Source organism: Bacillus cereus group sp. MYBK222-1, assembly GCF_051916425.1.
In the GTDB taxonomy this organism is placed as follows: Bacteria; Bacillota; Bacilli; order Bacillales; family Bacillaceae_G; genus Bacillus_A; species Bacillus_A paranthracis.
The window spans coordinates 1-55,258 of record NZ_JBQAGP010000002.1 but is presented as its reverse complement, the minus strand read 5'-3'; the positions used below and the strand labels follow the sequence as shown (position 1 = coordinate 55,258).

Below are 55,258 nucleotides of genomic sequence, written 5' to 3'. Positions count from 1 at the left end.
ATTCTAAAGAGGATAGTGGTTCTTATCATCGTTATAAAGCCGATGAATCCTATTTAGTTGGGGAAGGAAAAAAGCCAATTGATGCTTATCTAGATATTGAGGGCATTATTGAGATTGCGAAAAGTAATCATGTAGATGCAATTCACCCTGGATATGGTTTCTTGTCAGAAAATATTCAATTCGCAAAACGTTGTGAAGAAGAAGGGATTATCTTTATCGGTCCAAAAAGTAAGCATTTAGATATGTTTGGAGATAAAGTGAAAGCAAGAACACAAGCGCAGCTAGCACAAATTCCAGTTATTCCTGGTAGTGATGGGCCAGTAGATTCATTAGAAGAAGTCGAAAAATTTGCTGAAAAGTATGATTACCCGATTATTATTAAAGCTTCCCTTGGCGGTGGCGGTCGTGGTATGCGTATTGTACGTACTAGTGAAGAATTAAGAGAATCGTATAATCGAGCAAAGTCAGAAGCAAAAGCAGCCTTTGGTAATGATGAAGTATACGTAGAAAAATTCGTTGAAAAACCTAAACATATAGAAGTTCAAATTTTAGCAGATGAAGAGGGCAATGTTGTTCATTTATACGAGCGAGACTGTTCTGTACAACGTCGTCATCAAAAAGTAGTAGAAATTGCACCTAGTGTGTCGCTTTCAGATGATTTGCGTCAGCGTATTTGTGATGCTGCTGTAAAGTTAACGAAAAATGTAAATTATTTAAACGCAGGAACAGTTGAATTTCTTGTAAAAGATGATAATTTCTATTTCATTGAAGTGAATCCGCGTGTTCAAGTAGAACATACAATTACAGAAATGATTACAGGAGTCGATATTGTTCAATCACAAATTTTAATAGCTGATGGACATGCATTACATAGTAAAATGGTAGGTGTTCCAAAGCAAGAGGAAGTTGTTGTACATGGATTTGCAATACAATCTCGTGTAACGACTGAGGATCCACTAAATAATTTCATGCCGGATACAGGAAAAATTATGGCATATCGATCAGGTGGTGGATTTGGGGTTCGTCTTGATACAGGTAATAGTTTCCAAGGTGCTGTTATTACACCGTACTATGATTCTTTACTCGTAAAAGTTACAACATGGGCGCTTACTTTTGAACAAGCTGCTGCAAAAATGGAACGTAACTTAAAAGAATTCCGTATCCGTGGTATTAAAACGAATATTCCATTCCTAGAGAATGTAGTAAAACATAAAAACTTCTTATCAGGGGAATATGACACTTCATTTATTGATGCGTCACCTGAACTATTCTTGTTCCCGAAACGTAAAGACCGCGGAACGAAAATGTTAAATTACATCGGGACAGTAACAGTAAATGGCTTCCCGGGGGTAGGGAAAAAAGAGAAACCAATTTTCCCAGATGCTCGTATACCGAATGTATTACACTCAGAGCCAATCCAAAATGGAACGAAACAAATTTTGGATGAGCGTGGGGCAGACGGATTAGTAAAATGGGTACAAGATCAAAAACGTGTACTTTTAACGGATACAACGTTCCGTGATGCGCATCAGTCATTACTTGCAACGCGTATTCGCACAAAAGATTTACACCAAATTGCAGAGCCGACAGCGAGAATGTTACCGAACTTATTCTCAGCAGAAATGTGGGGCGGTGCAACGTTTGATGTTGCATATCGTTTCTTAAAAGAAGATCCGTGGGAACGATTACTAGATCTTCGTGAAAAAATGCCAAATGTTTTATTCCAAATGTTACTTCGTTCTTCAAACGCGGTTGGTTACAAAAACTATCCGGATAATTTAATTCAAAAGTTTGTGGAGTGTTCTGCCCAAGCTGGAATTGATGTGTTCCGTATTTTTGATAGCTTAAACTGGGTAGAAGGTATGAGAGTTGCGATTGATGCTGTACGAGATACTGGTAAAATTGCAGAAGCAACGATGTGTTACACAGGGGATATTCATGATCCACTGCGTAGTAAATATGATTTAAATTACTATAAAAATTTAGCAAAAGAATTAGAAGCATCAGGAGCTCACATTTTAGGTATTAAAGATATGGCGGGCTTACTAAAACCAAATGCAGCATATGATTTAGTTTCAGCATTAAAAGAGACGGTATCGATTCCGATTCACCTGCACACACACGATACGAGTGGAAATGGTATATTAACGTATACGAAGGCAATTGAAGCAGGTGTTGACATTGTCGATGTAGCAGTAAGTTCTATGGCTGGTCAAACGTCACAACCAAGTGCGAACACGCTATACTATGCGTTAGGTGGAAACGAAAGACAGCCAGATGTTAATATAGATTCATTAGAAAAATTATCTCATTACTGGGAAGATGTACGTAAATACTACGCACCGTTTGAAAGTGGTATGAATGCTCCTCATACAGAGGTATATATGCACGAAATGCCAGGCGGACAGTATAGTAATTTACAACAACAAGCGAAAGCGGTTGGCTTAGGCGATCGTTTCGATGAAGTGAAAGTAATGTACCGCCGTGTGAATGACATGTTTGGTGATATTGTTAAAGTAACACCATCATCTAAAGTTGTTGGTGATATGGCATTATTCATGGTTCAAAATCACTTAACAGAACAAGATGTTTTAGAGCGTGGACATTCTATGGACTTCCCAGGATCTGTTGTTGAAATGTTCTCTGGAGATTTAGGACAACCATATGGTGGTTTCCCGAAAAAGTTACAAGAAATTATTTTAAAAGGGAAAGAACCATTAACAGTAAGACCAGGTGAATTATTAGAACCAGTAGATTTCGACGCGTTAAAAGAAGAGCTATTCCATAAACTTGGACGCGAAGTGACGATGTTTGATGTAGTTGCATATGCATTATATCCAAAAGTATTTATGGATTACGAAAAAGTTGCTGAGATTTATGGAAATGTATCTGTGCTCGATACACCGACATTCTTCTATGGTATGAGACTTGGTGAAGAAATCGATGTGGAAATTGAACAAGGTAAAACATTGATGGTTAAACTAGTATCAATTGGAGAGCCTCAGCCGGATGGAAATCGTGTGCTTTACTTGGAGTTTAATGGTCAACCACGTGAGATTGTTGTGAAAGACGAAAGTGTGAAAGCGACAGTTGCACAACGTGTGAAAGGAAACCGTGAAAATCCAAACCACATTAGCGCAACAATGCCAGGAACGGTTATTAAAGTAGTTGTAAAAGAAGGCGATGAAGTGAAAAAAGGCGATTCTATGGCAATTACAGAAGCGATGAAAATGGAAACGACAGTTCAAGCGCCGTTTAATGGTAAAGTGAAAAAAGTATATGTTAACGATGGAGATGCAATTCAAACGGGTGACTTACTCATTGAATTAGATCACTAAAATAAAAAAGAGTTGTGGAAACACAACTCTTTTTTATTACGAAAAAAATACCTTGCCAATTCGGGCAAGGTATTTTCATTTATTTTGTTTGTTTAGAAATTGATGCAGCTTCTTTTGCATTCACTTTACTTCTTGTACCTAACATAACTAAATAGCATAGTACAGCAAACAAGCAAGAAATGAATAGGGAATGTAATAATGCCATTGATAAACTAGCATTTGTAAATACGACTAAAATTCCTACGATAGCTTGAAGTGTAACAAGGATAAATGAGATGATCCATCCCCAGTATACGACAGGCTGCTGTTTGTAATGGCGGATAGCGAGAATCATCGCGTATAGTATCCAAGCGAAAATTAACATCGCTGCAACTCTATGTCCCATTTGAACCCATTCATGTAATTGAGTTGGCATAGGTCTATTTTTGCTGCATAAAGGAAAGTCTGGACAGGCTAAGCTAGCTCGTTCGTGACGTACTAAAGCCCCTGTGTAGACGACAATATAACTGTAAATTGTTACACCATAAATATGAAATTTCATTTTTTTGTCCATAATAAGTGAACGTGCATCGAATTTTTGGTCAATTTCAAAGATAAGACACGTTAATAAAATGACAGAAGCAAATGAAATTAAGGAAATACCGAAATGGATAGCAAGTACAGCTGGCATTTGCCCCCAAACAACCGCTGCGGCTCCCATTAATGCTTGTGCAACTAAAAATACGAAGGATAAAATTGCTAACGTTTTTGTTTCGCGCACATGTTTATAATATTTCCAGGACAAAATACAAAGGAGAGTGACAAGAATTCCTGCTGATCCTGATGTAAGGCGATGACTTAGTTCAATAATAGTTTCCATTGATAAATTAGATGGAACAAATTCACCGTTACAAAGTGGCCATGATTTACCGCATCCTTGGCCAGAGCCTGTTTTTGTAACTAAGGCGCCTCCTAATAAAACTATTAATAAATCAAGACTCGTAATGACTGCTAACCATTTAATAAAGCGTTGCAATCTCTTTCACCATCTTTCTGCTATGAAGTTATTGCGAAATATTTTCATTCCATTATGTATAGAATAAAACGCGCTAGTTCCTATGATATATAAAAAATAATAAAATAGCAAAGAAATGGAGGGGGAAGACAGGGAAGAGAAAACGGGTGTGGAAATAAGGTTTATAAGGAAATTTTTAGGTGAAAAATAGGCTATTTTGAAAAGAAATGGGAAGAATACGTGTTAAATATGACAAAAAAGTTTATTATAGAAGGTAACATCATGTTATGATATGGATAAGTAACAATTAAGTTTTTTATGTTCGACACAAAAAGTTCATGTTTTCTTCACAAAATGTTCGGGAAATATGATTTAATATATTGGAGTATGGGCGTAGATTAGTAGTAGAATGGGTTAACAATGTTTCTACTGTAATAATATTGCTATATAGAAGCGAAATATTTCAATTTGAAATAGGCGCAAAAAGAAAGACGAAAGTTTTAAGAGGGGGTTAAAGTGATGAACCATGCAACAAGTGAGCTGCATGATGAGTCTGCTGTTACAAGCGTACCGGAAACAACTCGGTTACAAGATTTAAAAGCGCTCGTTAAAATGGGGATTGTAAACTCAAATACACTTACTGTATTTACAGGATTTTGGTTGGCATTACACTTTAATGGATTAAGTGTAATGGACAATCTGGATAAGTTATTCTTTACAATCGTTGGTTCTGGATTAGTTATGGCAGGGGTATGTTGTTTAAACAACTACATTGATCGAGACATCGATCCATTAATGGAAAGAACAAAGACCCGTCCAACGGTTACTGGAAAGTATAAACCAGGATTTGCACTTACATTTGGACTAGTTATATTACTTCTTGGTTTTGTATTTTTATTATTAACAACACCAATGGCAGTCTTAATGGGATTTATTGGTGCTTTCACATATGTTGTTCTATATAGTTTATGGACAAAGAGAAAGTATACACTAAATACTGTTGTAGGTAGTATATCTGGTGCAGTTCCACCTTTAATTGGATGGGCAGCAATCGATCCATCTTTAGGCCATCCAATTGCTTGGATGTTATTTTTAATTATGTTTATTTGGCAAATCCCACATTTCCTTGCATTAGCAATGAAACGTGTTGATGAATATCGAAACGCAGGAATTCCAATGCTTCCTGTAGTTCATGGATTTGAAATTACGAAACGCCAAATTATGATTTGGACAGTATGTTTATTACCACTACCATTTTATATGAGTGGACTAGGGATAACATTTATGGTAATTGCAACACTGCTTAACATCGGATGGATCGTTTTAGGTTTTTATGGCTTCCGTAAGAAAGATGACATCAAATGGTCTGTGCAAATGTTTGTTTATTCCCTAAATTATTTAACAATCTTATTTGTATCAATGATTGTAGTTACATTCTTCTAAGACAACGACATAATTGGATTTCTTTACGTTGAGATTTACTTTACTTAACTATAAAGTACAATCTAATTCACAAGGAAAGTGGGGGTTGTTTGTATGAAGAAACAGTGGCGACTGCTTTCGTTCGTTTCACTGCTGGCTTTACTGTTAGGGGGATGCGGTAAAGCCTTTCAATCTACTTTAATTCCGCAAGGAGAAGTAGCAAAAATGCAATATGATCTGCTCTTACTAGCAAGTGCGATCATGGTAGGAGTAGTACTAGTAGTTACTATTATTTTCTTATATGTAATTGTGCGTTTCCGACAAAAGAAAGGTCAGGAAGATTATATTCCGGAGCAAGTTGAAGGGAATCACAAACTAGAAATTATATGGACAGTTATTCCGATTATTCTTTTGCTAATCTTAGCTGTTCCGACGGTTACATATACATTCAAACTTGCTGATGTAAGTGCGATGGAGAAAAAGAATATTGATAAAGATACTATCGTTGTTGATGTAACAGCGAATCTTTATTGGTGGGAATTTTCTTATAAATCAGAAAAGATAGTAACTTCTCAAGATTTAGTCATCCCCACAGGTAAGAAAGTGTATTTGAATTTGAAGGGTGCCGATATTAAACATTCGTTTTGGGTTCCATCTTTAGCTGGGAAAATGGATACAAATACAGATAATGTGAACAAAATGTGGTTAAAGGCAGATAAATCGGGCACTTATAATGGTTTTTGTACAGAATTTTGCGGCCCATCACATTCTTTAATGCAATTCAAAGTGAAAGCTTTAGATGAAAGCGAGTACAAAAAGTGGCTTGCTGATATGAAGAAAATTGATGGGAAGAAAGAAGTAGCTTCAACAAAGGCGCAAGAAGGCCAAGAAATATTTAATAAAAGCTGTATTGGTTGTCACGCAGTTGGATCTAATGATAGTAGACCACCTTCCGCTCGTATCGCACCAAACTTAGCAAACTTTGCGGATCGCGATACAGTTGCCGGCATTGCTGAAAACAATGAAGAAAACTTAAAAAAATGGCTGAAAGATCCTGAAAATATGAAACCAGGAAATAAAATGACTGGTAAATATGGCAACTTAACAGACGATCAAATTGATGCATTAAATGCATACTTACAAACGTTAAAAGTTGAAAAGTAAAGAGGGATTATTCGCGAAGGGGAGGTTGAAAACGTGAGTTCTGTAGCAAAAAAACAGGGGATGGGTGCTGTCATATGGGATTATTTAACGACAGTAGACCATAAAAAGATTGCCATTCTCTATTTAATTGCAGGTGGATTGTTTTTTATAATAGGCGGAATAGAAGCTCTATTTATTCGCCTTCAATTAGCGATTCCTAACAACGCTTTTCTTGTTGGGGATGCTTATAATCAAGTATTAACTATGCACGGTACAACAATGATTTTCCTCGCAGCTATGCCACTCGTGTTTGCATTTATGAACGCCGCTGTACCACTTCAAATTGGTGCACGTGATGTAGCGTTCCCGTTTTTGAATTCACTCGGATTTTGGTTATTTTTCTTTGGTGGAGTATTTTTAAATTTAAGTTGGTTTTTAGGTGGAGCGCCTGATGCAGGATGGACATCTTATGCATCTTTAGCTTTAGCCTCTAAAGGCCATGGTGTTGATTTTTATGTGCTTGGCTTGCAAATCTCCGGTATAGGTACATTAATTGGAGGTATTAATTTCCTTGTAACCATTATTAATATGCGTGCGCCAGGGATGACGTATATGCGTATGCCGATGTTTACGTGGACGACATTTGTAACATCTTCATTAATATTATTTGCTTTTCCGCCGTTAACTGTAGGATTAGGACTTTTAATGTTAGACCGCTTATTTGGAACAAGTTTCTTTAATCCAGCACTGGGCGGGAATACAATTATATGGGAGCACTTATTCTGGATTTTCGGTCATCCAGAAGTATACATTCTTATACTCCCAGCTTTCGGAATATTCTCAGAAATCTTCGCGACGTTTTCGAAAAAACGATTATTTGGTTATTCGTCGATGGTGTTTGCGACAGTATTAATTGGATTTTTAGGGTTTATGGTATGGGCGCATCATATGTTTACTGTTGGGCTTGGTCCAGTTGCAAATGCTATTTTCTCAGTTGCAACAATGGCGATTGCCGTTCCGACCGGTATTAAAATATTCAACTGGCTCTTTACAATGTGGGGCGGAAGTATTCGTTTTACGACACCGATGATGTGGGCAGTAGCCTTCATTCCATCATTCGTAATGGGAGGAGTTACAGGTGTTATGCTAGCATCTGCACCAGCTGATTATCAATTTCATGATAACTATTTCGTAGTAGCTCACTTTCATTATGTAATTGTCGGTGGTGTTGTATTTGGTTTACTTGCAGGAGCCCATTATTATTGGCCGCTGATGTTTAATAAAGTATTGAATGAAACGTTAGGAAAGATAACATTTTGGTTATTCTTTATCGGTTTCCATTTAACGTTCTTCATTCAGCATTTCCTTGGCTTAATTGGTATGCCACGTCGTTACTACACATATCTTGAAGGTCAAGGGTTGGAAATGGGCAATATGATTAGTTCTATTGGAGCGGTATTTATGGCTCTTGGAACGATTGTTCTTCTATTCAATGTAATTAAAACAACAGTATCAAAAGAAAAGGCTGGTCGTGATCCGTGGGATGGACGTACATTAGAATGGACAATGCCAGCACCTACACCAGAATATAACTTTAAACAATTACCATTTGTTCGCGGGTTAGATCCGTTTTGGATTGAAAAACGTGAAGGGAATAAAGAGATGACAGCGGCGGAACCAGTGGGTGATATTCATATGCCAAATCCATCATTTTCACCATTTATCATTTCTTTAGGATTGTTTATAGCGGCATTCGGTGCAATGTATATGCAGGGTGGAAAAGATAAGTTTTGGTTATTAGTAGCAATTATCGGTTTAATTATTACGTTTGGTACAATGTTCCTACGTTCAGTAATTGATGATCATGGATATCATATTCATAAAGAAGATTTAGAAGATAAGGGGGGCAAGGCGTAATGCATGTAGATGAAAAATTAACGAATGAAACATTTCCAGCAGAGCCTGAAAAAGCAACCCTTGAGGGGAAAAATAAGTTTGTCGGTTTTTGGTTATTTCTTGGAGGCGAAACAGTATTGTTCGCTTCCTTATTTGGCACATATTTAGCATTAAAGAATTCTACAAATGGCGGACCAACATCTCAAGAGATGTTCCAAATGCCACTCGTTTTCATTATGACGATGCTTTTATTAACGAGTAGCTTAACGAGCGTATATGCGATGTATCATATGAAAAACTTTAATTTTAAGAAAATGCAACTTTGGCTACTAGTAACAGTGCTGCTAGGTTTAGGGTTTTTAGGATTTGAGATATATGAGTTTTATCATTATACGCATGAATTTAAGCATACTATGAGAAGTAGCGCATTTGGTTCCGCGTTTTATGCTCTTGTTGGTACACATGGACTCCACGTATTGTTTGGATTGTGTTGGATTTTAACATTAATCTTTAGGAATGCGAAGAGAGGTCTAAATTTATACAATGCACCGAAGTTTTATGTTGCATCGATTTATTGGCACTTTATTGACGTAGTTTGGGTGTTTATTTTCACTGTAGTATATTTAATGGGAATGGTGGGATAAACAATGGCGATAAAGCAAACGAATAATCCTAAAGTTGATCTTGTTTATCGGAAAAGAAAAAGTGCGGAGGAAATGAAGCATCAAGTTATTACATTTGCATTAATGATTTTTTTAACATTAGTTGCATTTGCAGCGGTAGCATATCCGAAAACTTTTAGTCCGACTTTTTCAGTACCATTTATTTTACTATTAGCGGTGGTACAAGTAATTTTTCAATTGTATTATTTTATGCATATGAGTCATAAAGGACATGAAGCGGCAAGTTTCTTTCTTTATTCTGGTCTGTTGATCGGATTAATTACAATTTTAGCTTTTATGACAATTGTGTGGATTTGAAAAGTGAAGAATAAGGGAGCTTGTGTTGACACAGCTCCCTCTTCATATTATGTGAACGGATAACCTTAAGAAGGTAGGTGTGAAAATGAGTAACTTGTGGATATTTGGTTTTCAAGCGCTATGGAGTCCAATCTTTTTATTATTTATGCTTTCGATCCTCATTGGATATTTTTTAATTATTGGGCCGTATAGAATGCGATTTGAACATGCGACAAAGGTAAGTAAGAAGCAAGTTTTTTATTTTACGACTGGAATTGTTCTTTTGTATTTTGTAAAGGGAGGGCCTATTGATTTAATTGGTCATATTATATTTAGTGCACATATGTTTGAAATGGCAGTTATGTATATTGCCGTTCCGCCTTTGTTGTTGCTTGGTATACCAGTTTGGTTATATCGTTATATTACTTCTTTTAAGTTCGTTCAAATTATATTAAAGATATTTGCTAAGCCACTTATTGCATTGTTTGTATTTAATGGCCTGTTTTCTTTTTATCATTTACCAGTTGTTTTTGATGCAGTAAAACAAAGTCAAATTGCTCATCCTATCTGTCTCGCTATATTGTTCTTTACGGCAATCATGATGTGGTGGCCGATGCTAAATCCATTACCAGAATATCAAACGTTAAGTGATATAAAGAAACTTGGTTATATGTTTGCTAACGGTATATTATTAACGCCAGCTTGCGCGTTAATTATTTTTGCAACGGCGCCGTTGTTTGCAACGTATACGGATCCGGCTGCTTGGATGAAGGCGATGGAACTATGTGTACCGGCGGGAACTTTATCTGATTTAAATATAACTGGACCAGAATTTTTACACTGGATGCCGATCGTACAAGACCAACAAACAGGCGGCATCATTATGAAAATTGTCCAGGAAATAGTGTACGGTACAATTATTGGTTATGTGTTCTTTCGATGGGCGCGTCGAGAGCGTGAAAAGGATAAAGAGCAGTTACAACAATTGCCGCCGTATTTACAAACGAAGTAAAAAAGTGTATGGGTTTCCATACACTTTTTTAGTTTTACTAAACTTTAATAGATTGAATTTTCTAATTATTTATGTTAAGTTAGTGTAGGCATGTACTAAAGTGGATATAAGATTTACTACTAGCTTTAATGCATAATAATTCCATGTGTAGTACAAGTTTTTTAGAGAGTTACAAATTTATATTGTTATCTTTAATAAAACAAGGACTATTTTAAGGGGGAATTTAAATGGGTAGTAGTGGAAGTATGGTAAAGCCAATTAGTGGTTTTTTAGCAGCATTAATACAATATCCAGTACCGGTAGTAGAGTCACGTGCAGACATTGATAAACAAATTAAACAGATCATAAAAACAATTCATTCAACTAAAGCAGGGTATCCTGGATTGGAATTGATAGTATTTCCAGAATATAGTACGCAAGGGCTTAATACAAAAAAATGGACTACAGAAGAGTTTTTATGTACGGTCCCTGGGCCAGAAACAGACTTGTTTGCTGAGGCATGTAAAGAGTCTGAAGTATATGGTGTTTTTTCTATAATGGAAAGAAATCCTGATGGTGGAGAACCGTATAATACAGCAATAATTATTGATCCACAAGGTGAAATGATTTTGAAGTATCGTAAGCTAAATCCTTGGGTGCCAGTTGAACCTTGGAAGGCTGGAGATTTAGGTTTACCTGTTTGTGATGGGCCAGGAGGAAGTAAATTAGCTGTTTGTATTTGTCATGATGGTATGTTTCCTGAAGTAGCTCGTGAAGCAGCTTATAAAGGTGCAAATGTCTTGATTCGTATTTCTGGATATAGCACACAAGTTAGTGAACAATGGATGTTAACTAATCGTTCGAATGCATGGCAAAATTTAATGTATACATTGTCGGTGAACTTAGCCGGTTATGATGGTGTATTTTATTATTTTGGTGAAGGACAAGTATGTAATTTTGATGGGACTACTTTAGTGCAGGGACACCGAAATCCTTGGGAGATTGTTACTGCTGAAGTATATCCAGAGCTAGCAGATCAAGCTAGATTAGGATGGGGTCTCGAAAATAATATATATAATCTAGGTTCAAGGGGATATGTAGCGACTCCTGGTGGGGTGAAAGAAAACCCATATACGTTTGTAAAAGATTTAGCTGAAGGTAAATATAAGGTTCCTTGGGAAGATGAGATTAAAGTAAAGGATGGAACTATTTATGGGTATCCAGTCAAAAAGACGATTCATTCTTAAGTAAGATAAATAGAACAAGCGCATCATATTGATGCGCTTGTTCTATTTACTCAATGATTTGGAATTCTTTTAACTCTTTTTCGATATTTTGTAGGAGTTGTTCGCTTTTTTGAATTACATTCGTTGGGAAAGTTTCACCATCACCATATTCAACGCCGTGAGGATAATAATGTTTACCTAATAAGGGAGGGAGTAGCTTTATTTCAGCGTGTCTGCTGCCAATGTCACCTTCAACAGCTAAACCTTGTACACGTAAATAATAAACATCGTTTAATATTTCGAATTTATAATCGTATGTAACTCGTTCATAATCCCACTGTCCAGCAAGTACAAAATGGTTCTTTTCCATAATCTCTGTTAATAGTGTTAAATCAACGACTGCCCCATTAAATTTCGTATTTGTAAATTGCATAAAATACCTCCTTTTTTAATGTTACACCATTATTTTTATAATAGTATGAATAATAAGAAAGTGCAATTCATATTGAGAGAAAAGGGATAATCCAGACTTTTTTTGCGAAAATATGATATAGTGAAAAGAGTACGGTACACACAAAAAAAGGAAAGAAAAGGATTTGTGTATATCTCAATTTTATGTTTTTTGCAGGAGGTATATCGATTGAAGAAATTATTGCGTATCGTAATGATTACAATTTTAATTTTAGCTGTTGATTTATACGGGAAATTACTCGTTTCACAATATATATTAACCCCTTCTCAATCAAAGCAAGAAAATAAAATTGTGAAAAAGAAAAAACAAGTAAATGAAGACTCTTCTGATACGGTTTTAAATATGATTGGTGGGGACTCTGAAAATTTATTAGCAAAATGGGGCGAACCTTCTCGAATAGAACCATCTGCTTACGGATATGAATGGTGGGTATACAATCAAGATTTAGCTCAGTATGTTCAATTTGGGGTTGCTGAACGTAAAATTGTAACGGCGTATGTCGCTGGTGAGCAAGTTAAGGTGCCACCTTATTATATAAATGAAAAGTATGAAGATGTGTATAAAAAGAATCCACTTTCTCATGAGATTTCGTTAAAAAGAGGAAAGAATAGTTATCAATTTGAGTTATCTGATACCGAAGTGATGGAACAACCATTAGTACCAGTAGAAGATGGTTGGGCACAATTATATTTTGATCATTTTACGCATGAGCTTGTCGGTGTTCGTTATATGGATGACGAAACGTTATTGCGTCAAAGACCGTATCAGCTCGTTTATTCGGGTGAATTATTAGCAGAACAACCATTAACTCCAGATAAAATGAAACAAATAGAGAATGGGAATATGCAACAAATTTTTGATTTAACAAATATTATTCGAAGTCGTCATAATTTACCGTTATTAGCGTGGGACCAACAAACGGCAGAGGTGGCAATCGGTCATAGTAAAGATATGAAGGATAATAATTACTTTTCACACGATTCACCTACATTAGGTACGTTAGGAGATCGTTTACAGCGCGGGAAAGTAGGATTTCAACTTGCCGGTGAGAACATAGCGGCGCAACATAGTGATGGGGTTGCGGCATTGCAAGGTTGGTTAAATAGTGAGGGACATCGAAAAAATTTATTGAATGAACAATTTACAGGATTAGGTGTTGGCGTATACGATAAGTTTTATACACAAAACTTTATTCGGAAATAAAATGAAACTGTAAATTGTGGATGGGAATCTTCCCCTATGCAAATAGTAGGATAAAAAGGTGCATGAATCGTCTAAAAATAGGCGAACCATGCGCCTTTTTTTTCTTATTATATAGTAGATATACATGAAGAGGTGAGGATTATGCCGACAACAAAAGGACCGTTACATCCATCGGTTCAACAGTTTAAAGAGTTTGTAAACCATCACCCTAAAATGCTTCATGAAGTTCGAAGTGGTCATAAAACTTGGCAACAGTTTTATGAGGAATGGTACTTACTTGGTGAAGAAGATCCAATATGGGCAACTTTTAGACCGGATGGAGCGCCTGCTTTTTCTTCGGTAAAAGAAAAGAAAAAAGAAAATGGAAAAGAAAAGGATACTCGAACTGAAGAGGAAAAAACTGCTGATGTGATGGGGCAAATGCTTTCTTTCTTTAAAAAGTTAGACGTGGAACAAATGCAACATCATTTAGCCAATGTGACGAGTGCTATTGGGAGTGTGCAACAAGTTTTTCAACAATTTCAAGGAAAACGCACGCAGCAAGAAGAGAGTACTTCCGAAAATAATCCATTTTTCTTTCAGAAGGATTAGGAGGAAAGCGGATGAGAGCAGAAATTATGGAGTTTATAAAGGCTGATGAGGATTTATCTCGCTATATTAGGGAGCAACCTTACTGGTATAGAAAACTAACGCGAAACCCTGAAGAAAAAGAGGCATTTGAGTTAGCAGCTATGCAACATTTCAAAAAAACGATACCAGATAAAGTTGAGAAATTTCAAAATCAATTGGCAGTTGCTTCCATTATGATTGATATGTTTCAGTATATGAAGCAGCAAAATGCAACATAATTGGAAGGGAAAACTATGTCCGTCATGCAGAACTTTTGATACAATAGAAGCGGATTATTTAAAAAGGAGTTGCAGCATGAGCATGACGGAAATTTGTTTAGTACGACATGGACAAACTGATTGGAATTTTCAAGAGATTATTCAGGGACGTGAAGATATTCCGCTTAATGAAGTGGGGAAGAAGCAAGCGAGTCAAAGTGCAGCTGCTTTGCAAGCGGAGGCATGGGATATAATTATAAGTAGCCCATTAATTAGAGCGCAAGAAACAGCTAAGGAAATTGCAGAGGCAACTGGATTACAATCAATTTTATTAGATGAGCGATTTGTTGAACGTAATTTTGGTGAAGCTTCTGGGAAGCCAGTTGCGACTGTTAGGGAATTAATTGCAGAAGGTAAAGTAGAAGGTATGGAGCAAGATGAAGAAATTGTAGCTCGTTGTTTTGCTGCGGTAAAAGATGTTGCAGAAACTCATTCTGGCAAACGTATTATTATTGTAGCCCATTCTCATGCGATAAAAGCAATTTTACATGCAATTGCTCCGGAAGATATTTCGTTTAAAACACCGTTAAAAAACGCATGTATTAGTTATGTGAATGAAAATAGTGGGAAGTGGGATGTTGTTAAATACAACATCGCGGAACATATTAATGTATAAATGTGTACTGAAATTATTAAAAAATAGTTAGAATGATATCTTTCTGTTTAGTGAGACACTTCAATTAGTAGTTCTATTCTAAATGTGGTATGATAAATACTCGGAGGTGTCTCTCATGATTGTAGCGACGCTAGAAAGCGTATTAATATTAGATAAGGCAGAGCAGCTTGCAAAAGCGATCATCTGTTCAGATATAGCAGAAGATTACCGTAAATGTTATAAAGACTTGCATGAAGATATGGAAGTTCAGACGTTAATTCAGCAATTTACAGCGATGAAAGAACGATATGAGGAAGTGCAACGTTTCGGTAAATATCATCCTGACTATACTTTCGTTTCGACGAAAATGAGGGAATTGAAGCGTTCTGTAGATTTACATGATAAGATTGCAGCTTTTAAACGAGTAGAAACGGCTTTACAAAAGTTGTTAGATGAAGTTAGTGTAGCAATCGGTTCTGAGGTGTCCTCTTCCATCAAAGTTCCAACAGGAAATCCATTTTTTGATGCTGGTGGCTGTGGTGGCGGTTGTGGTACCGGCGGAGGTTGCGGTTGTAAAAAAACGGGGTAAATCACCCCGTTTTTTAGAAGGTAGAAGAAAACGTATACAGAGTTTGTCCTGTAATGTCATAAATTTCTGATTGGTTTTCATAAAATATAAAATATATGTTTTTAAAAGGAGAAGATGGAGAAGATTATGTTCGGGCAACGACAAAGTATGATTGTTTATTTACATTCATTGAAACATGCCAAGATTTTAAGAAAATATGGTAACATACATTACATATCAAAACGTTTAAAATATGCAGTAGTATATTGTGATATGGAACAAATTGAGCATATGATGCAAAAGTTGAACAAACTTCCTTTTGTGAAAAAGATAGAACAGTCGTACCGCCCGTATTTAAAAACGGAATTTGAAAATTCACGTCCTGATCGGGCAAAAGAATACGATTATAGCTAATAGAAAAAATCCCCTGCTAATTTTAACAGGGGATTTTTTATTTGAAATAACACATTATTTCATTGGAGGAATAAAATTATTCATTCGTAAAATACCAATTAAATGATTGAAAAACAGTTCTTTTTCTGGGAAAGTTGTGGATGGTTTTACCGTAAAGGTAGTCACTTTTTTTCCAAGTTGTTCTGCCGTTTCTTCAAATAAAATGACGCGTTTACTTTTTTTATTTTCAAGTACAGGAATGCCTTCACGACATATGTATAATGGTTGGAAATCACCAGTAGTAGTTGGTTTTAATATTACAACAAGTGAGCACACTTTTTTTTCATTTTTAATTGTTTCAAATTGTAACATATGTGTTATACGTTCTTGATTTGCTTTGGCAATTTCAAGTAATTCATATAAATCAGAGTAGCCCTCTCCGAGTTCTATAAAGCGTTGAATCATATCTTTTCCTCCTCTTTCTTTTACTGTACCATCTCACTTTTTAAATGAAAAGTAGACAAAGAAAAAAAACCCTGCAAAGCAGGGCCCTTCTTATACTAGCATGTACTAGTAAGAAGGCAAAGGGAGAGGAGAAACCGGAGGAAGAACTTATGGGGAAACGTAAGTCTTCTCCGCGGTTGGCAACAACATCGAAGGTGATGTTGTTATAGTTATTTATGTCCAATCTAAATGAAGATATACATGATGAAATTAAATTTTATGTTGGGCTTTTTATTTTTCTTTTTTTTATTTTATGATAGGATAAAAAAGATAAAGTGAAACGAATAGTTCGTGTTAGCGAATGGTGAGATGAATACATAAAAATGCAGAGCGGTTATTTTAAGCTAAGTTCTTCTAGTCTTCGTTGGAAGATGAATGGAATCGTAAAGTTTGGTAGCGGTTACCGAATGGAGAAGGGCTTTCTATAATTGCTCTATAGATTGAAATAAAGGTAGTGACAACAGATGAGAGTAGTTTCAGGAAAATGTAAAGGACACCCACTTAAAGCGGTGCCAGGTAATACAACACGTCCAACGACTGATAAAGTAAAAGAATCCATTTTTAATATGATAGGACCTTATTTTGATGGGGGTGTCGCTCTTGATTTATTTGGTGGTAGCGGTGGTCTTGGAATCGAAGCTATAAGTAGAGGGATTGATAAAGCGATTTTTGTTGATCGAGACAATAAAGCGATAAAGGTAATCCATCAAAATTTAGAAAGTTGTAGAATACAGGAACAAGCTGAAGTATATCGGAATGATGCAGAACGTGCGATAAAAGCACTTATAAAACGTGAAATATCATTTGATCTTATATTAATTGATCCTCCATATAAAGATCAAAAAATTGTATCTTTAATTAGTGTAATGGATCAACATGGATTGCTACATAACGATGGTTTAATTATGGCGGAGCATGGTAATGATGTAGTTTTACCTGAGGCTATAGGAAGACTTGTAAAAGTGCGAGCTGAAAATTATGGCATTACAGCGATATCGATTTATAAGTATGAAGGTGAGGGGACGGAATGACAAGTATAGCTATTTCTTCGGGAAGTTTTGATCCAATTACCCTTGGGCATCTGGATATTATTAAAAGGGGAGCAAAAGTATTTGACGAGGTATACGTAGTAGTTTTAAACAACTCGTCAAAAAAACCGTTCTTTTCAGTGGAAGAGCGTTTAGATTTAATTCGAGAAGCAACAAAGGATATTCCTAATGTCAAAGTAGATTCACATAGTGGACTATTAGTTGAGTATGCAAAAATGCGTAATGCGAACGCGATTTTACGTGGGTTACGCGCAGTTTCTGATTTTGAATATGAGATGCAAATTACTTCTATGAATCGAAAGTTAGATGAAAACATTGAAACCTTTTTTATTATGACAAACAATCAATACTCATTTTTAAGCTCGAGCATTGTGAAAGAAGTTGCGAGATATGGAGGAAGTGTAGTAGATCTTGTACCTCCTGTTGTAGAACGTGCTTTAAAAGAAAAGTTTCAAACCCCGTTAAAGTGAACGGGGTTTTTCTTTGTTGCTCCGAAAAAATAATAAGATGACATATACATATAAGCAAAATAATGTAAATATCGGTCCGTAGTGTATAAAAGATGTCCAAAATTCATGCAGAATAGAAGAATGATTCGATAAAAAGACAGGGATATCTTTTTGCATAGGTGAGAAAGAGCTTACTTTTTCATAAAATGGTTTCCAAAATATAAAAGTAAAAATAGGGGCAAGAATACTTTGGATAATTCGTGCGAAAAAATAGGGCTTAAATCTAATGTCTGTTTCAGCTAATATGCTAGCGACTTGTGCCTGAATAGAAAGGCCGCTAAATGCTAAAATAAAGCTTGTTACCATAGCTTGCTGCAGGAGGGGTGTTTCAGTTATTTGACTAATCATTTGGCTTCCAAGTGTCATTTCAAACATGCCAGATAATATTGGGATACTAAATTCAGTAGTTAGTTGGAAGAATGATAAAATATGTTGCATAATAAAAGAAAGGGCTGCTGTAATATGAAATACAGTAATCATTTTATTTAAAACAGAGAATAAAATAATAAATCCACCAATCATAAGTAGCGTTTGAATAGAAGAAACGATAGCGTCCCCAAGTAATTTTCCTATTGGTCTTTTTTCTTGCATACGTGTCTCGTGTAGAATTGAAAAAGGGTTTTGAAAAGGGTGTTTTTTAGTAACATGTTTATCATGCGTGGAACTGTTGTTATTGCCATAAAAACGCATCAGTAACCCGACAGCAAAATTACTTACATAATGTGCAGCAGCTAATACGATTCCTAATTTCGGATTATTGAAAAAACCGATAGAAACAGCGCCAAAAATAAAAAGTGGATTGGATGAGTTTGTAAAAGATACGAGGCGCTCTGCTTCAATTTGTGTTAGCTGATTGCTTTTGCGCAGTCTAGCGCTTAATTTGGCGCCAGCGGGAAAGCCTGAAGCCATTCCCATTGCCCAAACAAATCCGCCTATTCCTGGAACGCGGAAAAGTGGTCGCATAAGTGGTTCTAATATAACGCCTATAAATTTTACAACACCAATACTAATGAGAAGTTCGGCAATGATGAAAAACGGTAAAAGTGAAGGGAATACAACTTCCCACCATATATTTAACCCTCGAATGGAAGCTTGTAAAGCAGCTTGGGGGTGGAGTACAAGAGAAAAGGTTAAAAAAAGTGTTGATATGGTAAGGAAAGCCGTTTTCCATTTTTCATACATGTAAGTAAATCCCCCTTTGTCCCAAAAAACGTTCATTTCAGTATACGTGGATACGTAGTGAATTTAGACCATAAGTATGAAAAAGGAACGAAAAAAATTAAAGGGTGAGAAAAGTGAAAGAACCGAAAATTGGCTTAGCTCTTGGATCTGGGGGCGCAAAAGGTTTTGCTCATATTGGTGTTATAAAGGTTTTAAGGGAAAATGATATACCGATTCATATGATTGCAGGAAGTAGTATGGGGGCTTTAGTAGGTACATTTTATGCGGCTAGTTCAAACGTTGAAAGACTGTATAAACTGGCAAATGTTTTTAAGAGGAAATATTATTTAGATTTTACGGTTCCGAAAATGGGATTTATTTCTGGAAAACGTGTCAAAGATATGATTAAAATGTTTACATATAATAAAAATTTAGAAGAATTAGATATCCCGACGGCTGTTGTGGCTACTGATATCTTAAAGGGGGAAAAAGTAGTTTTTACAAGTGGTCCAGTTGCAGAGGCGGTGAGAGCAAGTATTTCTGTACCTGGAGTGTTTGTGCCAGAGAAAATAGATGGACGATTATTGGTAGATGGCGGAGTAATTGATCGCATCCCAGTATCGGTTGTGAAAGAGTTAGGTGCCGATATTGTCATTGCTGTTGATGTATCCCCGATTAAAGTAAATGGAGAGGTTACGTCTATTTATGATGTAATTATGCAGAGTATTGAAATTATGCAACATGAGCTTGTGATAAATCGGCAAATTGCATCTGATTTAATGATGCGACCAGCTGTAGAACAATTTAGTTCCCGGGCTTTTACAAACATTGAAGACATTATTCGAGTTGGAGAGGTAGAAGCGGAAAAGCATGTTGCAAATATTCATTTATTAATTGAGCAGTGGAAGGAGAAACATAATGTTTAAGCGTTTTCGGTTTATATATGCAATTTTAATAGGGGTTATATTGGCAATGTTACTTGTTTATGTACGTCTGCCGTATTATGTAACGAAACCAGGAATGGCTGCCAAATTAGAGCCTTACGTTCAAGTTGAAGGGGGAACAAAAGAATCAGGTGATTTTATGCTTGTTACGGTTTCAATGGGACCGGCAAATGTAGTGAATTTAATAGCGGCACAGTTTAATAAATATACACATATTTCAAAAGCGGAAGAAATATTGCAAAAAGGTGAAAGTGATGAAGAATATCAATTTCGCCAAAATTATGCGATGAAAGATTCGCAAAATGCAGCGATTTATAATGCTTATAAACGTGCAAATCGTACTGTTTCTTTTGAAAATAAAGGTGTGTTGGTTGCTGGTGTAGCGAAAGGGATGCCTTCAGAAGGAAAGCTTAAACTTGGAGATGTTATCATTGCCGTCGACGGAAAAACATTTGAAAAGACAGAACAATTTATTGAATATATGACAGGGAAAAAAGAAGGAGATACAGTAAATATTGAGTACAAGAGGGATGGGAAACAGTTAAAAGAAAATTTAAATGTAAAGACTATTCCGAATGGAAATGGACGTGTTGGTATAGGTGTTTCTATCGTTACGGAAAGAGAATTAGTGGTAGATCCGAAAGTGAAAATTGACTCTCATGAAATAGGCGGACCATCGGCAGGCCTAATGTTTACATTAGAAATATATAATCAACTGGTGGAAGATGATTTAACAAGAGGGCATGAAATAGCTGGAACAGGGACGATCAATGAAAAGGGAGAAGTTGGCCCGATTGGCGGTATTCAGCAAAAAGTGGTTGCTGCAAGTGATGCTGGTGCTGAAGTGTTCTTTGCACCAAATGAAAAAGGTGCAGAGAAATCGAATTATAAAGATGCACTTGAGGCTGCGAAAGATATTAAAACGAAAATGAAAGTTGTGCCAGTTGATACGTTGGATGATGCATTAATGTATTTGGAAAAAATGGGCAATAAATAAAAAAATCTCTCTTTTTCAGAGAGATTTTTTTATAGGAATTTTGCAGTTGTTTCATCGTAACGAATTGGGTGATGTGTTGCATCTTGTTTTAGTAGTTGTGTTCGTAATGGTTCTTGTATGATGGAGAAATATACAGAATTGGCTTTTCGATCTATGTGTAAAGTAGGATGGTCAAATGTTTTTGTATGGGTAAGGATTGGAAGCTCTATTTTTTTCTTGTTTTTTGAAAGGTACGTTTGTCCTTTTTGTGACATGCCTAATAGACGAATGTATGGTGCATGTTGCTCTATATTTGCGCAATGTATTTCTTCTTTTGTTGTATTTGTTAAAATATGTGTACAAGCTCTTTGTAATCTAGTCCACGTATAACGTTTCGTTTTTAACGCTTCCATGAATGAATGGAAGGAGGAACTGGTTTGTATTTTTGATAAAATACGATGCTCTAAACCTTCCTCAATTTCATATATATGTCGTAAGTCTTCTGGAGACATCGTCATAAGCTTGTATTTAAAAAATGAAAAGTATTGTTCCCAATTATGTAATGTCCCGTAGTTTTGTTTATAACTCGCTAAAAGAGAAGCAGTCGCTTTTGGGATGAAAGGCTCAATTTCTGTAAAGGAACTATTTTCACTAAAAAGTTGTTTGCGAATACTTGTTGCGCTTGCAATATGTTGGTCGTTAAATGTTTCATCATGATAATGAGATGCAAATCTTTTTATCGTTTGTGCTTGCATAGAACTATTTTGCATTAGAATTGCTTTTATGTATTGGAAGCCTAAAATGTTATTTGGTTGAGACATGTCTATATTTTTTTCAGAAGATAAAATGTGTAGGAAAGCTTCAGATGTAGCTTTTGCGTAACTATTACCTGCGTTCATAAATTGCTTTACAAGACGATTAAAAGTTTCTTCTTCATTTTTCTGCACAGAGATGGTGTTATAAAAATTTTCGATTTGTCCATCTTCACTGCCGAAACAAATTTCAGAAACATGTAGGGCGTTTAAAATAGAAATAGCGCCATTTGCAAAGGTTTCGGCCTTTTGCGTTGAAAAGGCATAAGGAAGCTCTACAACGAGGTCTACACCGCATGCTAAGGCCATTTTGGTACGATACCATTTGGATACGAGTGCTGGCTCACCACGTTGTAAAAAAGGGCCACTCATAACAGCGATTGTAATATCAGAGTGTGTTAACTTTTTTGTTTGTTGCACATGATAAGCATGACCGTTATGAAAAGGGTTATATTCAACAACAATACCACTGGCTTTTATGGTAATCTCTCCTTTCGATGTAGCATCTTTTTGAAAAACGTGATACTCTATATATTATTTACTATGATGACTTCATTATAGTGTAAAGAAAAAACTTACACTATAAATGCATTATATCACTTATACCGCAGGGTTTAATCATCTTGTTTTTCCTCGTTGACCACTTTTTGACCACGTTGACCACTTTTAAGTACATTTCCTAGCATTTCAGTTACTTCAATTTGACGTTCTTCATAAACATCAGTATAAATATTTAAAGTTGTAGAAACATTTGTATGACCAAGCAATTTTGAAACAACCTTTGCATTTGCGCCAGAATCGATTAAAATAGTTGTAAACGTTCTTCGGATATCGTGGAATCTAATATACGGTACGTCAATTGCTTCGCACAAAGCTTTCATTTGGTAGCGTATCGTATATGGATGCACGATTTTTTTATTTCTTGTGCAAATTAACAAGTCGAAAGAGTTCTCCTTCTTATGACTTTGATATTCTAACAACTCTCCCATTAATTCTTCTGTCATCGGGATTATACGATTAGATGCTTCAGTTTTTGTCTCACCTAATTCATACTTTCCATCAACAAGCGTTAATGTTCTTTGTACATGAATAGTCTTGTTTTTGAAATTAATATCATCCCACTGTAAAGCTAATACTTCTCCGATCCGCATGCCTGTATGCAAAGCTAAAACAAAAGCAATATAGTAGCTTCCTTGTATTTTTGCATACTCCATAAACTTCATCGCTTCTTCAACTGTCCAACTAGCTTGCGCTTTCTTTTTTACTTTCGGACGTTTTGCTTTCTTAGCAGGATTAGAGTTAATCATCTCTAATTCTACGCCTTTATCAAGAATTTGTTTTAACATAACATCAACAGATGAAATGTATTTTGTAGTTAGACCCTCTTTAAGCAACTTCTGATGAAAATTATGCACGGTTAGAGGTTTTATATCTGATAACCTCTTCTCGCCGAATTCAGGCATTACACGCGAGCGTAGAATGCGTTTGTACTGATACAATGTTGATGGTCTACATGATGATTCTTTCTCTTGCATCCAGATTTCTACGAGCTGGGAAAAGCGAATATCACTATTCTCATAATCTCCATTTGCTAAATCATTTGTTACCCTAGCCACTTCTTCTTGAGCAGCTTTCTTTGTTTTAAAACCACCTTTAGTGATTTGTTTCCGTTTACCTGTGATAGGGTCTTTGCCGACATCCATGGTAAAAGACCACTTCTCACCACGTTTACGAAAGTATGCCATGATTTTTCACCTCGTCATAGTCGTTTTCTAGATACAAGCTGTGATATGTGGTAGTGGTATAAGAAATGATAGCATGTAAGCCTAATTTCTGTAAAAGGAAATTTACAGATATAAAAGAAGTGAGCTACAATATTTGTATATTAAATAAAGGAGGGGAAAATATGGAGGAATTCACAAAGGACCCTGGTGGTCACAGAGTAGCTGATCCTGGTGTAGGTTGGCATAACGAACCAGGTGGTGGTGGTGGTTGGAAATACGACGAAGATCCAGGAACAGGATGGAAACCAATTTATGGTCCGGGGACAGGTATATAAAAGAAAGGGGAGAGTGAGATTATGAAAGGTTACATAAAAGACCCAGGAGGTTCAAAGGTAATTTCTGATCCAGGAGGAACAGGTGGGGGTCCATTATTACTTGATCCAGGTAATGGGGGCACAGGATTAAAAATAGAACCAGGTGGACATAGAATGAATGAGCCAGGTGGTGGAGGTTTAAAGAATAATACTGATCCAGGAGGATGGTAATTATGTTATTATCCTCTAAAGAATCACAGGAACCTGGTACAGGATGGAAGTTATACGATCCGGGGACAGGAATGGGTAGTATTTTCGATCCAGGTCCAGGCGGGGGATATACAAAAGATCCAGGCACAGGAATATAAAAAAAGAGAGCTAAGCGCTCTCTTTTTTTGTTGATGAAAATTTGTTAATTTTTACCGTTGCGATTGGAAATGTTTTCTACTACAATCGACTCATAACAACTCTTTTTTCTCATTTAAGAATTGCGTGTAAAACTTGAGTTGTTTACAGAACTGTTCTCGTTGGGATTCATCCAGGCCTGCGAAAACCGTTTGAATTTCATCGAGAACATCCTCTAATTGTTTTTCACTTGTCGTGAATTTCCGACCCATTAGTGTATCGACAGAGATATTAAAGAATGACGCGATACGGTCCAATGAATCCAAATCCGGCTCATTAAAATTAGTTTCCAAATTACTAATTTGGCTACGGCTTAATTGGACTTTATCGCCGAATTCAGCTTGCGTTAAAGCACGAGAGTTCCTAAATTTTTTTAAATTTTCTCCAAATGTATTCATGTCTTTATTATAAATAAGGCATTATTTTTAGACTATATATACCAAGTAATTTGTCTTAAATATTATATTTGCGTGGTTTTTTGGACTTAACTTAAAAATAAACTAGAACATGCGTTCTTTTGATGGTAAAATATTCTTAGTGAAAAATAGAATTTTAGAAAAAAACTTTCTCAACATGATTTGACTATAAAAGGAATGAAGATTCTAAATCTTGTGATAAACTGATTTTAAATATAAAAATAAGAACAAAAAAGACCCATAGCGCAGCAAAAGTAGTGTGCAGCCACTCTTATGCTGTTCCCCTAATACGGTAGGGAAAACGCTTGCCATGAGTCAGCTCAAGTATAACATATTAAATTTAAAAAAACTTAAATGGTATAGTTTTTCTATTGAGAAAATTCAGGGAAGGTGTCTCGCGTTCAAAGGAGGCTTCGTTATGAATAAAGTATCTGGTTTAGGTGGTATTGTTTTAGATGATGAATTAAATTCAGTAAAGCTTTCAAAAATCACGAATTTATCGCAATCAAATTTATGGAAAACACTAAACGGAAAAGTACCTATGACTTTCGCAAAGTTAGTTAAGATATTAAGTGGTCTTGAATCTGAAGAACAGAAGATGGAAATAGTAAAAGAGTTTTTAAAGTATACAGATAAAGAAGCGGATATAAGAACTGCAATGTATTATTTATATCAGTCAGGTTATACGGAATTACTTCATGAACTTGTTGAGAAGAATTATAAACAATCTGTAACTAATAATTACAGAGATATATTCCGAGTTTGTTTAGATAGACAAACTCAATCATTGAGATCGGGAGCGTTTCTTAAAGAAATCGAAACAGTACGTACAAAAGTGAATTTAAATAAAACAGGTGTGAATATTCTTGTGAATACCTTAAGCGTATATGGTTATTTTGATTTAGGGGCATATAATGTATTAACTGTTCTCCAAGGAATTATTCAAGAGAAAATTGATGAAATGCCAAAAGGCTTAGAAAAGACATTGAACGAAGTGGAATTAAATATAATCTGTGCATATGCAAGTTTAATGCAAGACGAAGTAAAAACAGCAAGGGAATTATTACTGCATGTACTAGATAAACAAGAGATTCCACGTTTATTGAAAGCTACAGCACTTAGTATTTTTGCTGAGAGTTATATTTTCAGTAATCCTGATAAAGCATTGTATTTTTTTGAATTATCGCTTTCAGAATTAAGAAAGATTAAGAATAACAAATCATTACTAAAAAGAAAATTAGTGGAAAATACAACGGATTTTTGTTGTATTATTCATAATATTCCTGTAAAATTAGAATATATACATGACGACGCTGAAATTGCGTTACAGTGCATTCGTCAAAACAAGAACAGTGAAGCTTGCAAAATATTAAATCAAATCAGCAATCGAACTGCAACTCAAGATTTCTATTTATCGATTGCGACGAATGATGAAGAATTGAGAAGAAAGGCATATCATCGATTCTTAAAGGACGGAAACTTATTCTACATAAAAATTTTTGATATTTTAAAGTGAGGGACAGTGAGAATGAAAAAAATAATTGCTAGTGTAGTTATTACATGTGCGCTCGCATTATCAGTGTTATCGATTAGTTCGGTACCAGCTAAAGATAATCAAGCGGCAGGAAAAGTAAAAGAAGTACAACTAATGAAAATGGATCCAGGTACTTTAGGATAATAAATAAATGAAAATGCCATTGCATCTAAGGGTGCAATGGCATTTCGTACGTTTAAGGGGTTATTCATTTTCTACATTTTGATATTTTTGAATAATTAAGGATGATGGGGGAACCGACGATGGAAAATGTACTAGAGAGCACATTATGGGAAATGTTAAAATTAGGAGTATTAACTACAGATGAGAATGAAAAAAAATTGGTAGAGAATATAAAAAATAGAGTTAAAAAAGAAAAAAATGATTGTTAGCCCAATTGCTGACAATCATTTTTTGTTATGGCCTACAGCAGCCTTCATCATATCTAGTAACATATCTTGCTTTTCTTTTGGCATTTTTTCTAACATGTCAATTAGCTCGTTAAATTCTTTTCTTAATTCAGTGAACTGAACTGCATTTAATTCTGGATCATCAGATCGACCTAATAAATAATCGACAGATACGTTTAATACATCTGAAATGATAACTAAAGTTTCATTAGATGGCGAACTATAGCCTGTTTCATAATTAGAAATTGTAGTTTTTGTTACTTTAGTCTCTGAATCCATCTTTTCTTTTATCTTTAACGCTAATGCATCTTGTGTTAATCCACGTTTTTTTCTAGAAAGTTTTATCCTTTGCCCTAAAATAGTCATAAATTCACCCCATATATATTATATCCAAAACTGTAAACTGTTTTTCTAATTTGAAAGTACAACTAAATTGTACTTTGTTTGTAAAAGTTTTGCATTAGTTTTTTGAAACTTTGTTTAAAAATCCAAAAAACTCAAATATTATTATTGACAGTACAAAAAACTTGGATATATAATGAGTGTAACAAGTTCAAGAAAGTTGGATTTTAGGAGGTGTCATCATGGGAAAGAAACGACATAATTTAATTAAAGCTCGCAAACGTAAAAATTTTACCCAGGAACAACTAGGGGCATTGATAAATAAACAGAAAACGGTAATCAGTAATTGGGAAACTGGTTACGCAACTCCAACATTAGATGATGCAATGCAAATAGCGCAAATATTAGAAGAAGATATTTATAATCTTTTTTCAGGTGTAGAAGTTCAAGAAAATCAAACTTTATTTTAAAAAGTTCAATTGTAAGATGAATTAAATAAAAAATGAAAAGGGGCTAAAAACATGTACCAAATAAAACAATTACCATTCTCACTGAAAGCAGAGGATGTACAAGAATTCTTAAATATTTCCCGATCAGCAGCATATGCACTTATGAAGAGAAAGGATTTCCCAACAATTGTGATTGGAAAAAGTAAACGGGTTAAAGCGGAAGATTTTCTTAAATGGGTAGAAGCACAAAAGGTGGGAGCAAATGCTAGTTAAAATAAATTTCGGATTTTTAACAAAATTACCGTTTGATAAATAAGGAGGTGATTTAGTGGAAGATACAACGTCGTTAGTAGTATTCGCAATGTTTATCGCAGTTAGTATATTGCTACTTTACATTACTTACGAACCAATAAAACGATGGGCTTGGAGTGATGTAAAACAAAATAAAAAGACCCATGGCAGTGGGTCCTTTAGAAAAAATAAGTTGTTATAAGTATATCACGGAAAGTTAGGAAATAGTACATGCATTTAACTGAATATCAAGTGCTATTACCTAATAAATTTTGGGATTTAGCAAAAAGCAAAGAAGAATTAAAACAAATGGTTGAAAAGTATTTCAGCGTTGGTTATCCGCATTATGAAATTCAACGAATAATCAAAAGTGGACAAGCGTATATAGCGGTTTGCGTAAGGAGGTAAGGAATATGTCTGAAGTAAAAGTGAAGTGGATTAAACTTTCAACAACAATGTTTGAGGATGAAAAAATACGTTTAATAGAGAGTATGCCTGAAGCTGATACATTGTTAATAATTTGGATTAAGTTGTTGGCTCAAGCTGGTAAGACAAATGCAAGTGGGTATATCTTTCTGAACGAGAATATCCCATATACGGAGGATATGCTAGCAACACTTTTTAATCGACCTTTAAATACAGTTCGAATGGCACTAAGTGTATTCAAGAAATTCGGAATGATTGATATTGATGATAATCATTACATCAATGTTGTTAATTGGGGAAACCATCAGAATCTAGACCGTTTAGAAAAGATTAAGGAAGACACTAGAAAACGCGTAGCGGCACATCGAGAAAGAAAAAAACAAAAAACACTTAGTTGTAACGTTACATGTAACGAAGAAGTAACGGACATAGATAAAGATTTAGATAAAGATTTAGATAAAGATTTAAAAGAAAAACATAGTCCTGAAATCATTCAGGACAACGCTCAACATATTCCATATCAAGAAATTGTTGATTATCTCAACATAAAAGCAAAAACCAATTATAAACATACATCTAAAAAAACACAGGATCTAATCAAAGCAAGGTGGAAAGAAGGGTTCGAATTATCTCATTTCCAACAAGTAATTGATACTAAAACTTCACAATGGATCGGCAACACAGAAATGTGTGGATACTTGAGACCAATCACATTATTTGGAACTAAATTTGAAAGTTATTTAAATGAAAAACCAAGTAAGGAATCTCATCAACAATACGGTAATCACATAGATATTCCGGGGTTTAAAGGGAACATGCCATTTTAACGAGGTGAACAGAAATGCAAAAAATGCAGAAATCATTTGAAAAGATAGCGGCATTAGAATTTGCAGATGAATATTGCGAAAACCATACATTTAGTAAAGGTGGACAAGTAACTGTAAAGCCAGTAAGAAAGATAATTGATAAAAATGATGGTTCAATTTATTGCCCAAGATGCAAAGTAGAACAGCAGGATTCAATCCTATTTCAGCAAGCAAACAATTACTATAAGAAGATCAATAGAGAACGACAGAAGAATCTTCTTTTTAAACATAGTGTTATCGAAAATCAGTCAATTACAGAATCAAGGCTAGAATCATATGAAACGGATTGCCCGGAAACTAAAGCAAATAAGAAAAAAGCTATAGCAATTTTGGAGCGTATTAAAAAGGGTGAAACTCTAAACGTGTATATTGCAGGAATTCAAGGTGTAGGGAAAAGCCATTTAGCTTATGCGATGCTATACGAATTAGTAAGACACTATTGGACAATCTCTGATGGCGAAGCACTTAACGATGAATACGCATTTAAGGAAATGAAAAGTTGTTTGTTTGTAGAGATAGAGAAACTAATTCGTTTAATACAAGACTCATTTCGAAATAAGGAGTCAAAATACACGATGGATTATTGTATTAGTTTGATGGTCGATGCGGATTTTCTGGTTATTGATGATTTAGGAGCTGAAAGTGGCTCTATGAATAGAAACGGAGAAGCGAGCGATTTTGTTCATAAAATACTTTACGGTGTTGCTAATGGACGGCAAGGAGCAAACAAAACAACGATTACTACATCAAATTTATCAAGTAAGCAGCTATTTCAAAAATATGATCCGAAATTAGCGAGTAGGTTGTTAAATGGAGTATCCAAAGATGAAACAATCGTGTTTAAAACAACAACAGATAAAAGAATTTTAAATTTAGATATTGGTTTCTAAGGAGGAATAAGCATGTGTGTATTATGTCGTAATACAGGAATTATTCGTAAAGAAACATATCCAGGTGTAACTCTAACGGAAGGTTGTAACTGTGAAGTAGCAAAGCAACAGCAAGAGGAAAACGATAAGCGTTGGCAAGCATGGTTAATAAAATTTGAATCAATGAAACAAGAATTAGAAAGAAGCAAACAACAAAAAGTTAGTTAACAAGGGGGAAGAAAGCCATGAAAAATACAGGTGTTGCAAGAAAAGTTGATGAGTTAGGTCGTGTGGTAATTCCGGTAGAGTTACGCAGAACTTTGGGGATTGCTGAAGGAACAGCATTAGACTTTCATGTTGATGGGGAAAACATCGTTTTAAGAAAACATGAAAAGTCATGTTTTGTAACAGGTGAAGTTTCTGAATCAAACATGGAATTGTTGGGCGGTCGAATGTTTTTGAGTAAGGCGGGAGCAAATGAGTTACTTGATGCTCTTGAAAAGAGTGTGAAGGTACATGCCTAAGCAACTAAATATTTTCGATGTAGAGCCAGCGATTTGTGAGTTCGATGTAATGAAAGCCAATGTAAAAAAAGGAAATGGACGCGTTACATATACAGATGTACGTGTCCAAGTTCCAAGAAATGCAAAGGGTACGGATGAGTTACCACGCACAACTAAACAAGATGATCGTTATGACATCTTTGAACAATATGTAATGGCAATTTGGAGGTTTCAACGAGCTGTAGATAAGTTTTTTAGTTGGGATACAGCGGAAGAGTTATGTAAGGCAGCAAGGGATAAAAAAGAAATTATCCCGGTAAGGATTTATTTAGGAAGTGGCTTTAAACCTGATGTTGTCGAGTACATGCGGTAGTAAAAGGGAGAGGGACATATGAAAAAAATAGAAATTGATGTTAGTAGCAACAAGCTTTTAATAGTAAAGGATGGAAATGTAACAGCGGTAAATCCACCAATGAGCGGATTTGGTGAACAAGTCGCGGTTTGGGTAAACGGTAAAGTTGATCGTGTGGATACTAAGTTTACTGAAAAGATAAAATAATCATTTTTAGAAAGTAGGTTCGCTTATGAGTGTAGCAAGAAATCATGAAGCGATGAAAGAAACGCGGTTAAAAATATACATTGCTTTAGAAGAAGCTAACTTCATTTGGGATGAAAGAGATGTAGTTCGTTTTCGTGAAATGTGGAGTCAAGGTATGAGTTTACCAAAGATGGCAAAAGCATTAAGGAGGCACCAAGCGGAGGTGGCGCTTCTTGTAATAGATCAGGCTGATAAGTATTTAATTGAAAATCGTCCGATAGGATTAGGAATTTGCTAAATAGGAAGGGGAAAACAAAATGAACATTATGGAAAATGGTGTATTAGAAGCAACTAAATTAATTAGCGAAGCGAGACAAGAAGGTCAAGTTATAAAAGAAGCTACAGTTTTACAAATTGCAAGTATTTTATCAATCGGTGAATTAAACGATTATCAGGAAGCAACTTTACGTACTTGGAATAACAAAACTGATTTTGGAGGACGTGTTTCAAATGCGGCGCTAGGGCTTACGGGAGAAGCGGGTGAAGTTGCTGATATTGTTAAAAAAGCAATTTATCATGGACATGGTTTTCAACCGTCGCATTGTCCAGGAGAAGAGGACGGAAACACTTATAAATTAGCTTTAGAGCTTGGAGATATTCTGTATTATTTATCAATTATGGCGCACGAACTGGGATATACGTTACAAGATATTGCTGAAATGAATATTGCAAAATTAGCTAAAAGATATCCGGATGGATTTAGTCGAGAAGCAAGTCAAGCACGTGTAGATGTGAAGTAAGACCAAATTTGAATTTTATTAAGAAATGGGGAGCGGAAAATGAAAAAGAAAATAATTGCAGGTTTAATGTCTATTATAGCAATAACGGGTTTAGCGGGTTGTAGTACAGAAGCAGATACAGTTTCACAAAATTTATCTAAATCAGCTGATTCATTTGAGGTTCAACGAAGAGTAGTGTTCTTCAATGGTATAACTGATAAATACCTCTTAAGTATTGAGGGATTATGCGCTTTAGACGCTGGTGATGGGAAAAAGATAACTGTAACTTGCAAGACTGGTGATGGTAAATATAAGAAACATTACCTTGGATTAAGTGATAATGTGAGTTACTTCATAGAACAAACAGATGCTAAATACGAAGATGCATACCATTACAAAGTACTTTTTAGACCGGAAGAAATTATTCCAGATATTAAGTTGCAGACAAGTAATAAATAAATTACCTTTATGAGTTTATATGATGAAGTTTTGAAGAGTAAAACTAAACAAAAGCGTTATTCTACAGAAAAAGAGCAGCTAGCGCTGGCTAACTATCTTGTCATAAAACAAAATAAATCCAGATAAATGGAACAAGAATTATAATACTACAAGATAAAAATAAAGGGTGTAATAAAATTTTCTTCATGAATTTTCACCTTTCAAGTATGTTGTTCTAGTTTGTAAATTAACATTTTGTATTCTATAGACTCATTAATTTTTTTACTATTTAAAAGTATGACAATAACCTTACAAATTTGTAAGACTTCAAAAATAGTTAGATTAAAATTAAATAAAATAGTTATTTTGTGATGAATAAATAAAAGAACCCGCTGGTTATAAACGAGTTCTTCGTAACAGGTGCACCAGGAACACCAGGAAGCTGGTCCAGAGCAATCTAGGTATTCACTTGGATGATATTACTATATGTAAAATGGGGAAAACGGTTAATGAAATTTAAACAAAATTCTTATTGTATGACCAAAAATAAAAGAACCCGTTTGCTATAAACGGATTCTTCTCTCAAGGTCTGCAAGAAATTCAAGGTAACTGGACCAGAGCACCATATTGAATTTCTTATGATATTAATGTATTCAAAGAAATCTAAAAGATGAATGGGAATTAAATAAAATCTTTATTTTGAAAAAGGAGCTACAAATTATGAAAGAACAAATTAAAAAGAATTTTACTTATCATCCGCCAAAAGAGGGACAAATAGAAAAGTTTGTAGATATTAGAAATGAAGCTTTACATTTCGCAAATTTGATTGATGGATCATGTCCGAATAGTCGCGAGAAATCATTAGCTTTAACAAAACTCGAAGAAGCTGTTTTTTGGGCTAATGCAAGCATTGCAAGGAATTAATTAATACAAAAACGTTGTTTTGGAGGGGAATGGAACGGATGAGACATACAAGAAATGGACAAATGGTTAAATTGGGTCATAAGAACTTTAAGTATGTAGCTAATAATAAAATTTCATTAATGCGTAAAATCGGATATAAGTGTTTTGGTAAAGGCAGTAAGTAAGACAAAAACGTTATTTAGACATAAAAAAAGAGCACATATATATTGTGCTCTTGGACAAGAAAGGTAGATTTCTATGAGTGGAGAGTTTCTCCATACAATAACATATGCTTGTCCAGTTAAAAGGTGAAAAGTATTTTTCGAAACCAACAATAAATGAATAGAGCGCCTTGGGAGAAATAAAACGAAAACTTTATTTGAAAGTAAATAAAAAAGAGCACACATATAAGTGTGCTTTTAGCCTAAAAGGTTTGAACGTATGGACTGGAGTGCCCCATACAATAATATATGCTTGTCTGATTTAAGGGTGCAAAGTTTTTTATAAAAACGCTATTTGAATAAAAATAAGTTAGATAAGATGAGAATAGTCATCTCTTATGCTGGGGAGGTTAACGGATATCCAAATTAATTAAGGGTGATAATATGCTAAAAAATAAGGTTATTAGTTTGTTTTTTGGAATTATAGTAGCAGTTTCATTTTTAAATCCGTTAGATACCAAAGCAGTTAATACTGATGATCAAGATTTTTATGATTCTTATAATACTTTATTAGCACCATATGCAAGTCAAGTTATCAGAAATAGGCTGGGTCCAGATCACCAGTATAGTTTAACGGACGCAAAAATTTTAAAAGTTGAACGATTTCCAAAAGAAAACTTTAGTTTTATCGTTACAGTTCAATATGAAACTTATACAGGGGCTCATAACCCTCCGAATGGCATAGAAACCATTACTTTTAATATAAATCCAAGTGGAGTAAAGGTTGTAAATTTTGTTCATAAAGATACTTAAAGAAAAAGTGATATTCTTCATACATTGATGAGAAGAATATTTAAATTGATAAATATTTTGTAAGGAATGAAAAAGAGCACTGTGAAAAGTGCTCTTAGAGAGGTAGGGTCAATCTTCTATTGGCCATTGTTCACAGTTAATATATGAACGTTTGCCTAAAAAGTGACAACTAACAAAAGAACAGTTAGAAAAAAACCAACTGTTCCATTGCAACTTGTAAGAAAAAGAATGTGGGAGTTTCAAAAATGAAACTATCTGTAGTTTATACAAGTAAAACAGAATTATACAGCATGAAAAGGAGCACTACATAAGTGAGTGCTCATCGATAAGGAGGTAACTTTTTAGATAAACACCCTTAGGTAAAAAATATGCTGGAGAAGTGGAAAATAAAACAAAAATTTCATTTTGTTGAAAAGGGGAATGGATATGGAAAAGTGGCCTGAAGAAAGAATTGAAGCTTATAAAAGATATGTGACAAATGAAGATAAAAACATTGAATTGTTTGAACGCCAATTGGAATACAAACAAAAAGAAATTCAATGCTTACAGAGAGCAATTAAAAGAGCTTCACAAAGAAGAGAGTCAGATGCTTTAGAATTGCGTAATCAAGGGTGGGAATTAACAGAACAAGGCTGGAATAATACGAAATAAAAGAGCAGCTAGCAAAAGCTAACTGCTCCTTTTGACAAAAGATTCCGGGCTGCCAACACTGTTAAGAAAGCAGCTTATAGATAGTATGCACAAAGTTGTGCTAATTATTCAAATGAATAAAGGACAGTTAGCGAAAACTAACTGTCCAACCCTTAAAGAAAGGGAGGAATTAATGGGTATATAAAAATTCCTCCATCTACAGTATTGACGGAATATTGAGTTTTATTCAGGGGAGGAAGAGGGAAATGAAAGAAATTAAGTTTCGTGCATGGGATAAAGTATATAAGCATTTTCACGAAGGAGACCTTATCAGAGACTACCACATCGGTGAATTTATTGATAATCCAGAATACGAAGTAACTCAATACACAGGATTAAAAGATAAAAACGGCACTGATATCTATGAGGGTGACATTGTAAAAGCTTGGTCTACTGGTTCATACGGTACATTCGAGGTTCGTTGGAGACAAGATGGTTCGCCTTGTTTCATTTTATATCCAGCGTTTCAACATGGAGAGATGTGGAGATTGCATGGGGTGAAAGATAAAGATGGTAATTATTACGACGATGTAGAGGTTGTAGGGAATATCTATGAAAATCCTGAACTGATCAAAAACTAAACAAAATAATCCTTTGAATAGAAAGTGGGTTAAGAAAATGGACGACAAAAGTCAGGGGTTTAAAGAATTTGTAATTAGATGTGAGAGAGCGATAAAGAAATATAAACGTGCTGTTTTATTCAAAAGACAGCAAATTAAATATAAAAGATGGTGTAAATAGTTACTAAAGGTAATGAAATAAATTTTTAAAGCGAGGTTGGGAGAATGAAAGCTTTGAAGAAAAGAAAAATTAGAAAAGCAATTGCTCGTCGCACAAAAGAAGTGGAGAAGCATCAAGTTAATAAAGCTTGGAGAAACATCTTTGTACAAGCTGGTATTTTAAAGTGAAGAGAAACTAAATATAGTCCGGCTAGAAAACTAGAGGACACCAATTTTTAGAACAGCAATTAAAGCTGTTTTAGGAATAGGTGTCCTTTTTATTTTGAAAAGGGAGATGGGGAAATATGAAGGCACTTAAGGACCAATTACGTGAGTGGAAAAAACAATCAAATCAAACGAAAAAGAAAACCAAGAAAAAGCGAAAAGAGAAGTTAAGCACTCGGGACATTGAAGGTTTAATGGGAATTCATGGCCCACGTTATGAACGTAGACGTGGAGCTTTAAGACAAAAGTAATTTAAAAATAAAAAGGAGTGGTCTTACATGACTAAACAATTATCTTTCTTACCAAAAATCGATAGAACAGCAACACAAGAGGAATTAGAGGGTGTGTTGGAAAGTGTGCGTATACATAGACAGTTTGGGATGATGCGTAAAGAAATGAAAGTCACTCCTTCTTATGAAATACGCGAACACGGTCCTACACATGCAGTTGGTAAGCCATTAGAAGATGTTGCTATAGCAAATATTCAACAAAGTAAACGAGAAGAGTGGCTTGAAAGAATGTCATTACGTATTGATCAGTTTTTAAATCGATTAGGGAACGGACGTGCAGGAAGTATTCAGAGAGACATCATTTATAAACGTTATTTAGAAGATGAGGACGTGTGTGATTACATGGTCTATAACGAGATAGGGATGTCAGAGCGTACTTATAGACGTTGGAAATCTAAAGCATTTTATAAACTTGCTTTTGCTCTTGGATTAGAAGTTTACGAGACAGAAGAAACGGGAGGTAATGAATAATGAACTTTGTTCAACCGATACGTGATCCAGAGCAAATACAGCAGCTAAAAGATTATTTTAAGGAGAAGAGTTTGCGTAATTACATTCTCTTCATTATGGGAATCAATACAGGCTTGAGAATCTCGGATATTTTAAAATTGAAGGTAGGAGATGTCAAAGGCAGTCATATATCTATGCGAGAAAAGAAAACAGGTAAACAGAAAAGAATACAAATTACTGCAGCATTGAAAAGAGAGCTTAAATGGTTTATCGAAGAAAGAGAAGATAATGAGTACTTATTGCAAAGTAGACAAGGTAGGAATCGCCCGATTGGTCGTAGCATGGCATATAAGATATTAAGTGGAGCAGCGGCAGAGTTTGGTTTAGATGAAATAGGGACACATACGCTGAGAAAGACATACGGGTATCATATGTACATGCAAACGAAAAACATAGCATTACTCATGGAGATATTCAATCACTCGTCAGAGAAGGTCACATTACGTTATATAGGGGTAAACCAAGATGCAATGGATAAAGCGATGACTAGGTTTAAAATCTAAGCATTGCTTTTTCTTTTTAAATCTATACAGTTACTCATAAATTTTATACTGTGTAACTCAAAAGGGAAAGTTTAATTAAGTCAATGATATCAAGGGATTTGGCGAAGGGGTCAGTTACACACAATATAAGATATGGGTAACTCATTAGTAAAAAATAAATAAGGCTAAGAGGTAGTTAGAAAAGATAAAATAAGTGGCAGAGTCGTGACCGCTTTTTGGCAGGAAATGTGCCGGTTGTTTTGGAATCAACGTGATATATTTGTATTGTGAGAAGTGGCGGAAAACACACCTCACTATGTTGTTCTTATATTTCTAAATGGCTTCATATATGTGGCAGGATTAAAAATCCGAAACCAGCAGATGGTAACGATTAAATGCTACCACGATTAGGGAGAGCTTTTGCTCTTCTTTGAGCTAACAACATCCTAGGTAGATGGACTGATAGTGTCAGTGTCTGTCGTGCTCGTTAGCTGAGAGAAGAATAAAACTTCACATACCGTAATTAAAATGTAAATAAATAATTAATCTTAAAGCATCCATTCGGGTGCTTTTTATTTTGGAGGAGGTTTAAGGCGAATGGATATTGATATTAGTAACATATCCTTTGAATCCATTACAACATATTGTAATGGATATCAGTATAACGAACAGAGTGTAGTTACTGTGAGTTATACATTGACCAAAAGAAACAATATATTAACTGGTACATTAACATTAGGTTTTGATGAATATAAGGAACTTGCTTATAATGGTTTGCTTGCCAAGGTGAAAGAACATGTTACTTAAGATATGCAAATGTGGTAAGACTGTATCAATGGAACAAGGTATGTGTGAGGCATGTACTGTTATTGCTGAAGAACGAAGGAAGCAAAGACACAGAGATTACAAGGCGAAGCGAACAGATACGGACAACCAGAAGTTCTATAGCTCAAAGCCTTGGCTGATAACTAGAGCAGGCATAAAGGATAGAGACAATGGATTGTGTCAACTGTGTTGGAGTGAGAACAAGGTTAAACCAATGAACACAGTACATCATATTATTCCTTTAGAAGAAAATAATCGATTAGCTTTAGTAAGAAGTAATTTAATTTCGCTATGTGAGAAATGCCACCAGAAAGTTCATAAGCTGTATGACGTTAGAACGGAGAAGTTCAATATACAGAAGAAGTTAAGAAGCTTGATAGGGTAGGGGGAGGTTGAAAACTTTTCAAGGAGGGCGACGAGTCGCCGGGTGGTCTTTTTTTTCGCGAAAACTCCCTAAATGAAAATTCCGAAAGGAGGAAGGTGAATGGCTAGACCGAGAGAACCTGTTGATTTAGTTGTACTAAAGGGAAAAAAGCATTTAACAAAAGCAGAAATTGAAAATCGTAAATCAAAAGAAATTAAGGCGCCTAGTGATAAAATCAGGGCACCTTCTTATTTGCCAAAAGATTTAAGAAGAGACTTTAAAAAAATATCTGATGAACTAATCAGGATTGAAATCATGTCCAACCTTGATATTGATGCTTTGGCGCGGTTTTTAATAGCGAGGAAAATGTATGTGGAAATTACAAATGCTATGCTTGAACTTAGTCCGTTAGAAGAAGTGGTGGATGTAAAAAAAGATCCGGAAGGTAACATCATATCTGAAAGAACATACACCGTATCAAATGATGTTTATTCAGACTTACTTATAAATCAAGACAAACTTTTTAAGCAATGTAGACAAGCTTCCAGTGATTTAGGCCTAACAATTACATCAAGATGTAGATTAGTAGTTCCAAAAGAAAACGATGAAAAGCCTAAAAATAAATTTAATAAGTTTATGTAGGTTTGTTATATGAATAGAGTCACACAGTATGCTCTTGATGTATTAGAAGGTCGAGAAATTGCAGGGAAGTACGTTAAGTTAGCTTGCCAAAGGCACTTAGATGATTTAGAAAAAAGTAAATTAGCGCCGTTTGTTTATTATTTCGATGAAGAAAAGGCAGACCGGTTACTTGAGTATGCTGAAACTTTAATGATAGGTGAAGGTGAAGAGATATCACCACTTATCTTAGCGGAATTCCAAGCGTTTATTTTCGGATCATTGCATGGTTGGGTCCATAAAGAAACGGGTTATCGTAGATTTAGAAGTAGCTATGTTCAAGTGGGCAGACAAAATGGTAAATCCATGATGAATGGTGTATTAGGGACATATTATAGTAATTTTGATGGCTATAATTATGCTCAAGTATACTGTACAGCTACGAAACAGGACCAAGCAAATATAGTTCTCAAAGAAATGATTAAGTTCATTGAAACCGATGAAGATTTAAGTGAATGTTTCAAGGTGAAAGAATATAAGAATACCATTGAAGCACTAGTAACAAACGGAGTTGTTCGTGCTCTTGGAAGAGATACGGAAAGTATTGATGGATTCCGTTCTTATCTTGGTATTGTGGACGAATATCATAAACACCCTACAAATCAAATGTATAAATTATTGGAGGGTGGAACAACAAAATTAAAAGAATGCCTAATATCAGTTATCACAACAGCAGGATTTGATTTAAATAGCCCTTGCTATGAGTTATATGAGGACTGTTGTAGACTTCTTGAAGGTGTATACGAAGACGAAAAACAGTTTGTATACATTGCTCAATTGGATAAAGATGATGATATTTGGGATTCAAGTAATTGGATAAAGGCAAATCCGTTAGTAGCAAGAGATGAAGAAGGAATTGAAACCCTAGAAACAATGGCAAGCGCAGCAAAACGTAGGGGTGGAAGTGAACTTCGTAATTTCCTTACAAAGCATTTAAATATTTGGGTGCAATTTACAGACAACCAATATATGAACATGGAGCACTGGAAAAAATGCGCTTCAGATTTGGATTTAGAGGATTTTAGAGGGAAAGAGTGTTATATAGGTCTCGATTTATCTAGTGGCGGTGATTTAACGAGTTTAGGGGCTGTCTTCCCATATTTAAAAGAAGAAGAGAGGAATTACTTTGTTCATTCGCACAGTTTTATCCCTAAAAATCGTGTGGCGGAGCATATAAAGACGGATAACGCTCCATATGATATTTGGGTTAGAGATGGATTGTTAACCGTTACAGAGACGCTAGGGGGCATTAAAACGGATTATAAATATATAATTGCTTATTTAAAACGGATTGTAGAAGATTATGACTTGATTGTAAATGTAATAGCCTACGATCCGCATAATGCAGATGCCTTTTTAAGTGATCTTGAAGAGCTTGGTTGGAACAGCATTATGATTGTTCAATCCGCGAAGAATTTAAACGATGCTACAATTGATTTTAGATTGGAAGTTGAAGCGGAGAATGTTCAATACAATCGTAAAAATAAATTGTTAACATGGAGTGTAGCAAACGCCAAAACAGTATCAAATAGTTTCGGTGAAATCAAAATTGATAAGCACTTAAAAGAAAAAAGAATTGACCCAATTGATGCTGTTATCGATGCACACAAGATGGCAATGAAAGGTGAAGTAGGATTAAATCTGAGTCAATATGTTACGGATGAGAATCTTAATACATGGGGTTGGTAAAGGAGGTGAATACATGTGGAAATGGCTCGACAAAATTAAACCTAAGAAAGTTCAGAACTCTGTAGCCTTAGACTCAGACGAGTTTTTAAAGATGTTAGGCATTGATATTGGAAGTGTAAATAAAAATAAATTAAGTGAGATTACTTATTTTACTTGTTTGAGGTTACTGTCTGAAAGTGTAGGGAAATTACCTTTGAAATTGTATAAGGATACAAACAAAGGACTTGAGAAGGCGACAGATCATAGTTTATATACACTTTTAAAAATGCGACCTAATCCATACATGACATCAAGCACTTTTTGGTCCACAGTTGAAGCGAATAAAAACCATTATGGTAATGCATATGTCTATATCAATACAGATAAGACGAAAGTAAAGGATTTATGGATTTTACCAAGTGAACAAGTGCAAATATGGATTGATAATGCAGGAGCTTTCCAAAAAGAAAACGCTATTTGGTATATCTGGGGAGATAATAAATCCGGTAAGCAATATAGATTTCGTTTTGATCAGATCATGCATTTTAAAACATCATTATCGTTAGATGGAATTACCGGTTTAGCTGTAAAGGATATATTAAAAGTCTCAATTGAAAACATACAAAGTGGGGCTTTGTATCTTAGTAACTATTTTTCGAATGGTTTAATGGGGAAAGCAGTTGTACAGTATACTGGTGATTTAGATCAGGAAAAAGCAAGGAAAATGTCAGCAAAGATTGAAGAGTTTAGTAATGGATTGAAAAACGCGGGAAGAATAGTTCCTCTTCCATTAGGATTTCAACTTACACCGTTGAATGTGAATATGGCTGATGCTCAATTCTTAGAAATCAATAAGTACACGGCACTTCAAGTGGCCGGAGCTTTTGGGATTAAGCCGGCACAAGTAAATAACTATGATAAGGGTAACTATGCAAATGTTGAAACGCAGCAGCGTTCATTTTACGTAGATACCCTTTTATATATTTTGAAACATTATGAGGAAGAAATGAGTTATAAACTCCTTCTTACTGATGAATTCCAAAGTGGTTATTGCTGTAAATTTAATGTTAATGGCATTTTACGTGCTGATTTTGCGATACAAATGGAAGGACTCTCAAAAGGGGTGAACAACGCCATTTACACACCTAATGAAGCGCGAGAATTTGTAGATTTGCCACGTAAAGAAGGTGGAGATGAATTAATGTGTAATGGAAACTATGTTCCACTAGTATCAGTTCAGAAAGGAGGTGATGAAGGTGGATTGGTTGCAGATTAAAAACCAAACTGAGGATACACCATCCCTTTATTTTTATGGTGACATTGTCTCTTCTTGGTGGGGTGCTTGGGAAGATGAAGATCAATACCCTGAGAATGTAAGGAATATCCTCGATGGTGTTAAAGGGAAAGACTTAAATATCTATATTAACAGTGGTGGAGGATCTGTTTTTGCAGGGATGGCCATCTATAATATGATTAAACGTCATGAAGGCTATAAAACAGTTCACATTGATGGGCTTGGGGGTTCGATTGCTTCAGTGATTGCATTTGCTGGAGATAAGTTGATAGTTCCATCGAATGCATACTTGATGATCCATAAACCTTGGAATGGCACATATGGTAATGCGAATGATTTTAGAAAAATGGCGGATGATTTAGACGCAATTGAAGAAGGGATTATCAATGTATATAAGGATAATCTAAAAGAAGGCGTAGACATCGAAGAAATAAGAGAAATGGTACAAAATGAGACGTGGTTAAATGGTCTGAAAGCAAGTGAGTATTTCAATATTGAAGTAGTAGCAGAAAATACAGCGGTAGCTTGTACAAGTAATCTCTTTAATGAGTATAAGAATACACCGAAAGCTTTTAAAGAACCGAAGAATGAATCACCTCGAAATGCTGAACAAGAAAAAATTAATAAATTGCTGAGAGAGATAGATTTGATCTAACTCTTTTTTTATTGCTCAATTTTAAGGAGGAAGCAAAATGCCAAAAGAATTAAGAGAATTGTTAGCTAAGATTCAAAATAAGAAAGCAGCAGCACGAGAACTTTTAGCTCAAAAAAAGCTGGAAGAAGCGGAGCAACTTACAAATGAAATTAAGGATTTACAGAAGGAGTTCGATATCGCTTCAGCTTTGTATGAAGAAGAAGTAAATAATATTCCAAATGACCCAATTCCTCAACCACAAGCAAATACAGTACAGCCTAATGAGGCGTTTGTTAATGCAATGAAAGCAGCTGTAGGAAAACATAAACTATCTGAGGACGAAAAAGAGGTATTGAATGCAACTACTATGACTGAAGGTGTGCCATCTGATGGCGGTTTAACTGTACCAAAAGATATTCGTACAGCTATTAAAGAATTACGTCGTAGTGGTCCAGATGCACTTGAAAATTACGTAAATGTTGAGTCTGTTTCTACATTAACTGGATCTAGAGTTATTGAAGTAGAGGCAGAATATATCCCGTTTGACAATGTGGATGAGGCAGCAGATTTTCCATTGTTGGAAGCACCGAAGTTTGAAGATATTCAATATAGCGTTAAGAAAAAAGGTGGTATCTTGAAGTTTTCAAAAGAATTACTTGCAGATACGGCAGAAAATATTCAAGCTTACATTAAAAAATGGACATTTAAAAAATCTAAAGCTACTCGTAATGCTTTAATTTTAAAAGCTTTAACCGATAATTTCAGTGCCACAAAGGTAGCGGTTAAAACAGTTGACGATTTAAAGGATATTTTTAATGTGAAGCTTGATCCAGGTATTGAGCCAACATCAAGTGCGATCATGAATCAAGATGCTTTTAATTATCTTGATAAATTAAAAGATACGGATGGTAAATATATTCTTCAACCAAACCCAACAATGACAACACAAAAGCTGTTATTTGGTAAATATCCAATTCGTGTTGTTAGTAATAAAACATTAAAAACAGATGCGGTGAAGAAGACAACACCATTATATTTTGGTGATTTTAAAGAGGCTATTACTATCTTTGATAGAGAGGCTTTATTCATCGAGTTCTCAGAGCAAGCATTAGACCTGTGGGGCAAAGATTTAGTTGGTATGAAGGTACGTGAGCGCTTAGATGTAAAAGCTGTTGATAAAAAAGCGATTGTTACTGGCGAAATCACGTTTGTTTAATAGTAGAGGGGCTATTCCCCTCTTATAAGGAGGGGTTTCATGCTGTTAGATTTAAATTTGGCTAAAAAGTGGCTGAGATTAGAAGAAGAGGATACAGAAGAAGACGATATTTTAGGTCTTTTAATCGATAATGCTGAAATTTATGTAAAAAAAGCGGTGGGTAAGCATTATAATGCCACTGAAGAAAACCGAAAGCAGTCACAAAAAATTGCTTTGGTTTTAGTCACGAATTGGTACGACAATCGTGATCTTTCAGGTCAAGCTGATGAAAAAGTGCGTTACACCATTAAAAGTATGGTATTACAGCTTCAATTAAGCGAGGAAACGGTATGAACCCGGGGAAAAGGGACAAAAGAATTGTGATTGAACATAAAACCGAAAGAAAAGACGAGGAAGGAAACGCACTCCCGGCAGGTTGGGAAGTTTTTTCTAAAGCGTGGGCAAAGGCTGAAACTCCTGTAGGTTCAGGATTTAATTCTGAAATCTTTAAGGGAAATGCAGAGTTTGTTATTAAGTTAATAAACTTTACGATTCCATATCGGAAAGGAGTTCATTCTGATATGCGTGTACGGTATCGAGGTAAATTATTCGAAATTAAATCAGTAATCGATATCGATGAAAAGCACAAAGACATGTGTTTAATCTGTGAGGAGCGATCCAATTGGCAGAGTTAGAGATCTTTGGAATAGAAGAATGGATTCGTGAATTAGAGAATTTAGGTCAAGACGTACCTAAAATCACAAAAGAAGCATTAAAAGCGGGTGCTGGAGTATTTAAACAAAAGTTAGAGATTAGCTCTCCAGAGGGACCTAAACCAAATAAACCGACACCCAAGCAACCGTGGTGGGATGGGAAACACGCTAAAAATGCTATCGAAGAAGGTAAAATCGTTAAAAAAGGCGGAGCTTATTTCATTAACATAGGATGGGATAAGACAGATCGAACGGCCCACTTCTACATGAAGTTTCAGAACTGGGGAACAAGCAAAAATCCTAATCCACCACATAAAGGATTTGCAGAAAAAACACTGATTCAGAGTGAAAAAGAGGTGTTGAAAGCAATGGAAAGAGAGTTTATGCGTAGGGTTACAGGGCGATGAGGAATTTTAATAAAGACGTATTCGATATATTACGTAAAGATGCAGTCATTACCTCTGAGCTAGGTGGCCAATTCATATATCAATTTGTAAAAGGTAATGACAATACGCCTATATGGATTACCTTTTCCGAATTAAATACATCTCCAGGATTATATGCAGAGAATGAGGAAAAAACTTCACAGATTATATATCAAGTAGATATCTGGTCAATGTCACCAATTAAAACACAATTAAAAAACGCAGTTCAGGCAGCTATGAAAAAGCTGTCTTTTCAGCGTTTAAGTACCTATCCAGATTATGAAATGGATACAAAAATTTATCGATATGGTTTTCGTTTTGTAACGGAAATCATGAATTAAGGAGGAAAATGAAATATGGCAATGACAATTGATTTTAGAGATTTGCATTACGCGCTTTTAACAGAAACACCAGATGGTAAATTCAATTACGGAACACCAAAACGAATCGGTAAAACAGTTAGTGGAAAGGCTTCTCCTAAAGCAGAATCAGTAACGTTTTATGCTGAAGGTGGACCAGCAGCAACAGCTAGTGCATTTGGCGGAACAGAAATTGAATTAGAAGTTGATACATTACCTTTAACTGTGTATGCAGAGTTATTAGGTAAAAAAGTTATAAAGGGACAAGTTGTTGATAATACAAATGATGTAGCGCCTTATGTAGCATTATTATATCGTTTGCCATACGACAACGGGAAAAATCTATTTGTATGTTATTACAAAATGAAATTTGAACTTCCAAGTGACGAACATAAAACAGCAGAAGATAAACCGACATTCCAAAGTGCAAAAATTAAAGGGAAAGCAATCCAACGTGCTGATGGGAATTGGAGACACCGATTAGATGAAGAAGAAGTTGGTTTTGATGCAGCGGTTGCAGCGAACTGGTTTAAAGCAGTTCCAACACCACCTGTAGCATTAGGAGCTTAATAAAAGTATTTTCAGGGATGGCTAACGCTGTCCCTATTTTATTTCTAGGAGGAAATTATTTATGAAAATCACGTTACAAAACGAAGAAGGTACAAAAGATTATTATTTACCACAGTTTATTCCTGGATCAGCTACTTTTGAAGCTTCCACATTAGCAGATGAATTACAAGCAGATCTTGTACCAAAAGAAACAATTGAAAGAGCGGCTCATTTCGTAGCCCGTATATATGGAAATCAGTTTACGGCACAGGAGTTTGTTGATGGCACTCATGTGTGGTTTTTAAGTCTTACGATTCATTCTATTTGTTTAACAATTATGGGGCGTTTAAATGATGCACTTAAAGTAATGGGAACGATTGATGATGCGAAAAAAAAGTTAATGAAACAACTAGAAATGAATCCGAAGAAAAGAAATTCAAATACCAAGACATCGTAATCAACATTTATAACTTATTAATGGATGCAGGAATGACACAAAATCAAATCAATGAAATGGATATTGCGTTTTACTTTACCTGTTTAGCGAAAAAGGAAAAAGTAAATCGAGTGACTACAGCAAACCAAGCTCCCGCATGGTTATAAAGGTAGGTGAGAATTGAATGGCACTAGGTGATAATACAATCGGCGGTCGCGTCCGGTTGGATACAGATCAGTTTGAAAATGGAATCGCAGGCATTAATAGAAGTTTGAAAAGAATCGATGCGGAATTCCGAAATACTTCAGAACAGTTGCGTGGTGTTGGTTCTGAGATGGATCAACTGGAGAATAAAGCAAATCATTTAAATCAAAAAATAGACGCGCAAACGCAAAAGATGAAGCATTATGAGCAAGCTTTAAGGACATCTCAACAAAAACAGCAAGAAATGCGCCAAAAATGCGAGCAATTAGCTACATCTATGCAACAGTTGGAACGAGAGATACAGCAAAGTACGCAGGCATACGGAAAGAATGCGCAAGAAACAAAAGACCTACAAACTCAATACAATCAATTGCAACAAGAATACAAGCAAGGTACACAAGCTTTACAACGATTAACGGCTCAAGTTTCTCGAAATGATACAGCTTTTAATAATGCTTCAGCAGCATTACATCGTTATAGGAATGAATTAGGCGATACACAAGAAAGAATGGAACAGTTAGGTAATATTTCTGGAAGATTGCGAGAACGCATGAACGAAGTTGGAAACACAATGCAAGATACTGGCTCAAGAATTAGTCAAGGATTTGGAGCAGCCGCAGTTGGTGTAGCGGCAGGTGTCGGAGCATTAGTGGTTAATGCGTCTCAATTTGAAGAAGCAAATAAGAAAGTACAAGCTGGTTTAGGATTAACGAGGGAAGAGAGCTTAAAAGTCAGCGCAGTAGCAAAAGAAGTGTGGAGAGAAGGTTATGGTGAAGATTTAGCTAGTGTCAGCGATTCTTTAGTTAAAGTAAAGCGTAATATCAAAGATATTAATGATGATGAAACATTAAAACAAGTAACCCGTGATAGTGAAATTTTAGCTGAAACGATGGAGTCTGATGTAAACGAGGTAACTCGTGGTGCAGCTCAATTAATGGGTCGATTTGGTTTATCTGGTAAACAAGCTTTTGATTTATTAGCGCAAGGTTCCGCCAAAGGATTAAATTATTCTAATGAGTTATTTGATAATTTGAGTGAATACGGTCCCTTGTTCCACGAAATGGGATTTAGCGCTGAAGAAATGTTCACCATTTTAATTAATGGTAGTCAAAATGGTGCATACAATCTCGACTATGTGAATGACGTAATGAAAGAGTTCCAAATTCGTGTGAAGGATGGTTCAAAATCTACTTCAGACGCAATGGGAGAAATGTCAAAAGGAACACAGAAAGTATGGCAAGAGTTCTTAAAGGGTAAAGGTACAGTAAAAGACGTCTTTAATGCCGTATTAAATGAATTAAAAACAAGTGACGACCAAATCAAAGTTAACCAGCTTGGAGTTTCGCTTTTCGGGACGAAATGGGAAGATCTCGAAGCAACTACTATGTTATCTCTAAACAATATGGAAACTGGTTTAGGAAATTATAGTGGTGCAATGGATAAAATGGTTGACGGTTATGATACAAGTGCAAAGCAATGGAAATCCGTAACGAGAGAACTACAAATTGCTTTAGAGCCACTTGGTAAAGTTATTTTAGATATCGCCAAACAGGCAATACCTGAATTAAAAGAATCAATTAAAGGTGTAGCTGATTGGTTTAATGGGTTGGATGATAGCTCCAAAAAAGTATACGGTACAGCATTATTATTAGCACCAGCGGTTATGGGTGTTGTGAGTGCGCTTGGGCTACTTTCTTTTGGTATCGGTGCAATTATCGCGAATCCAATTGTTGCGACAATAGGTGGGGTTGTAATTGGACTTGGTGCGTTAGGTTTTGCCTTTGCGGAAGCTGGTAAAAAGGCACAAAAAGCAGAAGAAGATAGTCGTAGATTTGGTGATGGTGTAAGTGAAGGGACGAAAAAAGCTCTTGAAGGATATGTAAACCTGAAAGAGAAAGCTTTTAAAACTCTAGATGAAATACCAACTATGACGGGCGAAAAAGCAAAAGAAGCCGTACAACGAGCACATGATGAATTTGGTAAATTAGCAGACGAAGCGATTCAAGCGATTAATAAAGATAAAGGTAAGTTCCAAGCTCATTTGGATAGTTGGTTTGCTGGGGAAACAGATTCAGCTGTATTAAGAGCAAAAGAGAAAATCGTTAATGATCAAATGGAAGTATTCCGCGCACAAGAAGAAGCTGTAATTAAGGCTAACGAAAAAATCCAAAGCCTACTTACACAGTATAATGGACAGATTTACAAAATGAGTGCAGCGGATAAATCTGTATTCTTAGCAGCCTTAAAATCTATTGATGCTGAAGTTGGAAAATCAGCAGCTAAGAGTGTAGATGAGATTCAAAAAATAGGCAAAGCAATGGATAATTTCAACAAAAATACTTCTGTTGAAACCATTCAAAATAAAGTTAAAGATTTAGGGAAAGAATACACGAATTTAAGTAATGATTTAGATAAAGCAAGACAGAAAGAAATCGAGTTTGCAAAAACGAAAATAGCGGATGCAGAAGGACAAAAAGTTGCTATTGCTCAAATTAATAAGAAATACTCAGAACAATCCATTCTCTTAACAGAAGGGTATAAACAACAACTTCAACAAGCGCAAGAAGTATTGAAATCTAAAGGCGTTGAGATGGATTTAACAACTGGTATTACAAAAGCTGAGCAAGAAAGGATTACAATCCAAGGTCGAGGGTTTGGGGAGTATGTTAAGAACTCTGAAATAATTGAGAGTAAAAACGAAAATCTTTTCAAACGTCTTCAAGATCGAGCAGCTAAAGAATCTGATTTACGCAAAAAGAGTGCTGACGAAGTAAAAACATATGGAGAATCACTCATAGCTAACTCTAATAGTGTGTATGAAAGTCTATTTCAATCGACTCGCGATAAAGCTGTACAAATTGGTAGTGATATCGCTTATGCACTAGAAGACGGTACAAAAGCTGTTAATTTAGGTGAAAAAGGCGTTGTAAAAGTAGACGAATTTGTGGAAGGAATCAAAACAGGTAAATATAAAATTCAAGATGTAGCGATTGCTCTTATTAATACTATGCGTGTTGAAATGGGAAGTAAGCCATTAACGGCAGAAGGTATTAAAGTAATGACTTCTTTCGCGGAAGGTTTAAAGCAACTAAATGTTACGGATATTGCGGCTAAATTAAATATCGATCTTAAGAAAAATCTAGAGATTGATTTGGGCCCACTTGGAAAGATGACGACAACACAATTTGTACAAGGTTTAAAAGAAGGCACAGTGGGTATTGACGCTGTGTTTATTTTCTTCCAACAGCATTTATCTAAATTAACGGCCACTGATTTATCTAAAGACGGAACAAAAATCATGTCTACCTTAAAAACAGGCATGGAAATGGGATTTGTTAGTATCCAAGATATATTAAAACAACTTGGTGTCAGTATTGAAGATAAAACAAAATATGATCTTGGTCCAAACGGGCAAGTAACAATTTCATCTCTTGTTCAAGGTATGCAGAATGGTCAATTTAATATTGATCAGGCACTTGAAGTTATTAGACAAATGGTTGTACAAAAAACAAATGTTGATACAACGCAGCAAGGCGCAAATATATCTCAAACAACAGCCGATGGTATTCGTCAAAATGGCGGTCAACCTGTTCAAGCAGCTAGCGAAGTTAAGCAAGGTGTAGAACAAACACTTGGTTCAACCACAGATGGAAATGGCGGAGCGATGTCCACATTGCTTATGCGACAATTTATGTCTCAAAATAAGCCTGGCATCGTTGGAGAAGCAAGTGGGATTAAACAAGGTGTAGAGCAACAATTAGGAAGTACAACGGATAATAACGGTGGTAATAATTCCACTTCTATGATGCGAAATGCGATTGCAAACAATCAAGGAAGTGTAAATGGAGCGGCCGCAGGAGTAAAACAAGGTGTACAGGTGACTTTAGGGAGCACAACAGATGGAAATGGTGGCGCGGCCTCAACTAATATCATGCAACGTATGATTAACGGAAATAGAAGTAGTGTAGTTGGTGCAGCCACAAATGTAAAACAAGGTGTCGAAGGTACTCTGGGTAATGCGACTGATGGCGGTGGCGGTTCAAAAGCGGGTAATAAGTTTGTTGATGATTTAGGGTCGAAGCGTGGGGCAGCACAAGGAAGTGGTGCGAATGTTGCTGGTGGAGGTTTAAGTGGACTTGGTTCTATTATCGCGAATTCAGTGGGACTAGCTTTCGCACAAGGATTTGCATATGGTATGGATGGAGCTTTTGGTCAAGTTAGAGCGAAAGCGGCATCATTAGCTAGCGCCGCATTCAATGCATTAACCGCTACACTTAATGTAAATTCACCATCGAGACTTGTAAGAGATAAAGGTGGTTTACCGTTTGGAGAAGGATTTGCAGTGGGTATTCAAAAGTCGACTCCAATGGCTGAAAAAGAAAGTCGCTCGCTGGCACTGAAAGCAAATAAGGCCCTTGTAAATGAATTACAATTGAATAGTAATTCAAATAGCATGACGTTTGCCGGGGTTCGTATGGCGCAAGGTATTGCTACAGGAATTAAAAGCCAATATTCTGTAGTACGAGATGCTTTGCAAGATACAGTATCGGATGCTATGGATGGTATTCGTTCTATTAAACCAGAAGAAATATTTAGTTTTAAAGGTGATGATCCACTAACAAAGTATTTTAATGCAATTTTTGAAGATGGAGATTGGCAAAACGATTGGATAACACACATTCCTGAGAGTATGCGCAAGATGGTATCGGAAATCGGGCGTCAAATGGAGCGTTTTGAAGGTCTTTCAATCAATGATTTGGGTAATCTGTCTGGATGGAGAAAAGTATTATCCGATAACCCGAATGTTGTTCAATATAGACAGAGCAACAATAATCAGGATAAACCAACAAGGCAGCCAGCACAAATCGTAAATCATTTTTATAATCAAGATACATCTGAAGTGATTAGGCAACAGAAAAAAGCAATTAATGATATTGCTTTCATGTTAGGAGGGTCGATGTGAGAAAACGTGTAGTGATTGAAAATCGTTTAGGTGAAAAAGTAGAATTCGGACCATTCCCACCATATGTACTAGTTTCAATCGACCTTTCTGGAAGTGAAGCAGATATAGTTCGTACACAAGGGTATATGCAAGACGGTGTTACAACAGGCGCTGTTACTATGAGGGAGATGCAATATCCACTAGAATTTTATATTGAGGGAGAAAGTCTTGCAGATGTTTATGGATATCGCAGACATTTAAATAGGATATTAAATCCAAAACTAGGTCCATTTATTTTAACCATCACTTTACCGCACGGAACTTTTCAAAATGAGATTGTTATAGAATCATTACCAAAGTATCGTGTGGAAGATGAACAGTATAAAATTTTACAGCAAGGATTACTCCATATTAATACACCTGATCCATACTGGAAGAATGAAAAGGATAGAGAAATACCATTGATTTCATGGAAACCAACTTTTAGGTTTCCTTTTTCTTTTGATCCAACTGTTAAATTTGGGGTAAAAGGTGAACAAAAATTTGCAACAAATGACGGAGATGTTGAAACACCATTGCATATTACAATTTATGGACCTTGTACGACCCCAGTAATTACAAATTTAACAACCATGCAATCTATAAAGGTAGAAAGAGAAGTTCCAGCAGGATGGAGGTTAGAAATTGATACAACATATGGGCATAACACAGTAGAACTAATAAAAAGTGATGGAACGAGAATAAACGCATACAACTGGATAGCTCCAGGAGTAAGACTTAACGAGTTTCGACTTCAAAGAGGGTTAAATATTTTAGATTATAGCGCAGATATCGGAAAAGATAGCACTACAGTAATGATACGTTTTAGAGAGCGTTTTGCAGGTATATAGAAAATGAGGTGACGGTATTATGACGCAACATGCACTTTTTATGGATGGAAAAGATTATAATTCTTCTGATTTCGCAAGATTATTCGATATGTGGTTTGGGACCGGGGTTTCTAAAGGATATATAAATGATTTAAAAGTTTCTCCTTACTTCGGTAATACCATGCAAACTATTATAAGCCCTGGAGCCGCAACGATAATGGGTAAGGGGTATATAAATGATGAAGCATTCCTACTTACTCATGATACGGCACACGCAACACTAGATCGTATAGATCGAGTAGTTATACAAATGAATCTTGCCACAAGAAAAATGGAATTGCTTGTTAAAAAAGGCGTACCAGCAGGACTTCCAGTACCTCCAAGTTTACAGCAGGATGATATATGGTGGGGAGGTGGAGTTGTTTATGAGATTAGCCTTGCACAGGTTCGTATAACAAAAGGGAAATCATTTATTGATGTGACTCAAATTACTGACGAAAGAAAATATGGAGATTTACAAGGGCAGACTGGACTGTATGCAAAGAAACAGTTAGAGCCTCGAAAAACACCAAAATTCTACAACCAATGGGTAGATTATGTTGAATACATTGGGGGAGCGCATGAGAAATTCCGATATTGGAAAGATGATTTTGGAATGGTCCATATGCAAGGGTCCGCATGGGGTGGTATGTACGGAAATCAGATTGCTGTATTACAACTTGATGAAGGTTATAGACCAGAAGGTAATCTATATTTTTCAACAACTTCAGTTGATGGTAAGCCACAATTTATGGAATTAAAGTCGAATGGAATGTTAGTGTTTACAGCTGTTTTTTCCAGTACAACAGCATCGATGATTATGGGTCCTGTTTCCTTTAGGCCAGCAGGAGTATAGAAAGGAGAAATCTTATATGATTATATACACACCAGACCTAGAAAAAATCGGAGAAATTAATGATTATGAATCGTTGAATTTCAAGAGAGTGTGGGAAGATGTTGGGACATTCGAGTTAAAAATTCCTAACGATGCACAATATGCAATTACATTATTTGAAGACAACTTCGTTTTAATTGATGAAAAACGTGTGGGTATCATTACTAACTACCATATTGATGAAAATGATAAAAGAACCGTTAAGGGATATCAACTCAAAGGGATATTAAGAAATCGGATTATTCTCCCTCCTTCTCATACAACTCACGATAGGAGATATGCTGAGGCAGAAACTGTTATGAAGCATTATGTAGATAGACATGCCGTATATCCAACAGATTCCGCTAGATTGATACCAAATTTAGTTTTAAAAGCAAATCAGAAACGTGGTAATTATCTTCAAGTTGAGAGCCGTTTGAAAAATTTAGCGGAACAATTAAAAGAAATTTCTTTGGCTTCAGGTTTAGGATGGGATGTTTATTTAGATGAACACGCAAGACAATTTGTGTTCGATGTACAAGCAGGAAAAAATCTAACTAGGAACCAACAAACATATCCACCCGTTGTTTTTGCAACAAGTTTAGAAAATGTATTAAAACGAGAATTTGAAAAAGATACATCCAGTTATAAAAACACAGCGTATGTTGGTGGACAGGGTGAAGGTGAGGATAGACGAATTGTTGAGACATATACAGAAGTAGCAACTGGACTTGCTCGTAAAGAAGTCTTTATTGATGCTCGAGATATAAGTAATCAAACTGAAGATAAGCAAGAGAAACCTGAATCTGAAATTGTAAAAATGCTAAAAGATCGTGGGAAACAAAAATTAGAAAATGAATTTAGTAAGATTGTTTCATTTGTTTCTTATGTGACCGAAAAACCCGGGATGGAATATGAAAAAGATTGGACACTTGGGGATATCGTAACATGTGAAGATGATGAAATCGGTGTTCAAATGGATGCTAGGGTTACAGATGTGGAAGAGGTGTATCAGAACAACAAACGGGAGTTAAAAGTAACATTTGGAACAACACGTTTGGATGTAAGAAAGCTATTGCAGCGTGAATTCGCACAAATAAATAACATTATTAGAAACTAAGACCATAGTATGGGTCTTTTTTTATTTGAAAGGAGTGTAGTTCATGAAACAAATGTTTGAAATCACTGTAGATATACAAAAGGAAACGAATCATACTGATATTAAATTTTCTCAAAATAGCTTGAACACTTCGGAATTAAATATCAACATCGCTAATGGTGGGAAAGAATTCACGTTGCTTGATTCAGATAAGATTATTGTGTATTTTAAGAAACCTGATCAAAAAGTAGTATTTCAAGATAAACAAATTGAAGTAATAGACAAAGCAAAAGGTAAAATTAATGTTTTATTGACTACTCAAACACTTATACAAGCTGGAAAGGTGTATGGAGAGATATCCATTGAACGTGAAGAAAATGGAGTGAAAAAGCGGATAAACACATATGATTTTAGTTTTGAAGTGCGTTCGTCATTTTCTGCAAATGAAAGTATAGAATCAACTAATGAGTTTCAAGTATTTGATAAAATTTTGGAGACTGGTAAAGTATTAAAAGATGTAAATGTACCAGCTTTAATTGAATCTGAAAAGGTAGCAACAGAAGCAAAAGAAGCGACGGTTCAACTTACTAATCAAATTGGGATTTTATCCGGAAATGTTACTGAACAATCAAAGAAAACAGATGAAAGACCTGGTGTTATTCCACCTCCAGCGAAATTCCCTTGGAAAAACCCACCGATAATGATTAAGAAAGATATATTTGGTAGATATAACGTGAATTTTGATATTGAAAAGTTTGTGCCAGCTGTCGGTAAAGCTTACTATGTTGATGCTAACACGGGAATTGATACAAACGATGGGCTAACATCGGCAACAGCTTTCAAATCTTTTTCAAAAGCACTACAACAAGCAGACGCTAAGATTATCTATGTTGCTCCAGGTGTTTATGATCGTAATAGAGGGTGGATAAAAACCAATCCGGCTTCGAACACA

The 55,258-nt window shown here is 35.5% G+C and carries 71 protein-coding genes (1 of these 71 cut by a window edge); 63 read left to right on the top strand and 8 right to left on the bottom strand.

The genetic code is table 11. The features are described 5' to 3' along the window. A protein-coding gene (gene pyc / locus ACTFR9_RS12115; protein WP_000164061.1) for a pyruvate carboxylase crosses the window boundary here: on the top strand, positions 1-3,338 show its 3' portion. Its footprint begins 109 nt before the window's first position; the window shows 3,338 of its 3,447 coding nt (coding positions 110-3,447); its start codon lies beyond the left edge, outside the window; it ends in the stop codon at positions 3,336-3,338. A gap of 79 nt (positions 3,339-3,417) precedes the next feature. On the opposite strand, the gene ctaA is transcribed toward pyc, so the two are convergent. Beyond that, on the bottom strand, positions 3,418-4,353 hold the full coding sequence (ctaA, locus tag ACTFR9_RS12110; protein WP_001188736.1) for a heme A synthase: 936 nt from the start codon (positions 4,351-4,353) through the stop codon (positions 3,418-3,420). A 498-nt stretch (positions 4,354-4,851) separates the two neighbouring features. Between ctaA and ctaB the strand changes: the two genes are divergently transcribed. The 7 genes from ctaB (at position 4,852) to ACTFR9_RS12075 (ending at position 11,990) form a co-directional block, all read left to right on the top strand. After that, positions 4,852-5,775 (top strand): protoheme IX farnesyltransferase, encoded by a 924-nt coding sequence (gene ctaB / locus ACTFR9_RS12105; protein ID WP_001015058.1) that lies wholly within the window; start codon positions 4,852-4,854, stop codon positions 5,773-5,775. A 93-nt stretch (positions 5,776-5,868) separates the two neighbouring features. Further along, positions 5,869-6,918, top strand: a complete 1,050-nt coding sequence (gene coxB, locus ACTFR9_RS12100; RefSeq protein ID WP_000745271.1) for a cytochrome c oxidase subunit II — start codon at positions 5,869-5,871, stop codon at positions 6,916-6,918. A gap of 60 nt (positions 6,919-6,978) precedes the next feature. Then, positions 6,979-8,814, top strand: a complete 1,836-nt coding sequence (ctaD, locus tag ACTFR9_RS12095; RefSeq protein WP_011040617.1) for a cytochrome c oxidase subunit I — start codon at positions 6,979-6,981, stop codon at positions 8,812-8,814. Then, positions 8,814-9,437, top strand: a complete 624-nt coding sequence (gene ctaE / locus ACTFR9_RS12090; RefSeq protein WP_000557861.1) for a cytochrome c oxidase subunit III — start codon at positions 8,814-8,816, stop codon at positions 9,435-9,437. The genes ctaD and ctaE overlap by 1 nt, the downstream gene beginning before the upstream one ends. A gap of 3 nt (positions 9,438-9,440) precedes the next feature. Then, entirely contained in the window at positions 9,441-9,773 is a 333-nt protein-coding gene (ctaF, locus tag ACTFR9_RS12085; protein ID WP_000985699.1) for a cytochrome c oxidase subunit IVB, read from the top strand. An 85-nt stretch (positions 9,774-9,858) separates the two neighbouring features. Further along, positions 9,859-10,764: a cytochrome c oxidase assembly factor CtaG gene (gene ctaG, locus ACTFR9_RS12080; RefSeq protein ID WP_000069012.1), complete on the top strand. Its 906-nt coding sequence runs from the start codon at positions 9,859-9,861 to the stop codon at positions 10,762-10,764. 227 nt (positions 10,765-10,991) lie between these two features. Then, the gene (locus ACTFR9_RS12075) at positions 10,992-11,990 is read left to right on the top strand and encodes a formamidase (protein WP_000535781.1); all 999 of its coding nucleotides are present in this window, start codon (positions 10,992-10,994) and stop codon (positions 11,988-11,990) included. Positions 11,991-12,036: 46 nt separating this feature from the next. On the opposite strand, the gene ACTFR9_RS12070 is transcribed toward ACTFR9_RS12075, so the two are convergent. Then, on the bottom strand, positions 12,037-12,402 hold the full coding sequence (locus ACTFR9_RS12070; RefSeq protein WP_001160940.1) for a YugN family protein: 366 nt from the start codon (positions 12,400-12,402) through the stop codon (positions 12,037-12,039). Positions 12,403-12,609: 207 nt separating this feature from the next. Here ACTFR9_RS12070 and ACTFR9_RS12065 point away from each other — a divergent pair, with 207 nt between their 5' ends. The 6 genes from ACTFR9_RS12065 to ACTFR9_RS12040 all read left to right on the top strand — a co-directional run bounded on the left by ACTFR9_RS12065 (position 12,610) and on the right by ACTFR9_RS12040 (position 16,108). Then, entirely contained in the window at positions 12,610-13,644 is a 1,035-nt protein-coding gene (locus tag ACTFR9_RS12065; protein ID WP_000735391.1) for a CAP domain-containing protein, read from the top strand. Positions 13,645-13,785: 141 nt separating this feature from the next. Continuing rightward, on the top strand, positions 13,786-14,235 hold the full coding sequence (locus ACTFR9_RS12060; protein WP_001143326.1) for a YlbD family protein: 450 nt from the start codon (positions 13,786-13,788) through the stop codon (positions 14,233-14,235). An 11-nt stretch (positions 14,236-14,246) separates the two neighbouring features. Beyond that, positions 14,247-14,492: a YlbE-like family protein gene (locus tag ACTFR9_RS12055; protein WP_001200990.1), complete on the top strand. Its 246-nt coding sequence runs from the start codon at positions 14,247-14,249 to the stop codon at positions 14,490-14,492. An 82-nt stretch (positions 14,493-14,574) separates the two neighbouring features. Further along, a complete protein-coding gene (locus ACTFR9_RS12050) occupies positions 14,575-15,147 on the top strand; it encodes a histidine phosphatase family protein (RefSeq protein WP_001998138.1) in 573 nt (190 codons plus the stop codon). A 115-nt stretch (positions 15,148-15,262) separates the two neighbouring features. Further along, positions 15,263-15,715, top strand: coding sequence for a YlbF family regulator (locus tag ACTFR9_RS12045; RefSeq protein ID WP_000634351.1), 453 nt, complete (start codon positions 15,263-15,265; stop codon positions 15,713-15,715). Positions 15,716-15,841: 126 nt separating this feature from the next. Continuing rightward, entirely contained in the window at positions 15,842-16,108 is a 267-nt protein-coding gene (locus tag ACTFR9_RS12040) for a YlbG family protein (protein ID WP_002080814.1), read from the top strand. A 54-nt stretch (positions 16,109-16,162) separates the two neighbouring features. Here the strand turns inward: ACTFR9_RS12040 and ACTFR9_RS12035 are convergent, their stop codons facing one another. Next, the gene (locus ACTFR9_RS12035) at positions 16,163-16,552 is read right to left on the bottom strand and encodes a DUF7147 family protein (RefSeq protein WP_000616011.1); all 390 of its coding nucleotides are present in this window, start codon (positions 16,550-16,552) and stop codon (positions 16,163-16,165) included. 503 nt (positions 16,553-17,055) lie between these two features. Between ACTFR9_RS12035 and rsmD the strand changes: the two genes are divergently transcribed. Both rsmD and coaD read left to right on the top strand, forming a co-directional pair. Then, positions 17,056-17,622, top strand: coding sequence for a 16S rRNA (guanine(966)-N(2))-methyltransferase RsmD (gene rsmD / locus ACTFR9_RS12030; protein WP_001266987.1), 567 nt, complete (start codon positions 17,056-17,058; stop codon positions 17,620-17,622). Then, on the top strand, positions 17,619-18,110 hold the full coding sequence (coaD, locus tag ACTFR9_RS12025) for a pantetheine-phosphate adenylyltransferase (RefSeq protein WP_000200598.1): 492 nt from the start codon (positions 17,619-17,621) through the stop codon (positions 18,108-18,110). The genes rsmD and coaD overlap by 4 nt, the downstream gene beginning before the upstream one ends. Here coaD and ylbJ read toward each other — a convergent pair. Beyond that, positions 18,102-19,331 carry a sporulation integral membrane protein YlbJ gene (gene ylbJ, locus ACTFR9_RS12020; protein WP_000273104.1) on the bottom strand — a complete coding sequence of 410 codons (1,230 nt, stop codon included), beginning with the start codon at positions 19,329-19,331 and terminating at the stop codon, positions 18,102-18,104. The two genes, coaD and ylbJ, sit on opposite strands and share 9 nt — an antisense overlap. A 113-nt stretch (positions 19,332-19,444) precedes the next feature. Here ylbJ and ACTFR9_RS12015 point away from each other — a divergent pair, with 113 nt between their 5' ends. Together ACTFR9_RS12015 and ACTFR9_RS12010 are read left to right on the top strand one after the other, a co-directional pair. Further along, positions 19,445-20,236 (top strand): patatin-like phospholipase family protein, encoded by a 792-nt coding sequence (locus ACTFR9_RS12015; protein WP_000662598.1) that lies wholly within the window; start codon positions 19,445-19,447, stop codon positions 20,234-20,236. Then, positions 20,229-21,251, top strand: coding sequence for a SepM family pheromone-processing serine protease (locus ACTFR9_RS12010; RefSeq protein ID WP_000476307.1), 1,023 nt, complete (start codon positions 20,229-20,231; stop codon positions 21,249-21,251). The genes ACTFR9_RS12015 and ACTFR9_RS12010 overlap by 8 nt, the downstream gene beginning before the upstream one ends. Before the next feature lie 29 nt (positions 21,252-21,280). Here ACTFR9_RS12010 and ACTFR9_RS12005 read toward each other — a convergent pair whose 3' ends face one another. Then, the gene (locus ACTFR9_RS12005) at positions 21,281-22,522 is read right to left on the bottom strand and encodes a nucleotidyltransferase (RefSeq protein WP_162837648.1); all 1,242 of its coding nucleotides are present in this window, start codon (positions 22,520-22,522) and stop codon (positions 21,281-21,283) included. A gap of 134 nt (positions 22,523-22,656) precedes the next feature. Beyond that, entirely contained in the window at positions 22,657-23,787 is a 1,131-nt protein-coding gene (locus tag ACTFR9_RS12000; protein WP_100632398.1) for a site-specific integrase, read from the bottom strand. Positions 23,788-23,948: 161 nt separating this feature from the next. On the opposite strand from ACTFR9_RS12000, the gene ACTFR9_RS11995 reads away from it, so the two are divergent. The 3 genes from ACTFR9_RS11995 to ACTFR9_RS11985 are packed head-to-tail and all read left to right on the top strand — an operon-like array spanning position 23,949 to position 24,448. Continuing rightward, a complete protein-coding gene (locus tag ACTFR9_RS11995; protein WP_440048982.1) occupies positions 23,949-24,101 on the top strand; it encodes a hypothetical protein in 153 nt (50 codons plus the stop codon). A gap of 21 nt (positions 24,102-24,122) precedes the next feature. Then, on the top strand, positions 24,123-24,311 hold the full coding sequence (locus ACTFR9_RS11990) for a hypothetical protein (RefSeq protein WP_061529018.1): 189 nt from the start codon (positions 24,123-24,125) through the stop codon (positions 24,309-24,311). Between the two features lie 2 nt (positions 24,312-24,313). Then, entirely contained in the window at positions 24,314-24,448 is a 135-nt protein-coding gene (locus tag ACTFR9_RS11985) for a hypothetical protein (RefSeq protein ID WP_440048981.1), read from the top strand. Between the two features lie 90 nt (positions 24,449-24,538). Here ACTFR9_RS11985 and ACTFR9_RS11980 read toward each other — a convergent pair whose 3' ends face one another. After that, a complete protein-coding gene (locus ACTFR9_RS11980; protein WP_061529020.1) occupies positions 24,539-24,883 on the bottom strand; it encodes a helix-turn-helix domain-containing protein in 345 nt (114 codons plus the stop codon). Between the two features lie 436 nt (positions 24,884-25,319). Between ACTFR9_RS11980 and ACTFR9_RS11975 the strand changes: the two genes are divergently transcribed. The 3 genes from ACTFR9_RS11975 to ACTFR9_RS11965 all read left to right on the top strand — a co-directional run bounded on the left by ACTFR9_RS11975 (position 25,320) and on the right by ACTFR9_RS11965 (position 26,827). After that, on the top strand, positions 25,320-26,417 hold the full coding sequence (locus ACTFR9_RS11975; protein ID WP_440048980.1) for an AimR family lysis-lysogeny pheromone receptor: 1,098 nt from the start codon (positions 25,320-25,322) through the stop codon (positions 26,415-26,417). 12 nt (positions 26,418-26,429) lie between these two features. Further along, positions 26,430-26,579, top strand: coding sequence for a hypothetical protein (locus tag ACTFR9_RS11970; RefSeq protein WP_098946781.1), 150 nt, complete (start codon positions 26,430-26,432; stop codon positions 26,577-26,579). Positions 26,580-26,698: 119 nt separating this feature from the next. After that, positions 26,699-26,827, top strand: a complete 129-nt coding sequence (locus ACTFR9_RS11965) for a hypothetical protein (RefSeq protein WP_255256518.1) — start codon at positions 26,699-26,701, stop codon at positions 26,825-26,827. A 15-nt stretch (positions 26,828-26,842) separates the two neighbouring features. On the opposite strand, the gene ACTFR9_RS11960 is transcribed toward ACTFR9_RS11965, so the two are convergent. Beyond that, positions 26,843-27,211 carry a helix-turn-helix domain-containing protein gene (locus ACTFR9_RS11960; RefSeq protein ID WP_098946780.1) on the bottom strand — a complete coding sequence of 123 codons (369 nt, stop codon included), beginning with the start codon at positions 27,209-27,211 and terminating at the stop codon, positions 26,843-26,845. A 218-nt stretch (positions 27,212-27,429) separates the two neighbouring features. On the opposite strand from ACTFR9_RS11960, the gene ACTFR9_RS11955 reads away from it, so the two are divergent. From ACTFR9_RS11955 to ACTFR9_RS11765, 39 genes are all read left to right on the top strand, one after another. Then, positions 27,430-27,657 (top strand): helix-turn-helix transcriptional regulator, encoded by a 228-nt coding sequence (locus tag ACTFR9_RS11955; protein WP_098946779.1) that lies wholly within the window; start codon positions 27,430-27,432, stop codon positions 27,655-27,657. Positions 27,658-27,708: 51 nt separating this feature from the next. Next, entirely contained in the window at positions 27,709-27,909 is a 201-nt protein-coding gene (locus ACTFR9_RS11950) for a helix-turn-helix domain-containing protein (protein WP_000284332.1), read from the top strand. A gap of 55 nt (positions 27,910-27,964) precedes the next feature. Beyond that, positions 27,965-28,129 (top strand): hypothetical protein, encoded by a 165-nt coding sequence (locus tag ACTFR9_RS11945; RefSeq protein ID WP_229131222.1) that lies wholly within the window; start codon positions 27,965-27,967, stop codon positions 28,127-28,129. A gap of 29 nt (positions 28,130-28,158) precedes the next feature. Then, positions 28,159-28,335, top strand: coding sequence for a hypothetical protein (locus ACTFR9_RS11940; RefSeq protein WP_229131221.1), 177 nt, complete (start codon positions 28,159-28,161; stop codon positions 28,333-28,335). Between the two features lie 5 nt (positions 28,336-28,340). Further along, positions 28,341-29,180, top strand: a complete 840-nt coding sequence (locus tag ACTFR9_RS11935; RefSeq protein ID WP_229131220.1) for a phage replisome organizer N-terminal domain-containing protein — start codon at positions 28,341-28,343, stop codon at positions 29,178-29,180. A 14-nt stretch (positions 29,181-29,194) separates the two neighbouring features. Next, positions 29,195-30,109 carry an AAA family ATPase gene (locus tag ACTFR9_RS11930; protein WP_229131219.1) on the top strand — a complete coding sequence of 305 codons (915 nt, stop codon included), beginning with the start codon at positions 29,195-29,197 and terminating at the stop codon, positions 30,107-30,109. 12 nt (positions 30,110-30,121) lie between these two features. Next, a complete protein-coding gene (locus ACTFR9_RS11925; RefSeq protein WP_088667796.1) occupies positions 30,122-30,316 on the top strand; it encodes a hypothetical protein in 195 nt (64 codons plus the stop codon). A 17-nt stretch (positions 30,317-30,333) separates the two neighbouring features. Further along, positions 30,334-30,612 carry an AbrB/MazE/SpoVT family DNA-binding domain-containing protein gene (locus ACTFR9_RS11920; RefSeq protein ID WP_073536188.1) on the top strand — a complete coding sequence of 93 codons (279 nt, stop codon included), beginning with the start codon at positions 30,334-30,336 and terminating at the stop codon, positions 30,610-30,612. After that, positions 30,605-30,964: a hypothetical protein gene (locus tag ACTFR9_RS11915; RefSeq protein ID WP_001125952.1), complete on the top strand. Its 360-nt coding sequence runs from the start codon at positions 30,605-30,607 to the stop codon at positions 30,962-30,964. Before ACTFR9_RS11920 ends, ACTFR9_RS11915 begins: the two co-directional genes overlap by 8 nt. 18 nt (positions 30,965-30,982) lie before the next feature. After that, positions 30,983-31,150 (top strand): DUF3954 domain-containing protein, encoded by a 168-nt coding sequence (locus tag ACTFR9_RS11910; RefSeq protein WP_000717826.1) that lies wholly within the window; start codon positions 30,983-30,985, stop codon positions 31,148-31,150. Between the two features lie 25 nt (positions 31,151-31,175). After that, on the top strand, positions 31,176-31,427 hold the full coding sequence (locus ACTFR9_RS11905) for a helix-turn-helix domain containing protein (protein WP_073536187.1): 252 nt from the start codon (positions 31,176-31,178) through the stop codon (positions 31,425-31,427). A 19-nt stretch (positions 31,428-31,446) separates the two neighbouring features. Next, positions 31,447-31,929: a nucleoside triphosphate pyrophosphohydrolase family protein gene (locus ACTFR9_RS11900; protein ID WP_073536186.1), complete on the top strand. Its 483-nt coding sequence runs from the start codon at positions 31,447-31,449 to the stop codon at positions 31,927-31,929. A gap of 39 nt (positions 31,930-31,968) precedes the next feature. After that, positions 31,969-32,367: a hypothetical protein gene (locus ACTFR9_RS11895; protein ID WP_000726815.1), complete on the top strand. Its 399-nt coding sequence runs from the start codon at positions 31,969-31,971 to the stop codon at positions 32,365-32,367. Between the two features lie 699 nt (positions 32,368-33,066). Continuing rightward, entirely contained in the window at positions 33,067-33,270 is a 204-nt protein-coding gene (locus tag ACTFR9_RS11890; protein ID WP_000662952.1) for an Acb2/Tad1 domain-containing protein, read from the top strand. A 584-nt stretch (positions 33,271-33,854) separates the two neighbouring features. Continuing rightward, positions 33,855-34,223 carry a DUF3888 domain-containing protein gene (locus ACTFR9_RS11885; protein ID WP_000916755.1) on the top strand — a complete coding sequence of 123 codons (369 nt, stop codon included), beginning with the start codon at positions 33,855-33,857 and terminating at the stop codon, positions 34,221-34,223. A 426-nt stretch (positions 34,224-34,649) separates the two neighbouring features. Continuing rightward, entirely contained in the window at positions 34,650-34,874 is a 225-nt protein-coding gene (locus tag ACTFR9_RS11880) for a hypothetical protein (RefSeq protein WP_000417046.1), read from the top strand. A 245-nt stretch (positions 34,875-35,119) separates the two neighbouring features. Next, complete coding sequence (locus ACTFR9_RS11875) at positions 35,120-35,494, top strand: YopX family protein (protein ID WP_000658754.1); 375 nt, start codon at positions 35,120-35,122, stop codon at positions 35,492-35,494. Positions 35,495-35,698: 204 nt separating this feature from the next. Next, the gene (locus tag ACTFR9_RS11870; protein WP_048540011.1) at positions 35,699-35,821 is read left to right on the top strand and encodes a DUF3983 domain-containing protein; all 123 of its coding nucleotides are present in this window, start codon (positions 35,699-35,701) and stop codon (positions 35,819-35,821) included. Positions 35,822-35,937: 116 nt separating this feature from the next. Next, the gene (locus tag ACTFR9_RS11865; RefSeq protein ID WP_016109818.1) at positions 35,938-36,108 is read left to right on the top strand and encodes a hypothetical protein; all 171 of its coding nucleotides are present in this window, start codon (positions 35,938-35,940) and stop codon (positions 36,106-36,108) included. A gap of 27 nt (positions 36,109-36,135) precedes the next feature. Next, positions 36,136-36,618, top strand: a complete 483-nt coding sequence (locus ACTFR9_RS11860; RefSeq protein ID WP_340999491.1) for an ArpU family phage packaging/lysis transcriptional regulator — start codon at positions 36,136-36,138, stop codon at positions 36,616-36,618. Beyond that, the gene (locus ACTFR9_RS11855; RefSeq protein WP_001012146.1) at positions 36,618-37,160 is read left to right on the top strand and encodes a site-specific integrase; all 543 of its coding nucleotides are present in this window, start codon (positions 36,618-36,620) and stop codon (positions 37,158-37,160) included. The genes ACTFR9_RS11860 and ACTFR9_RS11855 overlap by 1 nt, the downstream gene beginning before the upstream one ends. Before the next feature lie 576 nt (positions 37,161-37,736). Next, the gene (locus ACTFR9_RS11850; RefSeq protein WP_163258362.1) at positions 37,737-37,946 is read left to right on the top strand and encodes a hypothetical protein; all 210 of its coding nucleotides are present in this window, start codon (positions 37,737-37,739) and stop codon (positions 37,944-37,946) included. Beyond that, positions 37,936-38,349, top strand: a complete 414-nt coding sequence (locus ACTFR9_RS11845; RefSeq protein ID WP_046940560.1) for an HNH endonuclease — start codon at positions 37,936-37,938, stop codon at positions 38,347-38,349. Before ACTFR9_RS11850 ends, ACTFR9_RS11845 begins: the two co-directional genes overlap by 11 nt. 99 nt (positions 38,350-38,448) lie before the next feature. After that, complete coding sequence (locus ACTFR9_RS11840) at positions 38,449-38,970, top strand: phage terminase small subunit P27 family (RefSeq protein ID WP_098946775.1); 522 nt, start codon at positions 38,449-38,451, stop codon at positions 38,968-38,970. A gap of 9 nt (positions 38,971-38,979) precedes the next feature. Continuing rightward, the gene (locus ACTFR9_RS11835; RefSeq protein WP_440048978.1) at positions 38,980-40,695 is read left to right on the top strand and encodes a terminase large subunit; all 1,716 of its coding nucleotides are present in this window, start codon (positions 38,980-38,982) and stop codon (positions 40,693-40,695) included. A 13-nt stretch (positions 40,696-40,708) separates the two neighbouring features. Then, on the top strand, positions 40,709-41,950 hold the full coding sequence (locus ACTFR9_RS11830) for a phage portal protein (protein ID WP_440048977.1): 1,242 nt from the start codon (positions 40,709-40,711) through the stop codon (positions 41,948-41,950). Beyond that, positions 41,925-42,623, top strand: coding sequence for a head maturation protease, ClpP-related (locus ACTFR9_RS11825; protein WP_014297962.1), 699 nt, complete (start codon positions 41,925-41,927; stop codon positions 42,621-42,623). Before ACTFR9_RS11830 ends, ACTFR9_RS11825 begins: the two co-directional genes overlap by 26 nt. Before the next feature lie 37 nt (positions 42,624-42,660). After that, entirely contained in the window at positions 42,661-43,818 is a 1,158-nt protein-coding gene (locus ACTFR9_RS11820) for a phage major capsid protein (RefSeq protein ID WP_001123700.1), read from the top strand. A gap of 39 nt (positions 43,819-43,857) precedes the next feature. Further along, on the top strand, positions 43,858-44,151 hold the full coding sequence (locus tag ACTFR9_RS11815; protein WP_000923266.1) for a head-tail connector protein: 294 nt from the start codon (positions 43,858-43,860) through the stop codon (positions 44,149-44,151). Beyond that, complete coding sequence (locus ACTFR9_RS11810; RefSeq protein ID WP_001068033.1) at positions 44,148-44,492, top strand: phage head closure protein; 345 nt, start codon at positions 44,148-44,150, stop codon at positions 44,490-44,492. Before ACTFR9_RS11815 ends, ACTFR9_RS11810 begins: the two co-directional genes overlap by 4 nt. Beyond that, positions 44,480-44,917 (top strand): HK97-gp10 family putative phage morphogenesis protein, encoded by a 438-nt coding sequence (locus ACTFR9_RS11805; protein ID WP_000818811.1) that lies wholly within the window; start codon positions 44,480-44,482, stop codon positions 44,915-44,917. The genes ACTFR9_RS11810 and ACTFR9_RS11805 overlap by 13 nt, the downstream gene beginning before the upstream one ends. Further along, the gene (gene gp17, locus ACTFR9_RS11800) at positions 44,914-45,276 is read left to right on the top strand and encodes a tail completion protein gp17 (protein WP_001243514.1); all 363 of its coding nucleotides are present in this window, start codon (positions 44,914-44,916) and stop codon (positions 45,274-45,276) included. The genes ACTFR9_RS11805 and gp17 overlap by 4 nt, the downstream gene beginning before the upstream one ends. A gap of 15 nt (positions 45,277-45,291) precedes the next feature. After that, the gene (locus ACTFR9_RS11795) at positions 45,292-45,864 is read left to right on the top strand and encodes a major tail protein (protein ID WP_100632297.1); all 573 of its coding nucleotides are present in this window, start codon (positions 45,292-45,294) and stop codon (positions 45,862-45,864) included. A gap of 61 nt (positions 45,865-45,925) precedes the next feature. After that, a complete protein-coding gene (gene gpG, locus ACTFR9_RS11790) occupies positions 45,926-46,300 on the top strand; it encodes a phage tail assembly chaperone G (RefSeq protein WP_000705185.1) in 375 nt (124 codons plus the stop codon). Between the two features lie 163 nt (positions 46,301-46,463). Further along, a complete protein-coding gene (locus ACTFR9_RS11785; RefSeq protein ID WP_440048976.1) occupies positions 46,464-51,446 on the top strand; it encodes a phage tail tape measure protein in 4,983 nt (1,660 codons plus the stop codon). After that, positions 51,443-52,315: a phage distal tail protein gene (locus ACTFR9_RS11780; protein WP_088339411.1), complete on the top strand. Its 873-nt coding sequence runs from the start codon at positions 51,443-51,445 to the stop codon at positions 52,313-52,315. The genes ACTFR9_RS11785 and ACTFR9_RS11780 overlap by 4 nt, the downstream gene beginning before the upstream one ends. Positions 52,316-52,334: 19 nt before the next feature. Further along, positions 52,335-53,189, top strand: a complete 855-nt coding sequence (locus ACTFR9_RS11775; RefSeq protein ID WP_073540821.1) for a hypothetical protein — start codon at positions 52,335-52,337, stop codon at positions 53,187-53,189. 16 nt (positions 53,190-53,205) lie between these two features. Continuing rightward, positions 53,206-54,327, top strand: a complete 1,122-nt coding sequence (locus ACTFR9_RS11770; protein ID WP_076855608.1) for a siphovirus ReqiPepy6 Gp37-like family protein — start codon at positions 53,206-53,208, stop codon at positions 54,325-54,327. A gap of 43 nt (positions 54,328-54,370) precedes the next feature. Beyond that, positions 54,371-55,258: BppU family phage baseplate upper protein (locus ACTFR9_RS11765; RefSeq protein WP_440048975.1), on the top strand; the 888-nt coding region annotated here is incomplete at its 3' end.

Bases quoted from the DNA above. Each gene is read 5' to 3' on its own strand.
- ctaB (WP_001015058.1), top strand. From the start codon at position 4,852: ATGAACCATGCAACAAGTGAGCTGCATGATGAGTCTGCTGTTACAAGC.
- coxB (WP_000745271.1), top strand. From the start codon at position 5,869: ATGAAGAAACAGTGGCGACTGCTTTCGTTCGTTTCACTGCTGGCTTTA.
- ctaD (WP_011040617.1), top strand. From the start codon at position 6,979: ATGGGTGCTGTCATATGGGATTATTTAACGACAGTAGACCATAAAAAG.
- ctaE (WP_000557861.1), top strand. From the start codon at position 8,814: ATGCATGTAGATGAAAAATTAACGAATGAAACATTTCCAGCAGAGCCT.
- ctaF (WP_000985699.1), top strand. From the start codon at position 9,441: ATGGCGATAAAGCAAACGAATAATCCTAAAGTTGATCTTGTTTATCGG.
- ctaG (WP_000069012.1), top strand. From the start codon at position 9,859: ATGAGTAACTTGTGGATATTTGGTTTTCAAGCGCTATGGAGTCCAATC.
- ACTFR9_RS12075 (WP_000535781.1), top strand. From the start codon at position 10,992: ATGGGTAGTAGTGGAAGTATGGTAAAGCCAATTAGTGGTTTTTTAGCA.
- ACTFR9_RS12070 (WP_001160940.1), bottom strand. From the start codon at position 12,402: ATGCAATTTACAAATACGAAATTTAATGGGGCAGTCGTTGATTTAACA.
- ACTFR9_RS12060 (WP_001143326.1), top strand. From the start codon at position 13,786: ATGCCGACAACAAAAGGACCGTTACATCCATCGGTTCAACAGTTTAAA.
- ACTFR9_RS12055 (WP_001200990.1), top strand. From the start codon at position 14,247: ATGAGAGCAGAAATTATGGAGTTTATAAAGGCTGATGAGGATTTATCT.
- ACTFR9_RS12050 (WP_001998138.1), top strand. From the start codon at position 14,575: ATGACGGAAATTTGTTTAGTACGACATGGACAAACTGATTGGAATTTT.
- ACTFR9_RS12045 (WP_000634351.1), top strand. From the start codon at position 15,263: ATGATTGTAGCGACGCTAGAAAGCGTATTAATATTAGATAAGGCAGAG.
- ACTFR9_RS12040 (WP_002080814.1), top strand. From the start codon at position 15,842: ATGTTCGGGCAACGACAAAGTATGATTGTTTATTTACATTCATTGAAA.
- ACTFR9_RS12035 (WP_000616011.1), bottom strand. From the start codon at position 16,552: ATGATTCAACGCTTTATAGAACTCGGAGAGGGCTACTCTGATTTATAT.
- rsmD (WP_001266987.1), top strand. From the start codon at position 17,056: ATGAGAGTAGTTTCAGGAAAATGTAAAGGACACCCACTTAAAGCGGTG.
- coaD (WP_000200598.1), top strand. From the start codon at position 17,619: ATGACAAGTATAGCTATTTCTTCGGGAAGTTTTGATCCAATTACCCTT.
- ylbJ (WP_000273104.1), bottom strand. From the start codon at position 19,331: ATGTATGAAAAATGGAAAACGGCTTTCCTTACCATATCAACACTTTTT.
- ACTFR9_RS12010 (WP_000476307.1), top strand. From the start codon at position 20,229: ATGTTTAAGCGTTTTCGGTTTATATATGCAATTTTAATAGGGGTTATA.
- ACTFR9_RS12000 (WP_100632398.1), bottom strand. From the start codon at position 23,787: ATGGCATACTTTCGTAAACGTGGTGAGAAGTGGTCTTTTACCATGGAT.
- ACTFR9_RS11995 (WP_440048982.1), top strand. From the start codon at position 23,949: ATGGAGGAATTCACAAAGGACCCTGGTGGTCACAGAGTAGCTGATCCT.
- ACTFR9_RS11990 (WP_061529018.1), top strand. From the start codon at position 24,123: ATGAAAGGTTACATAAAAGACCCAGGAGGTTCAAAGGTAATTTCTGAT.
- ACTFR9_RS11985 (WP_440048981.1), top strand. From the start codon at position 24,314: ATGTTATTATCCTCTAAAGAATCACAGGAACCTGGTACAGGATGGAAG.
- ACTFR9_RS11980 (WP_061529020.1), bottom strand. From the start codon at position 24,883: ATGAATACATTTGGAGAAAATTTAAAAAAATTTAGGAACTCTCGTGCT.
- ACTFR9_RS11975 (WP_440048980.1), top strand. From the start codon at position 25,320: ATGAATAAAGTATCTGGTTTAGGTGGTATTGTTTTAGATGATGAATTA.
- ACTFR9_RS11970 (WP_098946781.1), top strand. From the start codon at position 26,430: ATGAAAAAAATAATTGCTAGTGTAGTTATTACATGTGCGCTCGCATTA.
- ACTFR9_RS11965 (WP_255256518.1), top strand. From the start codon at position 26,699: ATGGAAAATGTACTAGAGAGCACATTATGGGAAATGTTAAAATTAGGA.
- ACTFR9_RS11960 (WP_098946780.1), bottom strand. From the start codon at position 27,211: ATGACTATTTTAGGGCAAAGGATAAAACTTTCTAGAAAAAAACGTGGA.
- ACTFR9_RS11955 (WP_098946779.1), top strand. From the start codon at position 27,430: ATGGGAAAGAAACGACATAATTTAATTAAAGCTCGCAAACGTAAAAAT.
- ACTFR9_RS11950 (WP_000284332.1), top strand. From the start codon at position 27,709: ATGTACCAAATAAAACAATTACCATTCTCACTGAAAGCAGAGGATGTA.
- ACTFR9_RS11940 (WP_229131221.1), top strand. From the start codon at position 28,159: ATGCATTTAACTGAATATCAAGTGCTATTACCTAATAAATTTTGGGAT.
- ACTFR9_RS11935 (WP_229131220.1), top strand. From the start codon at position 28,341: ATGTCTGAAGTAAAAGTGAAGTGGATTAAACTTTCAACAACAATGTTT.
- ACTFR9_RS11930 (WP_229131219.1), top strand. From the start codon at position 29,195: ATGCAAAAAATGCAGAAATCATTTGAAAAGATAGCGGCATTAGAATTT.
- ACTFR9_RS11925 (WP_088667796.1), top strand. From the start codon at position 30,122: ATGTGTGTATTATGTCGTAATACAGGAATTATTCGTAAAGAAACATAT.
- ACTFR9_RS11920 (WP_073536188.1), top strand. From the start codon at position 30,334: ATGAAAAATACAGGTGTTGCAAGAAAAGTTGATGAGTTAGGTCGTGTG.
- ACTFR9_RS11915 (WP_001125952.1), top strand. From the start codon at position 30,605: ATGCCTAAGCAACTAAATATTTTCGATGTAGAGCCAGCGATTTGTGAG.
- ACTFR9_RS11910 (WP_000717826.1), top strand. From the start codon at position 30,983: ATGAAAAAAATAGAAATTGATGTTAGTAGCAACAAGCTTTTAATAGTA.
- ACTFR9_RS11905 (WP_073536187.1), top strand. From the start codon at position 31,176: ATGAGTGTAGCAAGAAATCATGAAGCGATGAAAGAAACGCGGTTAAAA.
- ACTFR9_RS11900 (WP_073536186.1), top strand. From the start codon at position 31,447: ATGAACATTATGGAAAATGGTGTATTAGAAGCAACTAAATTAATTAGC.
- ACTFR9_RS11895 (WP_000726815.1), top strand. From the start codon at position 31,969: ATGAAAAAGAAAATAATTGCAGGTTTAATGTCTATTATAGCAATAACG.
- ACTFR9_RS11890 (WP_000662952.1), top strand. From the start codon at position 33,067: ATGAAAGAACAAATTAAAAAGAATTTTACTTATCATCCGCCAAAAGAG.
- ACTFR9_RS11885 (WP_000916755.1), top strand. From the start codon at position 33,855: ATGCTAAAAAATAAGGTTATTAGTTTGTTTTTTGGAATTATAGTAGCA.
- ACTFR9_RS11880 (WP_000417046.1), top strand. From the start codon at position 34,650: ATGGAAAAGTGGCCTGAAGAAAGAATTGAAGCTTATAAAAGATATGTG.
- ACTFR9_RS11875 (WP_000658754.1), top strand. From the start codon at position 35,120: ATGAAAGAAATTAAGTTTCGTGCATGGGATAAAGTATATAAGCATTTT.
- ACTFR9_RS11870 (WP_048540011.1), top strand. From the start codon at position 35,699: ATGAAAGCTTTGAAGAAAAGAAAAATTAGAAAAGCAATTGCTCGTCGC.
- ACTFR9_RS11865 (WP_016109818.1), top strand. From the start codon at position 35,938: ATGAAGGCACTTAAGGACCAATTACGTGAGTGGAAAAAACAATCAAAT.
- ACTFR9_RS11860 (WP_340999491.1), top strand. From the start codon at position 36,136: ATGACTAAACAATTATCTTTCTTACCAAAAATCGATAGAACAGCAACA.
- ACTFR9_RS11855 (WP_001012146.1), top strand. From the start codon at position 36,618: ATGAACTTTGTTCAACCGATACGTGATCCAGAGCAAATACAGCAGCTA.
- ACTFR9_RS11850 (WP_163258362.1), top strand. From the start codon at position 37,737: ATGGATATTGATATTAGTAACATATCCTTTGAATCCATTACAACATAT.
- ACTFR9_RS11845 (WP_046940560.1), top strand. From the start codon at position 37,936: ATGTTACTTAAGATATGCAAATGTGGTAAGACTGTATCAATGGAACAA.
- ACTFR9_RS11840 (WP_098946775.1), top strand. From the start codon at position 38,449: ATGGCTAGACCGAGAGAACCTGTTGATTTAGTTGTACTAAAGGGAAAA.
- ACTFR9_RS11835 (WP_440048978.1), top strand. From the start codon at position 38,980: ATGAATAGAGTCACACAGTATGCTCTTGATGTATTAGAAGGTCGAGAA.
- ACTFR9_RS11830 (WP_440048977.1), top strand. From the start codon at position 40,709: ATGTGGAAATGGCTCGACAAAATTAAACCTAAGAAAGTTCAGAACTCT.
- ACTFR9_RS11825 (WP_014297962.1), top strand. From the start codon at position 41,925: ATGAAGGTGGATTGGTTGCAGATTAAAAACCAAACTGAGGATACACCA.
- ACTFR9_RS11820 (WP_001123700.1), top strand. From the start codon at position 42,661: ATGCCAAAAGAATTAAGAGAATTGTTAGCTAAGATTCAAAATAAGAAA.
- ACTFR9_RS11815 (WP_000923266.1), top strand. From the start codon at position 43,858: ATGCTGTTAGATTTAAATTTGGCTAAAAAGTGGCTGAGATTAGAAGAA.
- ACTFR9_RS11810 (WP_001068033.1), top strand. From the start codon at position 44,148: ATGAACCCGGGGAAAAGGGACAAAAGAATTGTGATTGAACATAAAACC.
- gp17 (WP_001243514.1), top strand. From the start codon at position 44,914: ATGAGGAATTTTAATAAAGACGTATTCGATATATTACGTAAAGATGCA.
- ACTFR9_RS11795 (WP_100632297.1), top strand. From the start codon at position 45,292: ATGGCAATGACAATTGATTTTAGAGATTTGCATTACGCGCTTTTAACA.
- gpG (WP_000705185.1), top strand. From the start codon at position 45,926: ATGAAAATCACGTTACAAAACGAAGAAGGTACAAAAGATTATTATTTA.
- ACTFR9_RS11785 (WP_440048976.1), top strand. From the start codon at position 46,464: ATGGCACTAGGTGATAATACAATCGGCGGTCGCGTCCGGTTGGATACA.
- ACTFR9_RS11775 (WP_073540821.1), top strand. From the start codon at position 52,335: ATGACGCAACATGCACTTTTTATGGATGGAAAAGATTATAATTCTTCT.
- ACTFR9_RS11770 (WP_076855608.1), top strand. From the start codon at position 53,206: ATGATTATATACACACCAGACCTAGAAAAAATCGGAGAAATTAATGAT.